Source organism: Peribacillus butanolivorans (assembly GCF_001273755.1).
Lineage (GTDB): Bacteria > Bacillota > Bacilli > Bacillales > DSM-1321 > Peribacillus > Peribacillus butanolivorans.
Genome location: NZ_LGYA01000007.1, coordinates 1 through 54,634, shown reverse-complemented (window position 1 = coordinate 54,634; position 54,634 = coordinate 1). Strand labels below are relative to the sequence as shown.

The window sequence follows — 54,634 nt, the reverse complement described above, 5'->3', positions numbered from 1 at the left end:
CATGAAATGAACATCTAACTGACAAACGATATGTCATAGCTTAAAACTGAACAACAAAGAACCCATTACGAAACATTACTGCAATAAGAAAAAGGTTTCATTACCTTTTTTTTAGTCTCCTTTACGATATTAAGGTGTTAATTTGCGTTAGAACTATTTAAACCTAAGGCAATCAAATCAAAAGTAGAAATTCCTTTGTTCCAACTATTCGGAATCACCATTTTCAAATTTCAACAATTTCCCGAGAAATATCTACAAATTCTGAGTAGATATCGACAAAATTAGAAGCTTCTAAATAGCGATTTGTTTTTGCTGATAAGTAGACAGACATACTATAGAATTCAAACCCTATCGATTGTTTTTTAATTAAAAGAAATAAACTCTTCTAAGGAAGGAGCTTTTATAAAGATGCTAAAGGTGAAAAAAACATGTGTAGTCTTCCTTCCCTGTAATAATAAATGAACTTTTATTATTACAGATATGAGGGCAAAGGGTCCTCACATATTTAAAACAGATGCAAAAAAGTTTATAACCGCATTTTCACCACGAAATATATGGAACTATATATTATTGTTTTTTCATTTGATACTAAACGTACCGAAAGTTTGCTATCAAAAAATGGTCAAAAACTCAAAAACAAACGTAAACCCCAATCAAAAGATTGTAAGAGTAGGGGTCGCAGGGAGCTCCCCGCATGGATAAGGCAGACCGTGAGTAGCAACCCGAATAGTGAGTTTGCCAAAAGTTTGCCGTTATTTTATCAAGATACAGAGCTTTCCTTATGAGGAAGGAAGTCCTGATCCTGACTGACTTCGTTATGTTTTCGTTTTTTTGTAATAGAGTCTATGCCTAGGTTGACCGTATACATGGTATGCAGGGCAAAATCTGACCTGTCTTAAGGTATAGTTAAATGAACGATTAATAATTATACTATAAAAATATTTTCATTATTCAAAATAGAGTTGACATTAGTGAAATTTGAATATATAGTGAGGAACATAATTAAATAAATACGTTATTTCTTATCAAGAGATGTGGAGGGACTTGGCCCTATGATACCTCGGCAGCGGGTTTTTACTTTTGTAAAAATACTGTGCTAATTCCAACGGACGAAAGTTTGAAAGATAAGAAGGAGCTTTTCTTAGATAATTAATTTAAGAGTTTACTCTTTTTTATGTCTAAAAGAGGCCTCTTCTGTCTGATGACGGAAGAGGCCTCTTTTGTTTATTCAGAATGTATATGGTTATTTGGAGAATTGGTGTAATTATTCGCAAGTTTTGCGCACTAATCGTGAATTATAAGCAATTACTCGTGAGTTTGACAGATTTACTCGTGAGTTTCGCGCATTTACTCGTGAGTTTCACACAATTACTCGTGAGTTACGAAAATTCAACCCTATCATTATGAAACTTTGCAAAGCTCTTCTCTGGATAATGAATTCGTACAAATAAACAGCATGGGGGGAGACAGAATGATTGAGTTTCAAAATGTTAAAAAGGTTTATCAAACAAAGAAACAGACTGTTGAAGCTTTGAAAGGAATTAATTTGACAGTTGAAAAAGGCGATATTTTTGGTGTTGTCGGTTATAGTGGAGCCGGAAAAAGTACGTTGATTCGGTTAGTCAATCTACTCGAACACCCTTCAGATGGACAGGTTATTGTTGGGGGAAAGGATTTAACCAAATTGAATCCGAAGGAATTACGGGCAGAAAAGAAAAAAATCGGCATGATTTTTCAACATTTTAACTTACTTAACTCAAAGACAGTTTTTGATAATATTGCCATGCCGCTAGTTTTATCGGGAACTCCCAGTAAAGAAATCAAAGAGCGGGTAGGCGAGTTGTTAGAGTTCGTTGGCTTATCAAGTAAAGCAAGGAGTTATCCGGAACAATTGTCTGGCGGTCAAAAGCAACGAATAGGGATTGCTAGAGCGTTGGCTACCAACCCATCGATTCTTTTGTGTGATGAAGCGACGTCAGCATTGGATCCACAAACAACGAGTGCTGTACTGCAACTCTTAAAAAAAATTAATAAAGAATATAATATTACCATTTTGCTAATCACTCATGAAATGTCTGTAATTAGGGAAATTTGCAATAAGGTTGCGGTCATGGAAGGCGGACGCGTGGTTGAACAAGGTTCGGTTTTCGAAGTTTTTGCGAAGCCCCAAACAGATATCGCAAAAAACTTTGTACGAACTGTTATTCACGACGAGATCCCACAAAGTTTCCTGAAAAATATCGGATCATATATTCCGATTATTTGGAAAATTAACTTTATTGGTACTACATCAGGCAATCCTTTACTTTCAACCATCTCGAAGAAATTTGATGTTCATTTAAGTGTTTTATCAGCTAATATTTCTGAAATTCAGGAAACACCTTTTGGAAATTTAATTATTGAAGTGACAGGGAACAAACAAGAGGTGGACAAGGCTTATCAATATATTAAAGATGAGGGGATTCTCGTCCAGGAGGTGCAGATAAATGGGTAATACACTTTGGGGAATGGAAATAACGGCAGACCAGCTGTCGACAGCTTTCGGTGACACACTTTATATGGTAGCCATCTCATTGATATTTTCCGGGCTGATTGGACTTCCGCTAGGAATCTTACTTGTCATTACAAGAAAGGGTCACATCCTGGAGAATAAATGGATCTTTAATGTATTGAACCCGGTCATCAATATATTGCGGTCGGTTCCTTTCATCATCTTGCTTGTAGCACTTATTCCGTTTACCAGAATGATTGTCGGCAGTGCGATCGGAACGAATGCGGCCATTGTTCCGCTAATCTTTTACGCGGCTCCTTATATTGCCCGGCTTGTGGAGAACTCCCTGTTGGAAGTGGACAAAGGGATCATCGAGGCAGCTCAGGCGATGGGGGCGACGACATGGCAAATCATTTATCGCTTTTTGATTCCCGAGGGACTTAGTTCGTTGATCCTTACATTTACAACAGCGACAATTGGCCTTGTTGGATCTACTGCTATGGCAGGTGCTGTCGGTGCAGGTGGGGTAGGAGATTTAGCCTTAGCTTACGGTTATCAAAGATTTGATACGATGACGATGGTCGTCACCGTAGCGGCGCTCGTGATCATCGTTCAATTATTGCAATCCACCGGGAATTTTGTTTCAAAAAAAATCAGAAGAAGATAACAATTATTAGGAGGTAGGAAAAATGAAGAAAATCTTATTAACAATCATGGTATTAGCATTTGCCGTCGTTGGTGCAGCATGTGGAAACAAAGCGGAGTCAACAGGTAATTCAGATGATGTGAAAACAGTGAAAGTCGGTGTCAGTAGCGGGGATACGAGAACATGGGAATACATTGTTGACTTAGCGAAAAAGGATGGGCTGAATATCGAACTTGTTACTTTTAATGATTATATCCAACCGAACCTTGCGTTAAGTGAAGGAGAAATTGATGCGAATTCATTCCAAACAGTTGCCTATTTCGATGAATTCGTTCAAGATCAAAATCTGAAATTAGAGGCCATCGGATCGACTGTCATTGCACCTATGGGCCTTTATTCGAAAAAACACAAAGATCTCAAGGATCTTCCAAATGGTGCTACTGTAGCTGTTCCGAATGAAGCAACAAACTTTGGACGTGCATTACTGCTTCTTCAAGAAGCTGGTTTGATTACATTGAAAGAGGAATTTAATGGATCAGGATCATTAGATATTATTAAAGAAAATCCGAAAAATTTGAAAATCAAACCTGTAGCTGCTGGCAATACGCCGCGTCTATTGGATGATGCCGATGCTTCAGCCATTAATAATAACTTTGCCGTTGAAGCAGGCCTTACTTTAAAAGATGCATTATTCCATGAAAGTAAAACAGCGAAACCATATATTAATATCATTGCGGTTAAAAAGGGAAATGCCGATCGTCCTGAACTACAAAAGTTAGTTGAACTTTATCAATCAAAAGAAGTGGAAGCGTTCATTGAAAAAACGTTTAAAGGAAACACCATTCCTGCATATGTTTCTGTAGATGAATTAGTGAATTACCAAGATGCTTGGACAAAACCAGCCAATGAAAAATGATGAATAGAACAAAGTGAAGGAATGCCGGATGGATTCAAGTTACCTATCCGGCTGCTTTTTTTATACAAATAAATAAAAAGGGGAGATAAGAATATGGGAATTGAATTAGCGAAGTCGCATCAGCAAATCATTGAGAATCACATCGACCTTCATTCCGAATTATATATCGAAACGAGTCAAGCCATTCATGCAAACCCCGAAATTGGGAATCAAGAGTTCTTTGCTTCGGATACGTTGACCAAATTACTTCAAGATGCAGGATTTGAAGTAAACCGTAATATAGCTGGGCATGAAACAGGATTCATCGCCAAAAAAGCCTCTGCAAAGAAAGGCCCCAAAATTGCTTTTTTAGCTGAGTATGATGCATTGCCAGGTTTAGGACATGCTTGCGGCCATAATATCATGGCACTACGAGTGTCGCAGCAGGAATTTCACTATCTCAAGTACTAGAGGTAACAGGTGGAGAGGTGATTGTTTTCGGAACACCTGCTGAAGAGGGAGGGCCAAATGGAAGTGCAAAAGGCAGCTTTGCGAAGCACGGTTTGTTTGATGAGGTAGATGCAGCCATCATTATCCATCCAGCTGGTCAAACTGGTGTAACAAGTCCATTTTTGGCTGTAGATCCACTTGATTTTCATTTTTACGGAAAATCAGCACATGCAGCTGCTGCTCCTGAACAAGGTGTGAATGCTCTTGACGGGGTTATTCAGCTATTTAATAGCATTAGTGCTTTACGTCAGCAACTCCCATCTGAGGTCAAAATCCACGGAATAATAACCAATGGTGGAGAAGCACCTAACATCATTCCTGAATATGCTTCTGCCCGATTTTACATTAGAGCAACAACATGGAAGCTATGCCAAGATGTATCACGTAAAATACGTGATGTTGCTGAAGGGGCTGCACTTGCCACAGGAAGCACAGTTAAAGTCGAACGTTTCCAAAATGAAGTGCTTGATTTTGTCATAAATCCAGTTCTTGATGAACTGTTAAAGGAAGAACTGACTCAATTAGGAGAAACGGTAGCTCCTAGAAAAGATAGTGGCTTTGGTTCGACTGATGCGGGGAACGTAAGCCATATAGTTCCGACAGCCCATCCATATATAAAAATTGGACCAGATGATTTGATTGCCCATACGAATGAATTCCGCGACTGTGCTAAATCTCAAGAAGGAGACAAAGCCATCCTCACTGGTGCAAAAGCTCTTGCGCTTACAGGCTACCGGTTGATTTCGGATAAAGATCTGTTGGATAAGGTTAAAACAGCTTTTCATGAAGCGAAGCAAAAGGAAATATAAATAAATCGGATTGCAATGGTAGTTGGTCTTCTCCAAATCTATAAAATAAGAAGTGCATTAGCTTAGACAAGCGACATATATAGGTCAGATAAAGAAAAACAGAAGCCCTTTGGCTTCTTTTTTTGTTATTTCTTTTCTTTTTCTAGCATTCTTTTCAGCTTTTTGAGAAGCTTCCAGTAATCGTAGCTACCAATGCCTCAAATCACCTTCTGACCTTTTTTCACTTTTATTCCTCTCCCTAAAATGTATCAGCGTAGTTAATATGCGAAATGTCGGTGATACCCTAATTCAATGGTAAACAAAAAATCCCTATCTATTTAAATGGGGATTCTTTTTTCATTTAAATGGAGTATCCCACTAAAAGGGCCAGAACCCTTATAAAGTTATTTGAGGAAAGTAAAAGAAGGTTTTTATCCGAAATGTTTCCATGATTATTAAAGGGGAATTACTGTTTTATTTCAATTTCAATAAAACATCTCTAAACATTCAGATTTATTTTATTATGACTATATAGGATTTACTATCATTAAAGGAGAGGTATATGAAAAAGTTTTTCTTTATCTTCATTTTGGCTTTAATCCCCTTCGCCTCTACGACTGTAAGTGCAGAATCAGACTTACCTCTCATTAGTGAAGCTGGGATCATTATTGATGCGAAAAGTGGGAAAGTGTTATACGAAAAAAACACAAATAAAAAAATGTATCCAGCCAGTCTAACGAAAGTTGCTACTGCTATATATGCTATTGAGCACGGGGATAAGAATGAACTAGTGACTGTTAGCAAAAAAGCGGCTGAGGCAGACGGCTCTTCGGTATTTATTGAACCTGGGGAGAAAATAGAGCTTTCCAAATTAATTGCAGGAATGCTCATCAACTCCGGAAATGATGCAGCTATCGCAATTGCCGAGCATATGTCTGGTAGTGAAAAACTGTTCATGGAGGATTTGAATGAGTTTTTAAGGAAGGAAGTAAACGTCACCGATACTCATTTTACGAACCCCCATGGATTGTTTGACAAAAAACATGTAACTACAGCCAGTGACCTTGCGAAAATTACCCAATATGCAATGAAAAATGAAATTTTCCGTGAGTATTTTGGGAAGAAGAATTTACCATGGGAAGTGGAAACATGGGACACAACTCTAATTACCCATCATAAAATTTTAAAAGGCGAACTCCCCTATAAGGGAATAACCGGCGGGAAAACCGGTTTCGTCAGTCAATCCGGCTACACCCTGATTTCTACTGCTACTAGAGGAGAACAGGACTTGATTGCCGTCACTCTAAAAGCTCCTTCAGACAAAGTTGCCTACTCTGATACCAAGCTTTTATTCAACTATGGCTTTGAAAACTTTAAATCAGGCAAAATTGATAAAAAAAGCAAACTTTATTCAGCAGACTACTCTAATTCCTACACGCTGAACGAAGACTTATACTATACTCATTTAATTAGTGATCAACCTAGTCTGAAAACGAGTAATGATGGAATTCTCTCAATCATGAACCAAGAAGGGGAAGCAATAGAATCCTTTGACCTTAAAACGGTCGCTGATGTCAGGAACACAGTATTGCCTGCCTCGATTAAAAAAGAAACAATCGATGATGAGCTACTAAATTTTATGTCCCATCTCAAGGATGGGGAGGCTGTGTCATTCTTATCATTCTGATAACGGTTTTTCTAAAAAAAAGAAAAAAACGAAGTGATTTTAGAACTCGTTACTAAAGAAACTCACCGACTGGCAATCAGAGGCGTTGTTGCCTTATACTTTTCCCTAAAATCAGCCACTAAAGGGTGGCTTTAATTTAATAAATAGAACGAAGGAGCACACATATTATACATGACTAATATGTGTACTCCTTTATTTTTAAGGATTTTTATGATTTAGGTATTGATAATTCCAGGACAGGGCTTTTCTTTTAGGGGTATATAGTTATGTTGATATTAATACCTTGTTACTTCCGACGAATACTAGGGGACGACATCTTTAGGATATCGCCCTCTACATATACCACGATTTATATGGAACAAAATACTGCCTATTTATATTAATACTCAGTTGTCACTTATTTTAAAGCTAATGAATTTCTGCTCCATCATTTCTTCCATCGCATATTTGACGCCTTCTCTGCCAACACCGCTGTCCTTCCAGCCACCATATGGCATATTATCAATCCGATAGGTCGGGATATCATTAATGACGACTCCTCCCGTTTCCAAGCGTTCCGCCGCATAAAAAGCACGTTCTATGCTCGGTGTCATCACTCCTGAATTCAATCCGTAACGTGAATCATTTGCATCCTTGATGGCATCATCCAGCGTATCGAATGGGAAAATACAGACAATCGGACCGAATACTTCGAAACGAAATACCTTTGAGTCACGATTTACATCTGTTAAGACGGTAGGTAAGAGAACATTGCCTTCCACTGTACCGCCACACTCAATTTTTGCTCCTTCCTGTACTGCCTCGTCGATCCAACTTTGTAACCGCTCCAATGATTTTTTAGAAATGACCGCAGTTATATTAGTGCTTTCCTCGAGAGGGGATCCAATGACAAGTCGTTTTGTCCTACTGACGAATCGCTCCAAGAATTGTTGATACAGTGAATTGTGGACATAAATTCTTTGAATCGAGATACACACCTGCCCATTATTTGTAAAAGAGCCCATCACACTTCGTTCTATGACTTTATCGATGTCGACTCCTTCATCAATAATGAACGGCGAATTGGATCCGAGTTCAAGGGTTAGCTTACGAAAGCCTGCTTGCTGCTGGATAAGGTGTCCGACTTCGACACTGCCAGTAAAAGTCACTTTTTTTACATGTGGGTGGGTTGTCAAAGCTTCACTTAAGACATCCCCTTTGCCCGGAATGATGTTCAATACTCCTTCTGGAAGGCCTGCTTCTTTAAAAATTTCTGCAAGCACGAGCGAACTAAGAGGCGTTTGTTCGGCAGGTTTTAATACAATTGAATTTCCAGCCGCAATAGCTGGACCAACTTTATGGGCGACAAGATTAAATGGAAAGTTAAATGGGGTAATTGCCGTTACAACGCCAATCGGAGTACGAATCGTGAAGCCAAAACGGTTTACTCCACCCTGTGCCGCATCCATCGGAATTTGTTCTCCATAATTGTTCTTTGCCGCTTCTGCAGAAAAACGGTAGGTCTGAACCGTACGATTGATTTCCTCACGAGCATTTCGAATCGTTTTCGCCGCCTCTAGAGAAACGATTTTTGCAAGTTCTTCAGTGCGTTCTTCCATGATTGCGGCAGCTTTTACTAAAATTTCGGCTCGTGCATGCGCCGGGTAGGAACGGTATTTCTGAAAAGCGGCATTTGCCTCTACGATCGCTTCAATGGCATCCGCTGGTTCAGCCTGTCCGATTTGTGCAATTTCTTCATTTGAATGTGGATTAAATAACGGCTCATACGATTTAGCCTCACGCCATTTGCCACCGATCCACAATTGCCACTTTTGCTTCATCTGACATTCCTCCAATAATACATGCTTTTATAATTTGCAAATATAATCACCTAGTGTTTTCGAAAGCTCTACATTTTCCGAGTAATCGACATCCACATCAATCAAGACAATCTCCTTACTCGCAACCGCTTCCTCTAATGTGTGAAGCAATTCATCGGAGTGGGTTACTTTGACCCCTTTAACACCAAAACTTTTAGCGAATTCTAAAAAGTCTGGGTCTGTAAATTCAATCGCATTCGTACGATCAAACTTATTCAATTGCTTCCACTCGATTAAGCCAAATTTTGAATCATGGAAAATGACAATCACGAAGGCAAGACCCAGACGTTTAGCAGTTGCCAATTCAACACCATTCATCAGAAATCCACCATCACCTGTGACCGCAATGACAGGTTTATCAGGTTTTGCTAGTTTGGCCGCAATAGCACCGGGAACCGCAACACCCATCGATGCAAAGCCATTAGAAATGATAGTGTGATTAGGCTTTTCGGGCTGATACAACCGGGCAATCCATAATTTATGAGCGCCTACATCTGAAATGACAATGGCATTCCCTTTTTCCGCCTTTTTCAAATCGGCAATAATTCGCTGAGGGATGATAGGGCTTCCTGATACTTCATCCGAAGAATGAAGCTTTTCAACAATCTGAGACCTTAACCTTTTCACTTCTGGCCAAAGTTCTTTTTCTTCAACTTCAGTAGTCAAGGCTTCAAGTGTCTCTGTGACGTTACCGACCAATTCAGCTTGAACCGGGTAATAAGCATCAATCTCAGCTGTTCTGGCATCAATATGAATAATCGGTTTCATCGCCTCATCGTTCCAATATTTTGGCAAGTACTCGACGAAATCATAGCCGACGGTGATAATGAGATCGGCCAAATCAAACCCGCATAGAACATAATCCCTTGCTTGCATCCCTACTGTATAAAGGGTCAATGGATGGTCGGAAGGTAAAACCCCTTTGGCCATGAACGAATTCACAACTGGAATTTGCTTCGCTTCTGCAAATTTCCGCAAGGCCTCTGTAGCTCCATCACGGATCACGCCATTGCCAGCTAGAATAATCGGCTTTTTAGCGCGATTGATTAATTCTACGGCTTTTTTGATTTCTGCTTCGGCAGGGCGGGATCTTGGCATTGGTGTAACTGGTAGTGGTTCACCTTCTGTATCCATCATTGCCACATCTTCAGGGAGCTCGATATGGACAGCTCCTGGCTTTTCAATGACAGCTGTCTTAAATGCTTTACGGATAATTTCCGGAATCGTATGTGGCACCTTAATTTGTTGATTCCATTTCGTTACTTCCTCAAAAACTCCAATAATGTCCACATATTGATGCGACTCCTTATGAATGCGATCAAGGCCCGCCTGACCTGTGATGGCGACAACAGGTGAATAATCCAGATAAGCATTGCCTATCCCGGTTAATAAATTGGTTGCACCCGGTCCCAATGTGCCCAAACAAACACCTGGCTTTCCAGTTAGCCGACCATAGATGTCTGCCATAAAAGCAGCTGCTTGTTCATGATGAACTAAGATAAATTTAATATCAGAGCCTATTAGAGAATCAACTAAATCCGTATTTTCCTCACCAGGTATTCCAAAAATATACTTAACTCCTTCATTCTCTAAACATCGTACAAACAAATCTGATGCCTTCAAACTATTCCCTCCTCAACCAATTCAATTTCTTTCCTTATATGTTGGCACTGCTTATGAAATATTATGTACCTGAGTGTTTTAAAAACCATTTCGTCTATTTATGAATGTTTTGAGCAAATTCAGAAGCATCACGCCATACTACGGAATTACTCAGTACTAGGAAGATTAGCTTTTTTTAGCAAAAATCGGTCTAGAAATGCGGCACTATTCTTTTAATGGTGATAATGAAGGGAAGCTGTTTTAAAGGAATGAATACAAAAATATCGTAAATGCCCAAAGTATATGTGAGAAGTAGTTACTCGTGGTTTTTAAATCGTGATTGATGAAGAAGCCCTTTTTATTGGAATGATAGGTCGCCAAAATTTGCCGAAGAAGAAAAATACGATAGATAAACAAAGCTGATAACCAAAAGATATATCTTATTGAAGGATCCGCTTTTTTCGCAGTGAGAGGTAAATGGGGGGATCGTCTGCTTCCATATTGCATGTAGAAGCGTGCTAAAAATATCGCTTCTGGTAAGCTGTTCATCCCTGGCAGGTTTGTGATTGCCTCTCGATGGGTGCTGATCTCGTAAATATTGCGCGTGATTCATGAAATCCGTTAGAAAATAGGTGTAAGTTCGTAAACAGTGAAATTAAATCATAATTTTTTTTCGCTGGAGAAAACTAAACGAGCAAGAATAGAAAGGGGAGAATAAGTATGAGTCGTGGTAAAAATTTTAATCACAAAGAAAAAGGACATCCTGGAAACTTACCTAATAATAGAATAAGCGAAGAGAAGGAACACAGTCGACAGTATGAACAGATTGAAGATATTGTTACACATGAAGCTTTTAAAAATCGGGAAAAAGAGGACGAGATGCCTTAATTTACTCAGCAAATTAATCGGGTGGAATAAATGGTTAGATATTTGTGGAATAATCGCTAATTAGTTTGATAAAACAAGGCTTGTGTCCCATCAAAATATTTAGACATTTAAATTTTTCCCGTTCGTAAAAGTACAACTTTTTTGAACGGGTATTTTTGTTTAAAATAGGTAGATTTTACGTTCGTTAAAGTTGAAATACACTTTTGTATGCCTGTAGTTTTGTAAACATAGAGGCATCGCTCAGAACCTGCTTTTCTCCTTAAAAATCTTGATCTATCCTTATTCAAACGTTCCTTTTATTAGCGGAACCTGCTTTTCTACCATCACTTGTCCTCTTGCCATTACTGTATCGATTGTCAATGTTTCCTTTTGCAAAAATACGATATCGGCATCCTTGCCGGTTTGGATGCTGCCCTTGCTCGAAAGCTTTAGCACTTGTGCGGGGTTCGTGGTGATGACCCTCAGAGCTGTTTCCAGCGGGATGCCTTCCTCTAAAACAGAATCACGCACTTCGTGATATAGCGACGATACTTTTCCTACTTGTAGGCCTGCATACTCCCCGTGGCTGTTAAAGAAGGGAAGGCTTGCTTGCCCGTCTGAAGAGAAGGTGATGTGTCCGACTGGAACCCCTTCTTCCAGCATCATGCGCAAGCCCATGCTGCACTTCACTTCGCCTTCCTCCAAAAATTGAGGAATGGTACTTGTGGTAAAGTCTACATATCCGCCTCGCTTTGCGTAATCAATTCCCGCCCTGAATAATTCTTCATTTCGATTGATATGTGTCGGATGGAGCTGCCGAATCGGAATGTCGGTTTTATCTGCAATTTCATGCAGCAAGGAAAGCTTTCCATCTCCGTCCCCTACATGAACTTCTAATATCCCAGCTTTTCCTGAGAGGATACCTCCATTGCGTGCCGCAGCGGCGACTTTAGTCAGTTCCTCAAATGTGGGTTCTGATGATCTATGGTCGGAGATTGCAATCTCTCCAACACCGATAATTTTATCGATTAAAATAATATCGTCTTCGATTTTTCCCGTCAATGTTTTTACTGGCACTTGATAGGAGCCTGTATGAATGAAGCAGGATATACCCTCTTCTTCAAGCGCCCGCGCCTTGGCAAGAAGGCTTTCCATTCTACGCGTAGTTCCGTCCGTACCAAGTAAGCCAACCAGCGTTGTAATACCTGAAGTAGTAATATCAGTGAGCATCAGCTCGGGGGTGCGGGTTTTGAATCCGCCCTCGCCCCCTCCACCGATAATATGAACATGTGAATCTATAAAACCCGGAACAACCAAAAGATTAGTCGCATCAATGATTTGAATAGGGGCAAAGTTGTCAGGAATCTCGATTTTGTCATCTATAAATGCGATTTTATCGTTTGTAATCAATATGTCTTTCCGTCCTAAGTAATTGGGTGAGTATATCTCGCCATTTTTAATTAAAGTAAGCAATTCGTTTCTCCTCCTGTAAATACTGTTTCTTTCTTGTAAATACTGCTATCAGAATGGACCATACCCGATGAAGTGGGCTATGATAACAGCTATTAATCCGATGAGATATTGAATGAGCACCAGCGGCAAAATCCACTTCGCCCACTTTGTCCAAGGAATGCCTGCGATTGCTAAGCCCGCCATTAAGGTGGTAGCGGTCGGGAAAATCATATTTCCGATTCCGTCTGCGAAAGAGAAAGACAACACTGCAGTTTGGCGTGTAATATCCAATAAGTCTGCGAGCGGCACCATAATTGGCATTGTCAGCATCGCATGACCGGTGCCGGACGCTAGAATAAAATGAATAAGAGTTTGGAAGCTGTACATGCCGGCAACGCTTAAAAAGGCCGGGATATGCTGGATAGATTCAGCTACTTGATGCAGCATAGGGTCGACGATATGGCCCTCATTCAATACGACAAGAATGGCCCGTGATACGCCGATTATCAAAGCGCCGCCAAGCAAGGCTGCAGATCCATTAGTAAAGGAGTTGACAATGTGATCTGCAGACAGTTTTCCGATGATTCCAATTACGATTGTCAATAAAATGAATAAGGCAGCGATTTCTGTCATGTACCATTGGAACTTGATGACTCCAAACGCCAAGACGATATAGTTAATTAAAAAAGCTACTAAGATGAGCTTATGTCTCGCTGTTAACTTTGCACTTGATTGCAGCAGGTTTTTCGCTTCTTCTTTTGTATATTTTCCGTAGATTCCTATAGAAGGATTTGTCTTTACCTTCATCGCGTAACGATAGATATAAAGAACGGAAACCAGATAGACAATAACAAATAAAATAAGGCGGAACCCTATGCCTGAGAACATCGGCAATTCTGCGATTCCTTGGGCAAGTCCTACTGTGAATGGATTCATGACGGCAGTCGTAAACCCTGACATTACCCCTACTATGACAATGGCGGTTCCTGTAATTGTATCGAATCCCAGAGCCAACGCCAGGGGAATGATAAGAGGAAGATAAGCCAGTGTTTCTTCTGCCATCCCCATTAAGGAGCCGCCTACAGCGAAAAACAGCATCACGACAGGAATCAATAGCTTTTCACGCGTCGCCAACTTCCGAGCCATTGTCCCGATAAGCACATCAACCGTACCTGTTGCTCTTAAAACACCGAAAAACCCTCCGATAATCAATAAGAAAAAGATAATATTTCCGGCTTCTACCATTCCTGTGTGAATAGCTTTTATCATATCGAACAATCCGACCGGTGCAGATTCTATCCATTTAAAAGAATTGGCGTCTACTGTTGCTCGTCCATCCGCTTCAATCCTTGCATATTCCCCAGCCGGCAAAATGTAAGTGAATAGAGTTGCTATTGCGAGAATGCAGAGCAGTAATACAAAAACATTGATTTTTCTCTCTTTTTTTCCCGTTGTTCCAAGCGAAACAATCTTTTCTTGTGGTTGGCTCATACGTGTCTCTCCTTTGTCTTTAAAATAAATGCATGGAACTAAAACGCTTACAAAATAATTCCGGCCTAGAGACTATCAACTTTTTTTCTCGTATTCTGCTGTTTTCCTCCTTTTCAAATCCATAGGCACTTCACTGATTTATATATGCAAAATCTATGCCAATATTGGTAGATTGATTTTTATGAAAACTTTATGGTTGGATTATATTTTAAGGTCATTATTGGTTCTTTTTGGTGATATAATAGAACCAATTTAAAGACAGGTAGGTGTTTTTATGTCAAAATCATCACTTACTCTTATAGCAGGAAGTGCAAAAACAAAGCAAGCCTTGCAGGAACAGCTGGAACAATTGCTTGGAGACTATATTCATGTTAAAAGCCATGCTACCGATGAGGGAATACCACAGTCACTGGAAGATAAAATTATCTTGTATTCATCAGATACCGCTTATGATAATTCAAGTGCTATGTATAACGTAAATGCCGAGAAAATAATTGTGGGAAAGAGAACAGTTAATCATGAATACATTGACAAACTTTTAAGAATACCTGATGGTTCAGCAGTTTTGGTGGTGAATGATGATGATGATGCCACTATAAGTCTTATTGAATCCTTATATCAGCTTGGTGTCGATCATGTTCAATTTATCCCGTTTCGGAAGGGGATATTGTTTTATGAGGATGTCCAAATTGCCGTTTCACCAGGGGAAACACATCTGTGCCCATCTTACATAAAAGAAGTAATCGATATAGGCGTTCGTCTTTTTGATATAACAACAATTCTGGAAGTTGTAGAATGCTGCGGTTTGAACAAGGATATATCCTCTAAGATTTCAGAAAGGTATATTAGCAATATCATTGAATTACAACGTAAGCTGTTATTTGCAGAGCGGGATGCCAAGCAGATGAGCGAGCACATCCAAAATGTGTTGGGAACTGTCGATGATGGAATATTGGTCGTTAATGAGGAAGGACGGATTACGGTATTCAATAATCGGCTTGCGGCATTGTTTCATGTGGATGCACAAGATGTGGTTAATAAGTATTTAGAGCATGTAATGAATCGCAGGGATATTACCGATTTCATCATGGACGGTAGGGATGAAAGTAAGTTCTTCGACATAAACGGCGTGGACGTCGTAATTTTTCGGTTGCAAATGATGAAAGAAAATACAATTGTCGTAACCTTCAAGAGTGTACATCAAGCTTTTGAAATAGAAAAGACAGCACAAAGAGAAATGCGAAATAAAGGATTTTATACGAAATACTGCTTTGATGATATTATCGGTGAGGATGATGTAATGAAAGATCGTAAGCAGATTGCTAAGAAGCTTGCCTTGTCAGAGCATCCGATTTTGATTCAGGGTGAGACAGGAACAGGAAAAGAACTGTTTGCTCATGCTATTCATGAACATTCATTGCGAAAAAACGGGCCATTTCTGGCTGTGAACTGTAGCGCATTAACAGAAACTTTACTTGAAAGCGAATTGTTCGGCTACGAAGAGGGAACATTTACAGGAGCGCAAAGGGGAGGCAAGAAAGGTTTATTTGAATTGGCGGATAATGGAACTATCTTTTTGGATGAAATTGGCGACATAAGTCTCACAGTTCAATCACATCTGCTGCGCGTTCTACAGGAGGGGGAAATTCGCAGAATTGGCGGCAGAAGAATCATACCCATTAATGTTCGAGTGATTACTGCAACGAATAAAGATCTTCAAGGAAAGATACGTGACGGTTCATTCAGAACAGACTTGTTTTACCGGCTGAATGTACTCAATCTCTACATTCCGTCACTCAATGAGAGAAGAGCGGATATTCCGCTTTTGATAAAGCATCTCATCACAAAGAGTGGGAAGTGGGTAAAGGTAGAGCATGACGTACTGGAGTATTTCATGCAATATAATTGGCCCGGCAACATAAGGGAACTGAAAAGCACAATTGATTACATGCTGACGGTTTGTGAGGGAAATGTCGTGACGAAAAGAGACCTTCCGTCCATGCTAGGACAAGCGGGAGATAGTATGATAACTGAATATTGCGAATGTGAAAGTGTGCTGGAAATGCATGAGCGCGCATTCATCTTGGAAGTAATAAAGCGATGCAACGATAAAGGAAAAGCGGCAAGCAGAGAGTTAATATCTAGTCAAAGCAAAGAATCGGAATTTGTCTTGTCCCCTCAGCAGATCCGGCGCCGCTTGGATATTTTAGAAGGTGAAGGATTTGTGGTTAAAGGCAGGGGAAGGGCTGGCACGAAGATAACTGCTGCCGGAATAGAGTATTTATATTTTCTTAAGTCGAAGTGTTCATGGTAGTGCTAAAGAAAAATGATTCCTGCATGTTGCTTTTGGATGAAAATGAGATAAACATCCCAATTAATTGACTGAGTTGGATATAACGATAGGCAGTGCAAATGAGATAGACATGAATCATAATTTAAAGGGACTGAGGCGTTTTGCTAAGAGAAAGCTGGCGTCAGCTGCCCCTATACGATTTATGGCTGACGAGTTTAAGTCAGCGCAAGTATTAGGGGAATTCTCGTTGCAAGTAAAGGTCCGTCCTTTTGCTAGGGGAGAGTAAAAATCAGATGCTTCGGGGTTTCCTTTCCATAATATCAACACACTATAGTCAGGATGGAATTCTAATACCTTGGAAACTCAATTTTTTGATTCCATAAGTCTTATTTTGGGAAATTTGATAACTAAGCAATGTTGTAGAACGTGATCATAGCTTGATCAATAAACGAGTACGTTCCCTGTTAGGATTGAAACCCTTTCGAGGGAAAACCTAAAATAGCCTCCCTCTAAGGGGGGACATTTCCAATATGTATTAATTATTTATATATCTCCTTCTTCTAGTTTTTTGTTTAAAACCATATAATCATTCTTGTTAAAGGATATCGTTACTCTATCTAATCTATCTCCATTTGGATATAAATATAATTGTTGATTGAATTTTATACCTAAAGGTACGACTGTTTGATAAATAAGATTTAAAATTTTAAAACATTCTAAATCTACTCCTTCTTTCAAATGATTTTTAACATGAATAATTACTACATCTTCAATATTTTCAAATCTAGGTTTTCGGGGAGAAATATTTTGAGCTTTACAAAGTCTTTTTAATAGATTTTGATAATAATCATGATTTTGTTTCAAATAAACCACCTCACATTTCATTTTATGTTATATAATTATGTAAAAAAATACATAATATAGAAATAGAGGGTAATTTTATTAAAATGATTATTTTATCAACACTTTTCATGCTTTTTTCTTTAGTTTTAGTTACTCCAACATTTGCAAGTGAAACATAAAACCACTTTTTCAACTTCTTGATTTCCTTTCCCGATTAAAATAGATATTTCACAAAAGCAAAAAACTTCGCAAAAAAGAAATACGATGATTTCTTCATGCCAAGTTCCATTCTATACCCTAATAACTAAATTGGATTCTTGTTTTATTTACTTAAGTATTCTAAAGTAACTCAAATATATAGTAATTGAAAATCTCAAAATAATAATTCAAAAATCTTCAGATGAATTATACTTTTTTTCGGCCCGTATTTGTTCTACTCTTTTGGGGAACAATTCTGAACATAAGATACAGTGGGACTCTTTTTTCTAATTGCAATTTAGGTATTTATAAATGCAAATCAGTCACTAAAGGCTTTGTTGTCTGAAACTTCAGAATCGCCTAAAGTATAGCTATTGAATAAATAGTTGTCAACATCGTTATGTATGCGCTCACATGAGTATTGTCATATACAGATTGACAACTTATGTATCCTAAAGTATATACTTATTGAGTCGTAGGGAAAATAAAGGGGAGGGACATCTATGAATAATCAAGTTAGCCAGATCAATAATTTTTCTATGGGGAAATTAACTTCTTTATTGGTTCTCATGCATAATACAGAAATGGTAAAAGAAATTGAACAAGAACTTATATCTAGAGGGTGCCAGTATACAGTTGGAAAAGTTGGTGCCATGGATTTATCTAAAGTAGTTTCCGCGATTGAGACGAGTGCTAAAACAAACAATGTAATAAATTCTAATTCGTATAGAGAGGTTCATGCTCTTTATCATGCAATATTAGAGGCGATGCAAGGAGTAAGCAGAGGAACCCTACAATTAGGCGATATTTTGCGTACTGTTGGTTTAACTTTTTCAATTGTTAGAGGAAATATTGACTTTTCTGGATACAATGGAGAATGGATTAGTGTATTTGTATATGGAACTATAGGTGCTCCAAAAAAAGGATTCGAACATGATGCATTAGGATTTGGATTTAATCATATATAAAAAAACGACCCAAATTATTTAAGTTTCAAATAATTTTTAATATTTTTAGAAAAACAATTGACAAAACATTCAGATAAGGCGATACTCTTATTAGGTGCCATACTAGTTATACTTTAAGTCGTACACCTTAAAGTATATAGTCATTTAGGTTTCATAGTTATTTAGGATTGATTTCAATGTTTAAACTTATAGTTAAAGCCCATAGTTAATAGATTATAGGGGGCTATATCAAAAGAGGAATACATTTCTCTTTTGATATAGCCCCCTTTTTATTTTCAAAAAGTAAGGTGATTTTATTATATAAAGGAGTGATGATAATGTTTATTCAAATAGACGGGAATTCATTAACGTATGATCAAATTCATCAAGTTATTCATGAGGGTTATTCCGTTAAAATTAGTAGTGATGCTCTAGAAAATATAAAGAAAAGCAGAAATATAGTTGAGGAAAGTATTATCAACAACAAAGTAATCTATGGTGTTAACACAGGATTTGGGAAATTTAGTGATACGGTAATTTCAAAGGATGATTTAGCTGACTTACAAATCAATTTAATTCGAAGTCATGCTTGTGCCCTTGGGGAGCCATTTTCTTTGGAGGTAAGCAAAGTTATGCTGCTTCTCAGAGCGAATGCATTAGCAAAAGGATTTTCAGGCATTCGTCTGGAAACTCTGCAGTTACTAATTGATTGTTTAAATCACAATATTGCTCCTGTTATTCCAAGTCAAGGATCATTAGGAGCAAGTGGTGATTTGGCTCCTTTATCACATCTAGCATTACTATTAGTTGGAGAAGGCGAAGCTATTTACAATGGTGAAAAAATGTCAGGGGGAGAAGCACTAAAGCAAGCAGGTCTTGAACCGATAAAATTACAAGCAAAAGAAGGCCTAGCTTTAATAAATGGAACTCAAGCTATGACAGCTGTGGGTGTAGTTGCATATATGGAAGCTCAAGAGCTTGCTGATCTTGCAGATGGTATAGCTGCATTAACATTAGAAGGCCTTCAAGGAATTGTTGACGCTTTCACTCCAGAATCTCATTCAGTAAGACCTTATCCAGAACAGCAAAAAGTAGCTGGAAGAATTCTTTCTTATCTTGAAGGTAGTCAATTAACGACCACTCAGGGACAAATTCGAGTACAAGACGCTTATTCATTACGATGCATACCACAAGTACATGGTGCTGTTCAACAAGTTTTAAATTATGTAAAAGAGAAACTAACCATTGAAATAAACTCGGCAACGGATAACCCATTAATATTCTCAGATAGTGGAAAGGTTATCTCTGGAGGAAACTTCCATGGCCAACCGATTGCTTTCGCAATGGACTTTCTTGGTATAGCAATGTCAGAAATAGCAAGTATTTCTGAAAGACGAATTGAACGATTGGTAAACCCTCAACTAAATGATTTACCAGCATTTTTAAGTCCAGATCCTGGTCTTCAATCAGGTTTAATGATTACCCAATATGCTGCTGCATCACTAGTTTCAGAGAATAAAACATTAGCTCATCCTTCTAGTGTAGATTCTATTCCATCCTCAGCTAACCAAGAGGACCATGTGAGCATGGGGACAACGGCTGCACGTCATGCTTACCAAATTATTCAGAATAGTCGCAAAGTCCTTGCTATAGAAGCCATTTGTGCTGCTCAAGCTGCAGATTTTAGAGGTTCAAATAAGTTAGCACCTGAGACAAAAAGAGTTTATTCAAAAATAAGAGAAGCTGTTCCAACTATTACACAAGATCGTATCTTCTCACTTGATATTGAAAGATTAGCTAAGTTACTAAAAGAGGACGTACGGGAAGTTAATTATCAATTGATGCATTGATAAAATTACATGGATATTTTTTTAATATAAGGTTTCTCAAAGGGTAATTATGACACCTAAACATAAAATTTATAAAATTAAGAACAGTTAATGACGCTTTTTATGAATTGTGTCTCAGTAGAGTTAAAAAAAAGTAGATTTTTTCTAAGAAATTATTAGTTTCTATAAATTCAAAAAATCTAGTTTCAGATATTTTCATGTTAATAGGGGAGGAAATATAAATGAAAACTGAACAAAGAGTAATTAGAGCACCTCGTGGAAAAGAACTAAACACTAAAGGGTGGGTGCAAGAAGCTGTTCTTCGTATGTTAATGAACAATTTAGATCCAGAAGTAGCAGAACATCCAGAAAAGCTAGTTGTATACGGAGGAATCGGAAAGGCTGCACGTAACTGGGAAGCATTTGATCGTATCGTGTCATCTTTAAAAGACTTAGAAGAAAATGAAACTTTATTAGTGCAATCAGGAAAACCTGTTGCTGTTTTCAAAACCCATAAAGATGCACCACGTGTCCTGTTAGCTAATTCAAATATTGTGCCAGCATTTGCTAATTGGGATAAATTCCATGAACTTGATAAAAAAGGGTTAATGATGTACGGCCAAATGACGGCAGGAAGTTGGATCTACATTGGAAGTCAAGGAATTGTACAAGGTACGTATGAAACGTTTGCTGAATGTGCGAATCAACATTTTAATGGCGATCTAGCAGGTACTATTACCGTAACAGCTGGGTTGGGAGGCATGGGAGGAGCTCAGACTCTAGCAGTTACGATGGCAGGCGGCGTAGTGATTGGCATTGATGTCGATCGATCACGCATCGAAAAACGGATTGAAACTCGTTATTGTGACGTCGTGTTAGAAAACTTAGATGAAGCGATTGCGTTAGCTAAAGAAGCAAAGGATGCGGGTAGACCTCTTTCGATTGGTTTAGTAGGGAATGCAGCCGAAGTTCTTCCAGAAATGCTTAAACGCAACTTTATCCCAGACATTGTGACAGATCAAACATCTGCACATGATCCACTAAACGGTTATTTACCAGTAGGGTTTACTTTAGAGCAAGGGGAAATTTTACGTAACAACAATTCAGAAGAGTATGTAAAAAAATCAAAAGCAAGTATGGCTCAACACGTGCAAGCCATTTTAGATATGCAAAAAAGAGGTTCAATCGCTTTCGATTACGGCAATAATATTCGTCAAGTAGCGCTTGATGAAGGAGTGAAGGATGCGTTCGATTTTCCAGGATTTGTGCCAGCTTATATCCGTCCTCAATTTTGTGAAGGAAAAGGACCTTTCCGATGGGTTGCCTTATCAGGAGATCCAGAAGATATTTACAAAACAGATGAAGTGATTCTACGCGAATTCTCATATAATACGCATCTTTGTAACTGGATCAAAATGGCGAGAGAAAAAATTGAGTTTCAAGGATTACCAGCACGTATTTGTTGGTTAGGTTATGGAGAACGAGCAAGATTCGGGAAAATTATTAATGACATGGTTGCATCTGGAGAGCTTTCAGCACCTATCGTCATTGGAAGAGACCATTTAGATGCCGGTTCTGTTGCTTCACCAAATCGTGAAACAGAAGCAATGAAAGACGGAAGTGATGCTGTATCAGACTGGCCTATTTTAAATGCATTAGTGAATACAGCAGCAGGAGCAAGTTGGGTATCTGTTCACCACGGTGGTGGTGTGGGTATGGGTTATTCTCTTCACGCTGGTATGGTAGTTGTAGCAGATGGAACGGAAGATGCTGCACAACGTCTGGAACGTGTTTTAACAACAGACCCTGGTATGGGTGTTGTTCGTCATGTTGACGCAGGCTATGATTTAGCGATTCAAACTGCAAAAGAAAAGGGTATGAACATTCCATCATTAGATTAAGAGGAGTGAAAGCATCGTGAAATCAATTACGTATATTAAACGTGCATCGCAAGTGGTGACGGTTAAGGGTGGCAGTAAGGAACCAAAGCGTGGCCAAGCCATGTCAGACATCGGTATCATTGAAAATGGTAGCGTTATTATAGAAGGTGGAACGATTACGTTTGTTGGGTCAGATGTCGAAGCTGAACAATATATTTCAACTATAGATGGAAAAGTATCAACGATTGACGCCTCGGGGAAAGTCCTAACCCCGGGGTTGATCGATCCCCATACACATCTTGTATTTGCTGGAAGCCGTGAAAAAGAACTAGAAATGCGGTTAAACGGAGCGAAGTATATTGATATTTTAAAAGCTGGTGGAGGTATCCTTCAGACCACAACAAGTACAAGAGAAGCATCCGAAGAACAATTAATTGAAGAATCGTTGAAACGGTTGAATCGTTTTTTACAATATGGTGTTACGACTGTTGAATCTAAAAGTGGGTATGGATTGACACTTGAAGATGAATTGAAACAGCTTCGAGCAACGAAAAGGCTGAACGAGCAGCATCCAATTGACCTTGTTTCTACTTTTATGGGAGCTCATGCTATTCCGGTTGACTATAAGGAAAACCCAGATGAGTTTGTGCGTCTTGTGATCGAAGAAATGATTCCAAAGGTTGCCGAAGAAAACCTAGCTGAGTTTTGTGATGTTTTTTGTGAAGAAGGAGTCTTTACGATAGAGCAGTCGGAGCGAATTCTTGAGGCAGGAAAGAACTTCGGATTAAAGCCTAAAATACACGCTGATGAAATTGTCCAATTTGGTGGGGCTGAACTTGCAGCAAAGGTAGGAGCTGTTTCAGCAGATCACTTATTACAAGCTTCTACTGAAGGAATTAAGCAAATGGCTGAAAGTGGAGTGATTGCTGTCTTATTACCAGGAACTGCTTTCTTTCTTATGGAAAAGCCTGCAGATGCAAGAAAAATGATCGAATCCGGTGTACCTGTTGCTCTTTCGACAGATCGCAATCCAGGATCATCTCCTACTGAGTCATTACCATTTGTCATGAACTTAGCATGTTTGACGATGAAAATGACACCAGCAGAAGTTTTAACGGCTTGTACGATTAATGCAGCTCATGCAATTGGAAGAGCTGATCAAATCGGAAGTATCGAAGTAGGAAAAAAGGCAGATCTTGTTTTATTTGATGCACCAAATTACCAAACGTTACAGTATAACTATGCAGTAAATCTAGTTGATACTGTTCTTAAAAGTGGAAAAGTGATCGTAGAAGGTGGAATTCTGCAAAAAGTGCCAGTATCCACAACATAATTGCCCTTCTTTTCATTGACTGCGCTTGCCATTAGACAAATTTTAAAGTTAGAACCGTATCATATTGAATAGGATACGGTTCTAACTTATTTATCTGTTTTAGCTTTAGGGTTTTATTCGTTTAAATAACTTATTGTACTAGGCGGATCACAAGGGCGTGAAACAGCTACCGCTAAAGGAGTCACTATTTGTATTGAAGAAGCAGCCAAGAGAAAAGGGATTGAGTTAAAAGGTGCACGTGTTACAAATGTATTCAATGCTATTAATATAGAAGTATCTGTTTCTTCATAAAAAGTAAAAACGAACTTCTAAAAGTGTAAGTTCGTTTTTTTTTTGCCTGTGCGCTCTTTAGCTTCAAAACTCTTGCTTCATCTTCCATATTACACGCACAGAAATAACTGCTTCACTTCATTATTATTTGTTTCGTTTTTTCTTTTCGACCTTGAGTCTACCTTAGCCGCCTCTTCTTTATGACTAGACGAAGGAGTGTAGGCAAGTAGTTGTTCTGGAGACACATAGGCGGATGAGGTCCATTGTGCACCTCTAAAGACCCTCTCAATACCCACTAGATTTATTTAACAGTGACCGCAAAGCGTACCCATCGATTGTGGGACAATTTCATTTTTTTAAAAAAGTTTGCTGGAAATTACTTTTGACATTTCGGTAACGGCTTGAACCGTTGATAGATAAGGGTTTACAGAGGGTAGGTGGCCCTTTTATATGGGGCACCATTCTAACATGCATACTCTAGTTTTCCGCCCCACGTCATTTGAATTTCTATTCATTCTTTGTTAAGGTAATTAAGTACTTCATGGGTTATATGTTTAGTCAAGTGCAAAGACTAAAGAAAACTCTAAGTGAAAAACCATTTATATTTCAGTTGGTATATGCTGTGTCTGCTAGTTTCCTCAGTTATAATTGTACCTCTTTTCCCTACTTGAAATGCTCAATTAATTAGACACATATTGAATTACTTATGGGAATATAAAATTTTTTTCCTATGCGCTTTGTGTTAAGTGAAAGCGTCACTTCCTCCTTTGTTTAGGTTATGAAGTACTTCAGGGGTTAGATGTTTAGTCCATTGATTGGACCAAAGAAAACTCTAAGTGAAAATCATTTATATTTCAGTTGGTATATGCTGTGCCTGCTAGTTTCCCCAGATGGGATTACACCTCTTTTCCCTACTTGAAATGCTCAATTAATCACACATATTTGTTTCAAGCAATATACTTATGGGAATTATAAATTATTTTTTCGTACTTTGTGTCTAGTACAAGCTGGCGATCATTAAACTGCGTCAAGTCCGCTTTTATTAAAAAAAACTGATACGGGACAGAGAAAAATATAGGACGTATCGTTTATAGCCATTTTCATTTATTTCAAGGTACTTTTGTTTTTATATTGATTACTCGCATAAAACGGGGGAATTCAGCAAAACTGAATATCATATGGGCAAATATTAGAATGAGGTGACTCGATGGAGCCGTATGTAGAAGTCAGAAATGTCTCGAAAATATTTGGCAAATCTCCAAAAGCAGCGACAGATTTATTGATGCAGGGTAAAACAAAGAAAGAAATATTGAAAGAAACAGGACAAACAGTCGGTGTTAATAATGTCAATTTTGAAATTTACCCTGGTGAAATTTTTGTCATTATGGGGCTGTCCGGAAGTGGGAAGTCAACTTTAATCCGCATGTTTAATCGTTTGATTGATCCAACAATTGGAGAAATCTTAATTGGGAATGAAGATATCGTGAAGATGAACGCGGCCCGATTAAGAGAAGTCAGGCAAAAGAAAATAAGCATGGTCTTTCAGAACTTTGCTTTATTTCCGCATAAAACGATATTGGAAAACGCTGAGTTTGGGCTCGAAATTCAAAAAGTAGATCCAACAAAACGTCAAGAAAAAGCGATGAAGGCTCTTGAAGCCGTTGGATTAAAAGGCTACGAAAATCAGCTTCCATCACAGCTTAGTGGCGGAATGCAACAAAGGGTTGGGTTAGCTCGGGCACTCGCAAGCGATACTGATATTCTATTGATGGATGAAGCCTTCAGTGCTCTTGATCCATTAATACGTAAAGATATGCAGGATGAATTGCTGGAAATCCAAGATCAGTACAAAAAAACGATCATTTTCATTACCCATGATCTTGATGAAGCATTAAGAATTGGGGATAGAATTGCTCTAATGAAAGATGGAAGTGTGATTCAATTGGGAACGCCTGAACAAATCATGATGAATCCAGCCAATGAATTTGTCGAGAAGTTCGTTGAAGATGTTGATCTATCAAAGGTACTTACAGCCTCTCACGTGATGATACGGCCGGAGAAGATCGCGGTAGACAGAGGTCCGAGGGTTGCACTGGAAATCATGCGTAAACAAGGGTATTCCAGCATTTTTGTTGTGGATAGAAAGAAGAAGTTATTGGGGGCCGTGACTGCTGAACAGGCTCGTCAAGCAATGAGCAATAACCAATCGATTTCTGAAGTAATGACAACTGATATCCCAACTGTTAAAGAGGATGAATTGCTTGGAAACCTTATGGATGTGATGGCAACTTCAAGTCTGCCAATATCAGTCATTGATGATGAGAATAGAATTAAAGGAATTCTTCTTCGCGGGGCCGTAATTGGCGCCTTAGCAGGTAATAAAGATTCCTTGAATGAAATGGAGAGTGAATAATTCAATGAATATTCCGAAAATCCCACTGGGAGCTTGGGTCGATTCTTTAGTGGATTGGATAACTATTGTATTTGCTGGATTATTTACACTTATTACGAATGTGATTGAGGGTCTATTGGATATCCTGGTGGATGTAATGAGTGTAGGACCTTCCATCGTGTTAATTATTATTTTAACCCTTTTGGTTACCTATACAAGCAAATGGCCATTAGGAATATTTACATTCATCAGCTTACTATTAATCGATAATCTTGGTTATTGGGAATCAAGTATCCAAACACTGGCTATCGTAATATTGTCAGGTTTCCTAACCATTCTGATAGGGATACCTATCGGAATATGGTGTGCCCAAAATAAAACAGTGCGAAAGATCGTTACCCCGATATTGGATTTCATGCAAACGATGCCTGCATTCGTTTATTTGATTCCATCCATATTGTTCTTTGGAATAGGAGTAGTGCCAGGGATCATTGCGTCATTCATTTTCGCAATCGCACCGACAATCCGTATGACCAATCTTGGTATTCAGGAAGTGCCTAATGATTTGATTGAAGCATCGGATGCTTTTGGTTCAACCAGCAGCCAAAAGTTATTCAAGGTACAAATACCATTGGCAACTCCAACGATTATGGCAGGCGTTAACCAAAGTATCATGTTAGCTCTATCCATGGTTGTTACAGCTTCATTAGTTGGAGCACCTGGACTTGGAGCGGATGTTTACCGGGCTGTCAGCCAAATTAATGTGGGACAAGGATTTGAAGCAGGATTATCCATCGTAATCATTGCAATCATACTCGATCGTATCACGCAAAACCTTCGTAAACCAGCTTACGAACATATCGTTAACAGGAAAATCATTTTTACAATACTGGCCTTACTAGTTGTGGGTACTGCACTATTCAGTGCTTTTACAAAAGATACGGCTGTAAAAGGGGATAAAAATAGTTTTGCTGCCAAAGCCAATTATGAAATCATCGGAATTGAACCTGGAGCAGGATTGATGAAGTTGACTAAAACGGCTATAGATGATTATAAGCTGGATGATTGGAAGTTGGTTGAAGGGTCTTCGGCGGCAATGGTTGCTGAATTGAAAAAAGCGATTGATAAAAAAGAACCAATCGTCGTTACAGGATGGTCACCGCATTGGATGTTCTCGAAATATGACTTGAAATATCTCGAAGATCCGAATGAATCCTTTGGCGGGGCTGAAAATATCAATTCGATTGCCAGAAAAGGCCTCGAGCAAGATGCCCCCGGCGCTTATAAAATTCTTGATCAATTCTTCTGGGATACTAAAGATATGGAAGATGTAATGGTCAAAGTTACTGAAGGAATGTCTCCTTCAGAAGCAGCAGAAAAATGGATAAGCGAAAATCAGGACAAAGTATCCGAATGGACCAAAGGTGCTAAATCAGGAAATGGCGAAAAAATCAAACTTGTCTATGTTGCATGGGACACGGAAATTGCCAGTACAAATGTGATTGGCAAGGTTCTAGAGAAGAATGGTTATGATGTAACATTAAGTCAAGTTGAAGTGGGACCAATGTTTGCTGGCGTTGCAAACGGAAGTGCGGATGCAATGGTAGCTGCATGGCTTCCAGGTACACATATTGAATACTATAATAAGTATAAAGCTGACATGGTTGACCTTGGACCAAATCTAAAAGGAACAAAAAATGGTCTGGTCGTACCAGATTATGTCGATATTGATTCAATTGAAGATTTGAAATAAGAAAAAACGAGGGGTTTTCGCACATGAAAATTCCTCGTTTTTTTGTGATGAAAATGTTTTAGGGAGGAAATTTTACAATAACTTATATGAGCCTAAAATGTTGAATTAAAAGAGTTAAACCTTTAATAATTACATGCACTAAGGATTGCTGGCTAAAGGGAAGTGTATAAAGAGAAAAAGAATAAACGAATCCTAATTAATAGAAACAAATTTATTTTTCAATTCCTCTTCAGATACCACGATTTTGCCTCGCAAATCTTCGGAAAGTAATACATAGCTTTTCACTCCTATGAACTTTGAATCGGAAATAATAAAGAACTTTGTTCCCTTTTTGTACGTAGAAGGATAATCTTCAATTAACTTTAACATCTTCATCTTTTTTCCACCTTGAATATCCATTTACTAATTAGAATCTAACAACTTTCTTTATACTGGTAACCTCATATTATCAATTTAGTCTTCAACTATTTGGCCTATTTTAAAAATGAAATCACGGATATTGAATTTAAATAAATATCCTTGAATTAATAATCCAATATAAGTATTTACTAGTCAAGAATACATTTAAGTAAATATCTTTGAATATTTTAAGAAATCAGATGAAAACCGGCAAGGTGAGGTTCACCAACTGGATCACCCAACAAGGTTTTACTATTTGGATCATTTCTTTCATGTATTTACTGCTAAATTGTGGGGATTACTGTTTTTCTTTTTAATTGTCTATTATAAATATTCTTAAACTTTCCGTAGAATAACCTTTAATTGAATGCTAAAATTTAGTTGGAAAACCGGTTTCTCTAATACATAAGAAAAAATGGGATGTAACGGATGTAGATGTAGCCAACCACTTGGGTGCTTCCAAAGTAACTGTATCGTTAGTCAGTTCATTAAAGATCCAGTGTTTGTATAAGGAATTTGGTCAACGGTACTATCATCGTAATCCGTTTAAAAAGAAAGTGGGAAAATATATGAAACCAATAATATTTGATGTTGATACTGGGGTTGATGATGCCTTAGCGATGGCATACGCATTAAACTCTCCTGAATTGGACGTGCTAGGCTTTACAACTTGCTTTGGTAACGTGTCCGTAGATGAATCGACTCGTAATACGCTGGCAGTTTTGGAAAAGGTAGAAAAGAATATTCCTGTTTATAAAGGAGCCAATCAAACATTGGTACGTGGAATGAAGAAAAAGTATCCAAAGCATGTTCATGGAGAAGACGGTTTAGGAAATACACTTAAGAATGAACCAACTATTCAAGCATCACCGGGAAATGCAATCGATTTTATAATCAATCAGGTGAAAAGTCGCCCTCATGAAATAACGATTATTGCAGTTGGACCGTTAACTAACATCGCTTTGGCCATTAAAAAAGCACCTGAAATTATTTCACTTGTTAAAGAGGTAGTGATAATGGGTGGTGCAGTAAAAGTACCAGGCAATGTAACGCCGTACGCTGAAGCCAATATCGTATCTGATCCTGAATCAGCTGATTATTTGTTTTCCTCAGGGATGCCAGTCACCGTTGTGGGACTTGATGTAACACATCAAACGTTTTTACTAAGATCAAAGCTTGATGAATGGCGTTCGACTGGAAAAGGGACTGCCCAATTCTTTGCAGAAATGACCGAATTTTATATGAAGTCTTATGAAACTTTCAATCCAGGTATTGGAGGTTGTGCTCTTCATGATCCACTCGCAGTTGGGGTTGTGATTGATCCAAGTTTTGTGACTACAGAATGGATGAACGTCAAGGTTGTGACTGAAGGAGAAGAGACAGGTAGAACAATCGGTCAACATGAAGGTGTGGCAAGGATTCGCGTCTGTACAAAAGTAGATGCAGATCGATTTGTGAAACATTTCTTGGAACGAGTTATATAAGGACATGGACTCATGATGTGAGGCTCTAGCTTTGAACTTAAAAGAATATCGATTACTCTGCATGGGGATAACTAGTTAAGAGATATGCTCCGTTTGATACTTTTCAAGGTTAGCGGTTTTAACGTTTCATATTCACCTAAGGATCGTATTAATCGACGGCTATAGGTAATAAACCAGCATTATATTTGCTGGTAAAAGGGCATCCTTTCATTTGGATGTCCTTTTTCGATTTTCTTCCTGAAATGTTTTCATGTTGATTACAGGTAACGCACAGTATTTTTAATAGCGCGGGTGGAGTCCAACTTAATACTACAATCTCTTTAGGAAAAACACTTAAACGATATTGCCTTTTTTGTTTTTTAAAATTTAATCAATCGTTTGATTAATATAATTGGAAGGATTAGTGAAAGTCTAAAGTCACTATTTTATGGGGAAAGGAAATATATTTTCCATAACAGTCACATATTCGTGGGCATAAAGTTTTTATACTTATTAAAATGTAAAATATCCAAAACGGGTTTGCTAAAAAAAACAGGTATTTAGACTTTTTATAATGGTATATTCAGGATTTTTTATCTAATCATAATTTACCATTTTTCGAGTTTTTACTTATTTATATGGCAGAAATTGTATGGTTACATTAGAATGTAACTAAATTAGATTAAAGGAGGAGTTTTACTATGTCACAAATTCGCGTAACACCTTCAGAACTGAAAGATGTAGCTAGACAATATGATAATGAGAGCCAACAGGTAACGGATATCATTGGTCGTTTAGATAAAATGAGGGACCATTTAACTGGTATTTGGGAAGGGTCTTCAAGTGAGGCTTTTGTAGGTCAATACGAAGAATTAAAACCTTCATTCATGGATATGGCTCGTTTGCTAAATGAAGTTTCTCAACAATTGGATAGATCAGCTCAAATCCTTGAAGATACAGATAATCAGATTGCTAGTCAAATTCGCGGATAATTAGAAAGTAAAAGAGATAAGAAGTTTTTAGGAAAAAGCGCCGCGATTCTAAAAGAAGATCGTGGTGTTTTTTTGCTTTAAAAGAGGTGATTTCCATTTATATTCAATTAACAATTGATTTAAAAAGGTATACGGGTGAAGTATTTGACTTGCAAGTGTCGAATTACCGTTCAATCAAGAAAGTTGTGGAGATTGTCTGGCAGGTAAAAAATATAGCTTGTACACCAAAGGAAGGGTATTGGGTACGAGTCCAGAATAAAGAGTTCGTTTGTTCCGGGTATGACACATTACTTGATAGTGGAATTACGACAGGAGACCGGCTAGAGATCCTATAGTGTGGTTAAGTGTGGACTGGATATAGGAAAAAAGTCTAAAGCCCTTTAGCAGGGGTAAAGGAGTACATAGAATGGATGAGAATAAATCATCATATTTGGAGAAACGAACAGAAGCTGTAATGAAGAAGGATGATAATGGGTATGTGTTTGTTTTCCAACGAGCTAAACTATTGATGCAGAACCCATTGGAATTACAGCTAATTCATGAGGTGGATGATGCTCTCCAGAAACATATTGACGTAACAGAGGACGAGGTGCAGGTAAGGGTAATTCTACCAGCCTCTTTTTTTGCTTTTTCTAAGGCAAATAATAAAAATCTGATAGGACGATGGTTATCGTCCTATCAGATTGTAAAGAAAATTAGAAATCATGAATTAACGCGTTTGCAACTAGTAGTCTGTCCAGAAAATATAGTGTTTGACCCAAGTTTGGCCCCTTATTTTCTCCATTATGGAGTAAAAGACAGTCTACCTCCTTATGAGGAAATTCAAGATCAGTTATTTCAAGAAACAAAGGCAACAATCGCAACACTTGTGGATGGGCAGTATACATTTGAACAGTATCTGCTTTACTATAAAACCCTTAAACTATCGAAGGAATCACAGAGTATAGTAACAGCAGAGACTTGGGATGAACTGGGTTTGCTTATTCAAAGTCAGATAGATGCTTTAGAGAGCGAAGAAAAAACATTTGTTCATATCCCTGAGAAAAAGTGGAAAATAGAACGTTATACACTTTGGGGAACTGTGATTGCTATAGTTCCGCTGCTGTTCTTTACGATTTACACATTATTCTTTTCCCACCCAAGGCAGGAAGCATATGTGGAAAGCGGGGAAAGTTTTTTAAAACAAAAATACAGTGAAGTCATTGACCGCTTGGAAAATTACAATCCGAAAAGTATGCCGTATGTCGTTCAATATGAACTGGCGAAGTCCTACGTCACTTATGAACCGTTGAAGGGAGTTGCAAGGAAAAATGTGGAAAATGCAATCACTTTGCAGACTGATAGTCAGTATCTCTTATATTGGATTTATATAGGCAGGGGCATGACCGAGGATGCGATCGATTTGGCGAGAATCATGGAGGATCGCGAATTGATTATGTACGGTTTGGTCAACCAGAAAGAAGAAATTAAGTTAGACGATAAACTTTCTGGAGAAGAAAGAGAGTCGCGAATTAAAGAAGTCGATAATGAGCTGACACAATATGAAAAAGAAAAAAAGGAATTGGATAAGCAAATGAAGGAGGTCGAGGAACAGAAAAATCAGGACCAGCAAAATGTAGTGGAACCAGAAGCTAAACCGACTGTAACAGAGGGAGAGAAAAAAGAGCCTGCCTCAGAAGGAAAAGAAGAAAGTAAGGAATCATCGGAAAAATCATCTGAAGAAAAAGAAAAAGAGAAAAGCAAAGAGTGAGCGTTTACAGGCCTTTTGCGGGGGTGAGATTTAATGAGTTTATTATGGATTTATTTTAAGGATACATACCAATCCTATACAATCAAGGATATTCATGCTGGTCCAATCACAATTGGATCATCACATCAGGACACGATTACCGTTTACTCTATTCCTTTCGACCAAGGCCATATTGAGCTGAGGAAACATGAAGAGCTTGATGAATATGAGGTTTATAGAGGAGACAAAAAGATTGGGGATGTAAAGCCGTTCCAGTCTTTTACTTTCCATGAGGGTTTAGAAGCAGTTGAGATATTTTACGTGGCAGGGGAATTGGAAGAAAGCCTCTATTATATTGGCAATTCGAAAGAAATTTCTTTATCAGCCAAAGCGGGAGCGACTATCCGTAAAGAAGGATTGGATTCTGAAAATGCCTTTTCCATTGTCCTTCGTCAAGGGCAGTGGCTGCTCATACCAAATGATGGACGTCTTTTTCTGAATGGCGAAAAAGTAAATAATACGGTTGCTATTCAAAATGGCGATTTGATTTGCTGGCCAAATATGGTGCTGAGGTTACTTGAAGGCGACTTATTGATGATTAATAGTGCGGATAGTTATGAAACATCCTTATCTAAAATATTGCAACCAATCTCCGAAATGAAGAAAAGCTATCCACAGTATCGACGGACACCAAGGATGATCTATGAATTGCCGGATGAGAAAGTGACGATATCATTTCCAAGCCAAGAATCGGAAGATAATAATCGAGGGTTATGGCTAATTCTTATGCCTCCGTTAATGATGCTGATTGTCATGGGGGTCATCACACTTATTCAGCCAAGGGGAATTTTCATCATCATATCGATTGTGATGTTCACAACAACTTTAGTTACCTCGACGGTGCAATATTTTAAAGACAAAAAGAAGCAAAAGTTCAGAGCTGAAAAACGTCAACGTGTGTATACACGCTATCTGGAGCAAAAGAGAGAAGAGTTACAAGAGCTTTCTGAACAGCAAAAGAAAGTGTTGCTCTATCATTATCCTTCTTTTGAAAAAATGAAGCGTCTAACTGATAACATTAGCCACCGAATTTGGGAGCGGACATTAGAAAGTGAAGACTCCCTCCACTTTAAGATTGGGACGGCGACGATACCATCGAGTTATGAGGTGGCGGTAAATAGCAACGATATGTCAAATCGGGATATAGATGATTTACTTGAGCAGTCTCAGGAACTTGTGGATATTTACAAAAACCTGGATGACCTTCCGTTAACCATTGATTTATCAAGCGGCTCTATGGGCCTTGTAGGAAAGGAATCCATTGTCAAACGGGAGCTGCAACAGCTGATTGGCCAACTGGCTTTCTTTCACAGCTATCATGATGTTCGATTTGTGGCGATTTTCCCGGAACAGGATTACCGAGAATGGGAATGGATGAAATGGCTCCCTCATTTTCAACTGCCACATGCATATGCCAAAGGCTTTATTTATAATGAGCAATCACGTGACCAGCTTTTGTCTTCGATTTATCAGCTTCTTAGGGAAAGAGATTTGGATGAGAACAAAGGGAAAGTAAGGTTTACTCCTCATTTTGTTTTTATTGTCACGGATCGAACTTTAATTTCTGAGCATGTCATTCTAGAATATTTAGAAGGTAAAGCAGACCATTTAGGTATTTCAACGATTTTTGCTGCGGATGCAAAAGAGAGTTTGACAGAGAATGTCCATACGCTTGTGAAGTATATAAATGATCGTGACGGTGAGATTCTCATTCAGCAAACGAAGGCGGTTCATACTCCTTTTACCCTCGATAAGCATACAAAAGAAGGAAATGAGCGTTATGCCCGCTTGCTTAGGTCGCTTGATCATCAAAAAGGCATGAACAATTCGATTCCAGAAACGGTATCATTCCTAGAATTGCTGAAAGCGCGAGAGGTGGGAGAGTTGCCTATCAGTCAAAACTGGCTGACCAATCAATCCTCCAAATCTTTGGCGGTGCCAATTGGATTAAAAGGAAAAACTGATAGGGTCGAATTGAACTTACATGAAAAGGCACATGGGCCTCATGGTTTGGTAGCTGGGACAACTGGTTCAGGGAAAAGTGAATTACTGCAGACCTATATCCTGTCGTTAGCCGTTCACTATCATCCCCATGAAGTTGCGTTTTTGCTTATTGACTATAAAGGTGGGGGGATGGCACAGCCCTTTAAGCAGATTCCTCATTTACTTGGGGTTATCACAAATATTGAAGGAAGCAAAAACTTCAGTGCCCGGGCGCTTGCCTCAATCAATAGCGAGTTGAAGAAACGCCAGCGCCTGTTTGACCGGTACGAGGTCAATCATATCAACGATTACACGTATTTATATAAAGAAGGGAAAGCAGATGAGCCGCTGCCGCATTTATTTTTAATATCAGATGAGTTTGCCGAACTAAAAAACGAAGAACCTGATTTCATCCGTGAATTAGTTAGTACGGCACGAATTGGACGGAGCTTAGGTGTTCACTTAATCTTGGCTACCCAAAAGCCGGGCGGTGTCATTGATAACCAGATTTGGAGTAATGCCCGTTTTAAAATTTCCTTAAAGGTGCAGGATGCCAATGATAGTAAGGAAATTTTGAAAAATAGCGATGCAGCAAATATTACCGTCACCGGTCGGGGATATTTGCAGGTAGGAAATAATGAGGTGTACGAACTGTTTCAGTCAGCTTGGAGCGGAGCCCCTTATTTAGAGGATACCGTTGGATCTGAGGATGAAGTGGCTTTCGTCACAGACCTTGGCCTTGTTCAAATCTCAAATGTAGCAGAACACATTACTAATAAGAGGAAAGAAAAGATTAGTGAAATTGAAGCCGTTGCGGATGAAATTGTAAAGACGCAGGAAGAAATGAAGATTGAGAAGTTGGCAAGTCCGTGGCTTCCGCCGCTAATGGAGCGTCTATCGAGAAATGACGAAAGAGGCCTTACGAAAAATCAGTTCCATCTAGGGATGAAAGATGAGCCTGAATTGCAGAGTCAGACAAATTACATCTATAACTGGATTGAGGATGGAAATATTGGGATTTTTGGCTCTTCCGGATACGGAAAGTCAACCACTATTTTGACGCTTCTCTTTAGTTTTGCAGATCAGTTCAACCCTGAAGAACTTCATTATTACATTTTTGATTTTGGAAACAGTGCTTTACTCCCGCTGCGACAGTTGCCTCATACAGGAGATTACTTCCGGTTTGATGAGATGAGGAAAACTGAAAAATTCATGTTATTTATGAAGGCGGAATTGGAAAGAAGGAAACAGCTTTTTTCAGAAAGAGAGCTTAGTAATATAAAACTTTATAACACGTTAACAGAGGAAAAATTGCCGATTATTTATATCATAGTTGACAATTTTGACTTAGTGAAGGATGAAATGCATGATCAGGAAGCGCAGTTCATTCAGTTTGCGCGTGATGGACAATCACTTGGGATATTCATGATTTTGACGGCGACGAGAATCAATGCCATCCGCCAGCCATTAATGAACAGTTTAAAAACGAAGATCGTCCATTATTTAATGGACAGTTCTGAACAATATTCAGTCTTGGGTAGAACACCTTATGAAAATGAGCCAGTACCGGGGCGGGCGTTGGTAAAAAAAGACCAAACATATTTGATGCAGGTCTATTTACCAGCCGACGGCGATGATGATATAGCCGTTTTGGAAAAAATGAAACATGTTGTGGCTGAGCATAAGGATAAATACAAGGAACTAGAAAAGCCACCGGCTATTCCAATGCTGCCAACACGTCTAGATTTGGCCAGCTTCAAGGCATACTACCCACAAGTAATACAGAAGGATTCCATTCCAATTGGGCTTTCAGAGGAAAGCGTCACGCCTGTTTGTGTGGATTTGAATTCGAATCCATTCCTGCTAGTCATCGGACAGTCGCGTAAAGGGAAAACAAATGTCCTTAAAGTACTCTTAGAATCGTTGCTGACTCAGTCTGTTGGGGAAATTGGTTTATTTGACGGAGTTGATCGTGGTCTCTCTCCATATGCTGCCAAGGAGAAGGTACGTTATGTAGAGACAAAAGATCAAATAACTGATTGGCTCGATCATATCAATGAAATCTTTGAGGATCGTGAACGCCAATATCTAGCAGCTTTGGAACGGAAACCAATGAAACAGCTTGAATTCCCATCTATTATTTTTGTCATAGATAGCATTTCAAGGATTCAACAAACGATTGACAGCAGAATCCAGGACAGGTTGAGTGGTTTTATGAAACAGTACAGTCATCTCGGCTTTTGTCTAATTGTGGCTGGCAACGCCAACGACTTCACCAAGGGGTATGATTCGTTGACGACCGAATTGAAACAAATCAGACAGGCTGTCTTGCTTCTGAAAAAATCAGAGCAAAGCTTGTATACGCTCTCCTATTCTAGAAAAGAAGATGAAATTCAGCCTGGTTACGGTTACTTTGTGCTGAATGGAAGGGAAAGTAAAGTTCAAATTCCACTAAGTGAATAAAGAAGGAGTGTGCAAGACAGTGTCTGAAAAAATAAGACCGATGCTATTAATCGGTAAAATATTGATAATCTTGGCTTTACCAATCCTGTTTTTCTCTTATATTGGACAAAATCCAATGAAAAAAACAGAAACGGCTTCTCGTGAAATAGCTATTGTCAATGAAGATGATGGTACGGAGTATAACAAAAATCCAATTTATGTCGGTTCAGAGCTTGTGACTACCTTGGACAAGGATTCAGAATATGATTGGTATGTGGTCAACAGAAGTACAGCGGAGAGCGGCCTTGCAAATAAAAAATATGATGCCGTTATTTATTTCCCTTCCGATTTTTCAAAGAATATTTACACGTTTGATGATGAACAGCCAGTCAAAGCTGGTATTAAGTATAAAGTCCAAACGAGCTTGAATGCGGAAAATATGGAAAAAGTGCAAAAGGAATTAGAGAAGACAAAGAACAAAATAAATAAACATATATCCACACAGTATTGGAGCTATGTTTCCCAATCGGTCGAGGACATCCGCAAGAAGTTCGATAATGTCCTTGCGAAAGAAATTACTTTTCAAAACACGATGTACGAATTTTATACCCCAAGCTCGGAAAGCCTTGCTGGGGAAATTAAACAACATAAGGATATGCTTGAAGGAGTTTTTTCCCAAACCAAGGATGCTGGGAAAACGACTAATGAAACATTAGGTGAAATAGGAAACACAAAAGCTCAAATGGCTTCCTTCTTGGAGGATGTTGTATCATTTGAGGAATATCAAAAAGCTCAGAGTAATCTTTTTATGCAGGCATCCACCCAAAATCAACAACTTATAAAAGAGAGTATTCAAGCGTATGATACGGCGATGAATGAGGGAGCCCAGACGGTACCAGAGATTCAGAAGGGGATGAATACGAAATACAGTCTAAATGACCAAGGCATTAATGAGAATGTTGAGGTTATGCAGGAGAAACTTAAGACTAGTAATGATGAATTGGAAGAGTTTTCTACCAATGTGAAAGACAAACAAGTAGAACAAATCACGAAAATTACAGGAGATCAACAAAGCTCAATTGAACAATTTAAACAATCAGAAGAAGCGGGTCTCGATACCCTTCAGGCTACCTTGTTAGAGCAACGCAGAAATCTTGCAAGTAGTTCTGGTGATGGTGGTGTAATTGGAGAAGGTACTACCCCGATAGAAGATATTGAAACAGAAACGGGAAAAGGTGAATCAGATGCTGCTCCTTCAAAGAAGGAACCAATAGATGAACTCTCGCTTCAGGGACTGCTAAACCAAATTAATAGCATTAACACCGCACTTGAAAGTTTGGTGCCGGCAGAGGGGAGTGAAGGGGCTTCAGAACAAATCAGCATTCTTACAGCAGACCTCCAAGCTGAAATCAACAGTCTTAGCGGAACAGTGAACAGCAGAACGGGAAATTATAATCAAGTCGTAACGGAGTTTAATCAACTGGTAGATTCATATAATAATTTGTTAGTACAGTTTACACAATTACAGGATGATTATAATAAACTGGGCACGAATTATAAGGATTTAGGTGACCAATGGCAAAAATCACAGGAGGATATCCAAAAGTTACAAAACATCCAGAGTATGACCATCGACGAGACCATTACTGAAATTAACAATCTGGAACAGGCCCTACTTGAAAAAGTAGGAGGAGAAAGACGAGCGGTGTTAGTGAAATTCTTTAATGATTCTATCACGAACCGTGATTCAGCAGCCCTCCTCGCCTATTATGGTTCACTTTCATCTTATACTGAACTGGCAGAAAGAGTTTCGGAAGCGAATTTAGATGAAGTATTTGCCGCCAATATAAAAGAATTAGAGAACTTAAAAGAAGGCGTTTCTGGAAACATCGATGAAGAAGCGAAACTTGTTAAAGCTAGTTTAGCAGGAGTTAATGAAAACTTTGGGATGTTCTCTGACTCCATTTTGGGTTATATAGATGAATATGATGCAAACGTCGAGTCTGGGCAGGAAGCTACATTAGCTGAATTGGCGGCTATTACAGAGAGGGCTCAAGAAGTGTCTGCTAATTTGACAGGAAATATTGAGGTTCCCGAAATAGAGGATGAACCTACAGGAAGCCTTAATGGTGAAATGTTTGTATCACTTCAAGACAATACGGCAACAACTGTCGGCTTCATTTCCGAACTTGTCAATTCTGTAGCAGAACGGCAGGACACTGTTGTGAATGATACAGCTGACCTGCAGACGAAAGTAGGGTCGGTTCAGGAAAGAGCGGACCAGCTTAATAATAATTGGTCCAAAAATGTAGAATCAACGGAAAAAATTAAGACGGATGTATATAGTGTCTTAAATAACACGCTCGTTGATGATCAGCAGAACGGGTATGTATACGAATATTTAGCGAATCCTGTTCAAATCAGCGGGGAAGTACTTCAAAAGGAAGAGGTTAAGATTCCACCAATCGTCATGTTGGTAATCATACTTATTTCGGGATTATTAATTGGTTTCTTCCTGCATCATTATGCAACAATTCCAATGATGGTGCATGCGGCGTTGTTTACTTTATTGAATCTGATAGTTGGCTTGATAATCAGCATGTATGGTTTGAAGATATATCCGCTTGGTGATATCCAGGCGATTAAATGGACCGTTTTCACTGTCCTACTTTTATTCTTCTGTTCAGCGTTTACTCGACTAGCCTTCTCCATTGGGCCGTTTGTAGGTGCTATCCTTGTAATTGGCTTGATCAGTTTCTTTACCATCCCATTACTAGATTTGATCATGCCTAATTTCAATGTGGACCATCCGGTGGCAGATGTATATATGTCTATTCAATTCGATAGTCAGTTGGCCTTTCTACCAGCTGTTGTTATCTTGAGCATACTCACGCTTATTGGGTCAATCATTCCATATTTAATGAAACGTTTTACAGAAAGAAGAGAAATGGCCTATGAAGCGGAATAAATATTTATTTCTAGCCTTGTTAATTTTATTCTTTAGCCAGCCAACCAATGGGCATGCAGAAGAGGAACCCATAGTGGAGCCGAATGAGTATCATGAAAAGAATATTGATATTCAAACGGAGTATTTTCATGAGGAAGAATTATTGAAACAGAAGCAAAGGCTGCCGGATGAACAAAAGGATCTTACTTTTGAAAGAGGGAAATATGATGTTTTAGACTCGACGAAGGACTCTCTGTTCCTTTCTCCTGTAACGGAGAACAATAATACAATTGCTTCGAAAGCAGAACAACTGGGATTATTTTCAGAAGTGAACATTCGAACGAGGAGCAATGAAGGAACAGAGTCTTCCGTTAGTATTGATTTGACGCTTTTGCTCGGTATCGTTTTAGCACTAGCTGTTATTTGTTTGTTTTTTATACTTATCCCGAAAATGGGGAAGCTGAATGAAGAAGTGAAACGAAAATAAAAATGGCCCGATTCCTGAAGAAAGTCAGAATCGGGCTTTTTTTGTTACATATCTAGAAAGGTTTTAAGAATCCCTAAAAGAAGGGCAACTGCTAAGACCCATATAAAGAATTTTTTATACATGATCATTACCTCGAATTTTTTATGATTAGATTGCATTCATTTTAGCATAAAGATGAAAGAAGAGCAGGTGGTTCGTTATTTGCAAAGGGAGACCTTAAAAGAGAAATATAAGGGATTAGCGATGGAGGGTGGCTGCTCCTGAAGAGTGTGTGGTTGTAGCGAAGGAGACTTCAGAGAAGCAGGGCAGAAAAAGGAAAGGATGCCCCAAGAACTTTGGAACATCCTTCTTTCGCATTATTTAAATAAGTCTGGATAAACGGTCTTTGCTGCGAGCTCTACAGCTTCACCAATCCTCGGTCCAGGACGTGACATAATATTTTCATCTAGTAGATAGACTTGATCATTTTTCACAGCGTTGATATCTTCCCAGCCTTTACGGGATTTAATTTCATCAACAGCATCATCTGCATAGGTAGCAGTTGTAATGATAGCATTAGGGTTTCGTTTGACAATTTCTTCATCTGAAACCTTAACCCAGCCTTTTTGGTCGGCAAAGATGTTTTCAATGCCTGCAGTTTTTAGAATTTCTTGTTGGAAGGTTTCCGATCCTGTTGTATAGATTTCTGGAGCTGGACTAATTTCAAAGTAAGTTTTTTCCTTTTCATCTAATGTTTCAATTTTTTCTTCAACACTTGTAATTTGGGTTTGGATATCTTTCACTAATTCTTCGCCTTTTTTAGTAACGCCCATGACATCAGCGATTTGCCCAATATCTCCATAAACATCATCAAAATTTGTCGCGGATTTTATAATGAATACTGGGATTCCAGCATCTTCAAGTGGCTTCAGCGTCGTTTCATCACCAATGGTATAAGCAATAACGGCATCTGGTTTTAAGGAAATAATTTTCTCTGCATTGATATTCACCGAGTCGGAAACATGTTCAATATCTTTTGCTTCCTCTGGATAATTATCGAAGTCGGTCACGCCAACGACCTTATCCCCCAGCCCTAGTTTAAATAAAATTTCTGTATTACTTGGTTGAAGTGAAACTACTGTTTCCGGAACTTTATCAAATTTTATTTTCTTTCCAGTATCATCGGTAACGGTATAGGCTTTGACTTCTTCTGTCTTATTAGTATCTTTCTTTTCCTTTGCCGTCTGGTCATCCGTTACTCCACATCCGGTAAGGAAAAGGGCAAGTATCAAGGTGGAAATCCAACTAAATCGTATGCTTCTCTTCATTATTTATTCCTCCGTTTTCTTCTTCATTGGTTTGGTTGGGTATGATTTACTGATAAAAGCAATCTCCTCAATACCATGTTGCTTATTGACGTAGACAGCCATCACGAATAGAACATTTGCAAGCAAATGGGCGTAATCAAAGAGAATTTCAGGGATTTCTCTTTCTAAACTAACCTTGTGTAAAGCACGGACCGACTTTTTGGCTTCACTACGGCAAGTATGCAGAACACAGGCGGCGGTTGACCCTTGCGGAAGCACGAATGTCTCAATATGCTCTTTAACTTCTACGACATAATGGTCGTAGATTGCACTTAGACGTTTCAGATCATTGTCGGTAATGGCCAATTTCCCACGGACTGAACCATTTAAATGATAAGTCATCGGCAACAATTCCATTAAATCTCGGTATACATCCGGAACATCCTTTGTAAGCGAGGCGGCCAAGCCAATTTGTGTCGTCAAAGAGTCGGTACGTATTTCATAATCGACGGTAGACACGGATTCGCGCATGTATGGATAGCATAAAAAACGAAAATCCTTCTTTGCCATAACTCTTCCTCCTCTTCATAGTTAGATGAATCACCTCGGTATCGCTTTTCTCAGTAAAAGAAAAAGCCGACCAAGGGCATTGGTCGGCATCAATCACCTATGTATCTGTAACAGAAAAAGATGGAAGATTGCCGTACAATCCTCCTATCTTCCGAAGAGCAGAATACGATAAAAAAGGCAGGTCTCCTGGCTCGTGCGTCATTTTACTCTAAGAACCTTCCCATTTGAACAGGATGAATGGTTATCGATGTGAATCTTTATCCTCAAACAGTGGTATTTATCTTATTTCATTAGCACTTACAGTTGCGGAAACAGCTTCGGTTTTACACCAAATTCCCTATTAAGCTGACAAGTCAGCACCTTTTTCTGCAAGGTTTATATTCACTTAGCAACAGTTTACCATACCTTTTTCCTAAAGCAGTATGAATATTTTTAGAGAAATTCGTTTATGGTTTGCGAATTATCTAGTAAACTTACAATGTAAGGTTTAATTGGATGTTAATGTAAAACGTATATCGAGTATAAAGAATATATAATAGGTGTTATATAAGAGTAATAGGGTAATTTCAGGAGGTAGAGAATGATTTATAAGCAGGTAAATCAAAAACTGGAAAAGATTTTAGGGAATATTGAAAAAGTGATTATTGGAAAACGAGATATAGCAGAACTGAGCATCGTGGCACTTCTTTCTGGGGGGCATGTTTTATTGGAGGATGTTCCTGGTGTAGGTAAGACTGTCATGGTCAGAGCACTGGCAAGATCGATAGGCGCAAACTTTAAGCGTATACAATTCACACCTGATTTACTACCTTCAGATGTAACGGGTGTTTCAATTTTCAATCCAAAGGAACAAGAATTTATTTTTAGACCAGGACCAATCATGGGCCATATTATTTTAGCCGATGAGATAAACCGGACATCGCCCAAAACACAATCTGCCTTGCTTGAAGCAATGGAAGAGGCAAGTGTGACGGTTGATGGGGTTACAAGGGGATTGGAGAAACCCTTTTTCGTTATGGCAACACAAAATCCCATTGAGTACGAAGGAACATACCCACTTCCCGAGGCGCAATTGGATCGTTTTCTATTAAAAATGAAAATGGGCTATCCGGGTGTGGACGAAGAAATTGAGGTTTTGCACCGAGCTCAATATGCCGCACCACTTGAAGAGTTAGAATCTGTTATTACTTTAGAGGAATTAATAGCTTTACAGGAAGAGGCTAAAGCAGTGATAGTGGATGACACGATAAAGCGGTATATTGTTAATTTGGCTAATCGATCTCGTACGCATGAGAGAGTATATTTAGGGGTGAGTCCACGTGGATCGATTGCATTGATGAAGGCGGCCCAAGCTTATGCACTTTTGCAGGGCAGAGATTATGTTCTACCGGATGATGTGCAATATTTAGTACCGTTCGTGTTTGCCCACAGACTTATCCTGAAGCCAGAAGCGAATTATGAGGGAGTGGATGCTGGCATGGTGATTCACGAGATTGTTGCGACGATTCAAGTGCCTGTGAAGAGAGCTGTGACCTAATGCGGAACTTGATTAGCATCTTAAAGGAAAACATGAGTGTGATTGGCTTGTTATTACTTATAGCGATTTCCTTTTCTTTTGCGATGTTTCAAGGCGGTTTTGTCAGTTGGTTTATTTTTTATACATTTTTGCCGTTCACTGTGTACTCTACGATTCTACTTTTTTATCCGATTAATAACATTATCGTTGAGAGAAAGGTCAGTAAAAGAGAATGCCGAGCAGGCGATTCTGTAGAAATAGCTTTAACTGTTACCCGTAAAAACAGGCTGCCTCTTTTATATTTGATGGTAGAGGAAGAGTTGCCGAAGGAATTGGAAAATAGGGGGATGCAAAGCAAAACACTTGTCTTTCCGGGTTTCAGGCATACCTTCAGTATGACATATACTTTGGACAATTTGCCACGGGGTGAGCATACATTTCAAACAATCCGTTTCAGGACAGGAGACTTTTTTGGCGTCTTTGAAAAGGAAGCGACATATAATTTACCTTTAAAAATCACTGTTTTCCCTTCATATCATGAGCTTACCTACAGAGATTTTGAGCGCGTATTCAATCAGGGACAAGTGGGATTGACAAAAAAAACACAGCGAGAACATTCAGTAGTGTCTGGCGTAAGAGAGTATCAGCCAGGTGATCAGTTGTCCTGGATTAACTGGAAGGCAACGGCTAAAACAAGTGAAATCATGACAAAGGAATTTGAAGTTCAGAAAAACCGTGATGTGTTTATCGTGCTTGATAATCAGGAATCGCTTTTCTTCGAAGAAGCAATTGTAATGACGGCTTCCTTTGTACATGTCATGTTAAAAAAAGGCATAGAGATTGGTTTCGCTAGTACGGGATCGAGGCAAATCTTACCGACTGGAGGAGGCAATAACCAGAAACGAAAGATTTTTTACCGCCTTGCTAAAGAAAAACCGAGTAGGATAACCACTTGGAACGGGATCATAAGGAAGGAAATTCTGCCGGCCAACGCAGCTGTGATTTTCATTGTCTCGGAATTAACATTAGAAAAGGTAGAAGTATTGAGTGCATTCCGCGCTAATCAAGGATTAACGTTGTTTTGTGTGAAAAACCCAGCAGACTTTACAGATGAGGAAAAAAAATCAAGATCCGCAGCAGTATCACGGGGAATAAAGGTTTGCTTTCTTGAACAGGGGTATCTGCAACACGACAGACGAGAGGTGATGATGAAATGAATGTTTCAACCCCCTTGTTGGAAAAGTGGATGCATGTTCTTCTGTATACCTTTGGTCTGTTGTTGATCACAGAATGGTTAAGGCCTGTTGAGAAACTCACGGATACAGGGAATATTGTTGTTTTTGTTCTGTTTGTGATTTTTTCCCTACTACTGCATTATTTCCACTTCCATTGGCTAATCCGCTGTACCCTCTTAAGTGTTTATATAATGATTTCAGTACAGTTTCTTCATTCGAAAACCGCTTTATTTGAATTTTCATGGTTTAAAGGCTATCTGCTTGATTTCACAGCCAATCTATCAAATATATACGATGGAAAATGGGAGTTACTTTCAAATCCATTTCGAACTTTTCTATTTTTCTTGCTTCTTTGGCTTGTGACATATTTGATTCATTACTGGGTGATGGTGAAGCAAAGTATCTTTTTCTTTTTTATGTTAACGGTGATTTTTATATCGATACTTGATACATTTACTCCCTATGATGGTGATAAGGCAATGATAAGAATCATCATTATTGGTTTTGCAATGCTCGGTCTGCTGGCCTTGATGCGTCTGTCCATTCAGGAGCAGCTTAGGTTTTCAAGGGCTCCTATCAAGAAATGGATCTTGATCCTTACGGGTATGATTGTGATAAGTGTCCTTTTCGGTTTTGGTGCCCCTAAGTTCTCTCCACAATGGCCGGATCCAGTTCCGTATATTACTTCTTATTCAGATAAAGTGATGAAAGAAGATAGTAGTTCCACAGACAAAAGGGTGGGGTATGATGAAGATGATTCGGAACTTGGCGGATCGATAGAGCCAGATAGTTCTATTGTCTTTTATAACAATGCTCCTGCAGGTCATTACTGGAAAGTGGAGAACAAAGATGTCTATACTGGAAAAGGATGGGTTTCCTTAGAGGGAATAGACTTTTTTACTTTTTCTAACGGCCAGGAAATGACTTCGTTAAATACTTACGATATTCCGGAGGTAGTAAAAGCAGATGAAATGTCAGCGAGAGTATCCATGATGGAATTGTATTCTCATATTCTTCATCCGCAGTCAGGTTATTTAAAAAAGGTCGAGGGTAAAAAAGGAAAAGAGTTCAAGTTTTATAAGGATATGGACAAAATCATATCCGAAAAGGAAGACGGCGAAAGCCTTCTATTGAAGGAATATGAAATGACCTACGATATGCCGAGGTTTGATATGGCTGAGCTAAGGAAGGTCACAGAGCCGGATGAAACGATGGGTGTCTTAATGGATAAAAATACTCAGCTTCCAGAGGGCTTACCTAATCGAATATATGAATTGGCATCGCAGCTTACAATTAATGAAACAAATTGGTACGATAAAGCGAAAGCCATTGAAAATTATTTTGATGGTCCAGATTTTGTTTATTCAAAGGATGATGTTGCGTATCCGGGGGCAAATCAAGATTATGTCGATCAATTTTTATTCGAGACCCAGATTGGATATTGCGACAACTATTCAACTGCAATGGTCGTCTTACTACGTGCCGCCAATATACCGGCTAGGTGGGTAAAGGGTTATACTGAAGGAGAAAAATCAATTTATAAGGGTGAATCCGTTTATAAGGTAACGAATAATAATGCTCATTCCTGGGTAGAAGTTTATTTTTCTGGAATTGGCTGGATTCCCTTTGAACCAACAAAGGGATTCACTGGAGAAGTTGAATTTTACAATTCGGACTTGAAACAGGATGATATAAAGAATTCGGAGACGGACACTCCAGCTAATGCAGAGCAGAAAAAGATGGAGACTAGTGAACGTCATGATACTCCTGATAAGGATACTCTAGCATCTAGAGACAGGTTTGTGGGAAGCCAGGAAGGAATCGTGAAATGGACTTCTATCACTCTCATAAGTTTGTTGATGCTTGTGACAATTGGTTATTTCTCTAGAAGGAAGTGGATTCCGCACCTGCAGATTCTCCGCTATAAAAAGAAATCTGGCTCTCATTTTACGACGGCCTATCTATTATTATTGAAACAATTAAAACGAGCTGGTTTAGCGCGTCCAGAAGGGCAAACGTTAAGGGAGTACGCCGCATATGTGGATGCAGTGTACGGTACAGATGAGATGCAGAAGTTGACAGCTCGTTACGAATTAATAATTTACCGTGGAGACGTTGAAAATGGCGAATGGGAGCACTTACAAATCGGTTGGGAAAGCTTAATGAAAAAAACTAGCTCTTGACCAGCTTTTTATTATATTGATACAATAACTTAAACTAATATATCCTTCATATATCCTCGATAATATGGATCGAAAGTTTCTACCGAATCACCGTAAATGATTTGACTATGAAGGCGGATTTTAACAGGAAAGCTGAAAATCTGCCTTCGTCTGTACTTTTTGTGTATTTTTGAGGGTGGATTTTTAGTTTTTCTTTTTTTATGATAATATTTTTTATAAGAAACTATCACTCGATTTTTTGGGTGAATTACATTGATAGAGGTGACGTTTGTGCCGGGGAAAACAGAATTGCAAAAAAACCAGGAAATGATCGTAGTACTTGATTTCGGAAGCCAATATAATCAATTGATTACTCGTCGTATTCGTGAATTTGGTGTGTACAGTGAGCTTCATCCTCATACAATTACAGCAGAAGAAATTCTAAAAATGAATCCAACTGGGATTATTTTTTCAGGCGGTCCGAACAGTGTGTATGATGCATCTGCATTTGGCTGCGATGAGCGCATTTTCGAATTAGGTCTGCCGATTTTTGGTATTTGTTATGGTATGCAGCTAATGACGAAACATTTTGGCGGAAAAGTGGAACCAGCTAAAAACCGTGAATACGGAAAAGCAACACTTGCCATTCAAAATGATTCTAAGTTATTCGGCGATCTGCCAAAAGAACAAATTGTCTGGATGAGCCATGGTGATTTAGTTGTCGAAACGCCTGAAGGTTTCACCATCGATGGAACGAACCCATCTTGCCCGATCTCAGCTATGAGTGATGAGTCACGTAAATTGTATGCAGTACAATTCCATCCAGAAGTACGTCATTCTGTATACGGAAATGATATTTTGAAAAATTTCGTATTTGGCGTTTGTGGTTGCAAAGGCGACTGGTCCATGGAAAACTTCATTGAAGTCGAAATGGAAAAAATCCGTCAAACGGTCGGGGATAAAAAAGTACTATGCGCCTTGAGCGGCGGAGTGGATTCATCCGTTGTTGCTGTATTGATCCATAAGGCAATTGGCGATCAGTTAACATGTATTTTCGTTGATCATGGATTATTGCGTAAAGGGGAAGCCGAAGGTGTAATGGAAACATTCAGTGAAGGCTTTAATATGAACGTAATAAAGGTCGATGCATCAGAGCGTTTCCTTTCGAAACTTGCTGGCGTTTCCGATCCGGAACAAAAACGGAAAATTATCGGTAATGAGTTCATCTACGTATTCGATGATGAAGCAACGAAGCTTGAAGGTATTGATTTCCTTGCACAAGGAACACTTTACACAGACATTATTGAAAGTGGTACGGCTACTGCACAAACAATTAAATCGCATCATAACGTTGGCGGTCTGCCGGAAGATATGCAATTTAAATTGATTGAGCCATTGAATACTTTATTCAAAGATGAAGTGCGTGCTCTTGGAAGCGAAATGGGGATTCCAGATGAAATCGTTTGGCGTCAGCCGTTCCCTGGTCCTGGTTTAGGTATTCGTGTATTAGGGGAAATATCGGATGAAAAACTTGAAATCGTTCGTGAATCTGATCATATCTTACGTGAAGAAATTAAAAAGAATGGTTTGGAACGTGAAATCTGGCAGTACTTCACGGTGCTTCCTAATATCCGTAGTGTAGGGGTCATGGGCGATGCTCGTACGTATGATTACACAATTGGTATTCGTGCGGTTACATCCATTGACGGAATGACTTCAGATTGGGCTAGAATTCCATGGGATGTACTTGAAATCATCTCAACAAGAATCGTTAATGAAGTAAACCACGTAAACCGCGTCGTGTATGACATTACGTCTAAGCCACCTGCAACAATCGAGTGGGAATAGAATAAAAACATCTGATCAGTGAAGGGTTTAACCTTCACTGATTTTTTTATTTAAGTTAAGTTGCTCCATTTATCCAGTTTTAGCATGATTCGTTTATTAAAATAGGTTTCCTAGATTAGTGAAAAAGGGGAAGGATAGGTTGAATGCTTACATTTTACGTATGTTTATGGGTGTATTATCATGATAATTAGGATAAAAAGCGAACATTGTCTAAAATTACATATAAAATATTCGTTTAAGATATTGACGATTATTTTTGTGACTGGTACACTATACCTATAATAATAAAAAACATAATTGTCGTATAATATTGGGGATATGGCCCAAAAGTTTCTACCAAGCTGCCGTTAACAGCTTGACTACGATGTGAATGAATTGGTGAGTTAGGGTAACTGCCACTTCTTTACATATTAGTAGTCAAGCCCGGTTCGGAAGCGAATGGGGCATTTTCCTTTTGGCTTACGATTCTATGATAGGGGAGACTCATTAATGAAGAATTACTTTCGGTTTAATGAACTGGGAACTAATTATCGTCGGGAAATACTGGGTGGTCTAACAACGTTCCTTTCTATGGCGTATATCCTGGTTGTAAACCCTGTGATGTTAACTTTACAAAGCATCGAGGACTACCCAGATGAATTAAGAATGGATTACGGAGCAGTTTTTGCCGCGACAGCCTTAGCCGCTGCGATAGGTTCAATACTGATGGGGCTCATAGCTAGGTATCCAATATCTCTTGCTCCAGGTATGGGCTTGAATGCATTCTTTGCTTTTACCGTTGTACTTGGTTTTGGAATACCATGGCAGACAGCTCTAACAGGAGTTTTGATCTCAGGGATAATCTTCGTTCTACTGTCTCTATCAGGAATACGAGAGAAAATTATTAATGCAATTCCAGTTGAATTGAAATATGCGGTTGGAGCGGGTATTGGTTTGTTCATTACCTTTGTAGGGTTCCAAAATGCAGGAATTATTACGAATGATGATAGCGTGCTTGTCGGTCTAGGTGACCTAACATCAGGAAATACTTTATTGGCTGTGTTCGGGATTGTCGTAACTGTTATATTAATGACAAAAGGCGTAAAAAGCGGCGTGTTCATAGGGATGGTCATTACGGCTATCGCAGGAATGATATTTGGACAAGTGCCGGTTCCAGATAAAATAATCGGGGCAGTTCCAAGCATTGCACCAACATTTGGAGTTGCATTTGATGCATTCGGAAATCCAGGTGAGCTATTCACTGGTCAAATGTTAATCGTTATTTTAACCTTCTTATTTGTAGCGTTCTTTGATACAGCTGGTACGTTAGTGGCTGTTGCTCAGCAAGCAGGTTTGATGAAGGATAATATTCTTCCGAGAGTAGGTAAAGGGTTGCTTGCTGATTCTCTATCCATAGTTTCAGGTGCAATTCTAGGAACATCAACTACAACATCTTATGTAGAGTCAACATCGGGTGTTGCTGCTGGTGCCCGAAGCGGTTTTGCAGCTGTGGTTACAGGTTTGCTATTTGTCCTATCCCTTTTCTTCTTCCCGCTTCTTTCCGTTGTGACATCAGCGGTAACTGCGCCAGCGTTGGTTATAGTGGGTGTATTAATGGCATCTTCACTTAAAAACATTGACTGGCATAAGTTTGAAGTGGCAGTACCAGCCTTCTTCACAGTTATCATGATGCCGATGACATATTCGATTGCAACAGGGATTGCTTGTGGTTTTATCTTTTATCCCATCACGATGTCAATGAAAGGGAGAGCGAAAGAAGTTCATCCAATTATGTGGGGTCTTGGAGTCGTCTTCCTTCTATACTTTATTTTCTTGAAGTAATAATAAGAGCAAGTGAGAGGGGGTCCCGTTTATGGGGCCCTTCTTTCATGTTGTAAGGGAAAGGTCAATTCGTGTATAGTAAAAGTACCAAGTATTTTATCCGGTATAGGACATATGGATGATTTTTCGAAAAAATGAGGGAGAATAATGAATGGTTTTATCGTTGAAAAGGTTTTGAACAATAACGTGGTGATTGCCACTCATTCGTCGTATGGTGAAGTCGTTTCAATTGGAAAGGGCTTAGGATTCAACCGAAAGAAAGGCGAAGAATTAAGTCCAGATCTTGCAGAGAAAACGTTTGTTTTAAAAAATGTGAAAGAACAGGAAAGCTACAAAAAGCTTTTGCCAAAGATTGATCAAAATCTGCAAGCAGCAATAATTGAATCCATTCATCTTATTAACAATCGAGTGTCAGGGAAACTTAATGAACATATACATGTCGGATTAACCGATCATTTACTGTTCGCCCTTCAGCGTGTTTCGCAAGGAATGACTATTAAAAACCCATTCTTAAAAGAAACGATAACCCTCTATCCTTTTGAACATGATATTGCAGTTGATGTCATTGACCTAATCGAAGATAAGACAGGTATAGGACTGCCACAAGGTGAAATTGGTTTTATTACGCTTCATATTCATAGTGCAATAGCGAATAAAGACCTCTCGGAAGTCAATCAGCACTCGCAACTAATTTATCATCTTATCCAAGTCGTTGAAGAACAGTTGGAAGTACAAATTAATAAGGATAGCGTTGATTATACGCGTCTGGTTCGTCATTTAAGATTCATGATAGACCGTGTAATGGCAGGGGAAGAGGTAGACGAACCTGAAAAAATCGCATTGCTATTGAAAGAAGAATATCCATTGTGTTACAATATTTCATGGAAGCTAATAAAAATTATGCAACAGAAATTAGGCAAACCGGTTTTTGATGCGGAAGCTGTCTATCTAACGATGCATATTCAACGATTGCAAAAGAAAATTAAATAAAAATACATTAACTTACGTGTTACTGATTCGATCAGGCATAAGTGAGGAGAATGATTGTTCTGAAAGAGGGTATTATATACCTGAATTTTCATTTCAATCCTATCTTTGCTTATGCCTTTTTTGTATTCCAAAATCAGACACATAAGAGGATGAATTCAGTCATTATAATGTAAACGTTTTTATTAGCCTAAAAACAGTATAGAGGAGGAAAGCCTATGTTTAAGAAGTTGTTTGGTGTTTTGCAAAAAATCGGAAAAGCTTTAATGCTTCCTGTGGCAATTTTGCCAGCGGCTGGAATTTTGCTCGCGTTTGGTAATGCATTGCAAAACGAAACTTTGTTGGATATCGCTCCGTTTCTTGCGAGTGGTGGAGTAGAAATGGTCGCATCGGTCATGGAGAATGCCGGAAATATTATTTTTGGGAATCTTCCGCTATTGTTTGCTGTGGGGGTCGCAATTGGGTTAGCTGGTGGAGATGGTGTTGCCGGGCTGGCAGCGATCATCGGGTTCTTGATAATGAATGTAACAATGGGAACGGTACTTGGAATTGATGCTGCTGACATTGAGAACAATGGTGCTGTGTATAGCAATGTTCTTGGAATTCCAACTTTGGGAACGGGCGTCTTCGGCGGTATTATTGTCGGTGTCATGGCTGCTATAATGTATAATAAATTTTATGAAATTGAACTTCCTTCTTATTTAGGATTCTTTGCCGGTAAACGTTTTGTACCCATTGTAACAGCTGCAAGCGCAGTTGTACTTGGGTTGTTGATGATTTTGATTTGGCCGACGATACAATCAGGGTTAAATGCATTTTCGGAAAATATGTTGGGTGCTAACCTAACTCTTGGAGCATTCGTGTTCGGAGTGGTAGAACGGGCGTTAATTCCATTTGGATTGCATCATATTTTCTATTCCCCATTCTGGTTTGAATTTGGCAGCTATATCCCTCAAGGTGGGGGGAATCCAGTCAGAGGGGACCAAGCCATCTTCATGGCTCAAATTAAAGATGGGGTACAGAATTTAACAGCTGGTACCTTCATGACTGGTAAATACCCATTCATGATGTTCGGGTTGCCAGCAGCCGCTTTAGCTATTTATCATGAGGCTCGACCAGAACGAAAGAAAATAGTCGGTGGCTTGATGGCTTCGGCTGCACTTACATCGTTCTTGACTGGGATTACAGAACCACTTGAATTTGCATTCTTATTTGTAGCACCGGTACTTTTCGGTATTCATTGTGTGTTTGCTGGTCTTTCTTTCATGACTATGCATTTACTAAATGTGAAAATCGGGATGACGTTCTCAGGTGGTTTAATAGACTACGTACTGTTCGGTTTGATTAATCCTCAAACGAATGCTTGGATTGTTATTCCGGTTGGATTAGTCTTTGCGCTTATCTATTACTTTGGATTCCGATTTGCGATTCGGAAGTTTAATCTTAAAACTCCTGGTCGTGAAGTGGAAGAAGAGGATGAAGAAGAAGGGGCTACAAGTACAGCTGGAAGTCTTCCTGGAGATATCTTGGATGCAATGGGCGGAAAAGAAAACATCGCTCACTTAGATGCATGTATCACCCGCCTGCGTGTGTCAGTAAATAACATTGATAACGTTGATAAAAATAGATTGAAGAAACTTGGTGCGGCAGGGGTACTAGAAGTAGGGAATAACATCCAGGCCATCTTCGGTCCTCGTTCTGAAACAATTAAAGGACAAATGAAAGATATAATTGATGGAAAAAGACCTCGTAAAGTTGAAGTGTCTCCTGAAAAGGGTGTAGAGGATCAAATTGAGGACACTGTTCCAAAACCATTACGGACAGATACTGGTTCTGAGGATTTTATTTCACCTATTAAAGGAGAAATCAAGCCGATTAGCGAAGTACCTGACGCGGTTTTTGCTGAAAAAATGATGGGTGACGGCTTTGCAATCGTACCGGTGGATGGATTAGTTGTTTCACCTGTAGATGGAACGATCGTTAATCTGTTCCCGACTAAACATGCAATAGGCATTGTTTCTGATGCGGGACGTGAAATCTTAATACATGTGGGAATAGATACAGTTAAATTAGAAGGTAAAGGCTTCGAAGCACTTGTCGCTCAAGGAGATAAGGTGACAAGCGGACAGCCATTACTTAAAGTGGATATTGAGTATGTCAAAAATAATGCCACTTCTATAATCACACCAATCGTCTTTACCAACCTTTCTGAAGGAGAAAGCGTGAAGATTGAAAAGAGCGGAAAAGTAGATAAAGAAGAAGCTAACATTATTTCTTTCAATAAATAAGGGTTATGAAACAGGGGGCAACAGTAATAAGTTGCCCCCTGTTTCAATTTATCCAGATTAACAGGATAAGTCTTTAAGGTTAAGATGAATGATAGGAGATAAAAACCCGATAGTTTAACCTATTTACCTATAAAGAATGATATGGATTTTCATTATATATAGAAGAAGATGAGAGTCAATGAAATAAAACGAAGAAATATCCAAAATTAAATTGACTTGTCTGTATGCAGGTGCTATTATATTAAATACACCGCTTGAGACAACGACGACAAGAAAGAAAAAAGATGAAACTTGTTGTTGACATGTTGTTTGAAAGGTGTTATGATAATAAAGTCGCTAACAGAGCAGCGATAAAATTGCTCTTTGAAAACTGAACAAAACAAAGCGCCAACG

34 protein-coding genes, 2 pseudogenes and 4 riboswitches are annotated in these 54,634 nt (G+C 38.8%); of the genes and pseudogenes, 28 read left to right on the top strand and 8 right to left on the bottom strand.

The window, feature by feature from the left end:
• The first annotated feature begins 1,019 nt into the window (after positions 1-1,019).
• Positions 1,020-1,131: riboswitch (SAM riboswitch) on the top strand.
• Positions 1,132-1,471: 340 nt separating this feature from the next.
• The 5 genes and pseudogenes from AKG34_RS25305 to AKG34_RS25285 all read left to right on the top strand — a co-directional run bounded on the left by AKG34_RS25305 (position 1,472) and on the right by AKG34_RS25285 (position 7,017).
• On the top strand, positions 1,472-2,494 hold the full coding sequence (locus AKG34_RS25305; protein ID WP_053348929.1) for a methionine ABC transporter ATP-binding protein: 1,023 nt from the start codon (positions 1,472-1,474) through the stop codon (positions 2,492-2,494).
• 13 nt (positions 2,495-2,507) lie between these two features.
• The gene (locus tag AKG34_RS25300) at positions 2,508-3,158 is read left to right on the top strand and encodes a methionine ABC transporter permease (protein ID WP_053348966.1); all 651 of its coding nucleotides are present in this window, start codon (positions 2,508-2,510) and stop codon (positions 3,156-3,158) included.
• Positions 3,159-3,180: 22 nt separating this feature from the next.
• Positions 3,181-4,053, top strand: a complete 873-nt coding sequence (locus AKG34_RS25295; RefSeq protein ID WP_053348928.1) for a MetQ/NlpA family ABC transporter substrate-binding protein — start codon at positions 3,181-3,183, stop codon at positions 4,051-4,053.
• Between the two features lie 93 nt (positions 4,054-4,146).
• Positions 4,147-5,351 (top strand): annotated as a pseudogene (locus AKG34_RS25290) (M20 family metallopeptidase).
• Between the two features lie 541 nt (positions 5,352-5,892).
• Positions 5,893-7,017: a D-alanyl-D-alanine carboxypeptidase family protein gene (locus AKG34_RS25285; RefSeq protein ID WP_053348927.1), complete on the top strand. Its 1,125-nt coding sequence runs from the start codon at positions 5,893-5,895 to the stop codon at positions 7,015-7,017.
• A gap of 386 nt (positions 7,018-7,403) precedes the next feature.
• On the opposite strand, the gene AKG34_RS25280 is transcribed toward AKG34_RS25285, so the two are convergent.
• Positions 7,404-8,837: an aldehyde dehydrogenase family protein gene (locus AKG34_RS25280; protein ID WP_053348926.1), complete on the bottom strand. Its 1,434-nt coding sequence runs from the start codon at positions 8,835-8,837 to the stop codon at positions 7,404-7,406.
• A 27-nt stretch (positions 8,838-8,864) separates the two neighbouring features.
• Complete coding sequence (locus AKG34_RS25275; protein WP_053348925.1) at positions 8,865-10,499, bottom strand: acetolactate synthase large subunit; 1,635 nt, start codon at positions 10,497-10,499, stop codon at positions 8,865-8,867.
• A gap of 699 nt (positions 10,500-11,198) precedes the next feature.
• Here AKG34_RS25275 and AKG34_RS28440 point away from each other — a divergent pair.
• Positions 11,199-11,366, top strand: coding sequence for a hypothetical protein (locus AKG34_RS28440; RefSeq protein ID WP_162878727.1), 168 nt, complete (start codon positions 11,199-11,201; stop codon positions 11,364-11,366).
• A gap of 279 nt (positions 11,367-11,645) precedes the next feature.
• Here AKG34_RS28440 and iadA read toward each other — a convergent pair whose 3' ends face one another.
• Positions 11,646-12,818 (bottom strand): beta-aspartyl-peptidase, encoded by a 1,173-nt coding sequence (gene iadA, locus AKG34_RS25270; protein WP_053348924.1) that lies wholly within the window; start codon positions 12,816-12,818, stop codon positions 11,646-11,648.
• 48 nt (positions 12,819-12,866) lie between these two features.
• Positions 12,867-14,288 carry a YfcC family protein gene (locus AKG34_RS25265; protein WP_053348923.1) on the bottom strand — a complete coding sequence of 474 codons (1,422 nt, stop codon included), beginning with the start codon at positions 14,286-14,288 and terminating at the stop codon, positions 12,867-12,869.
• 274 nt (positions 14,289-14,562) lie between these two features.
• Between AKG34_RS25265 and AKG34_RS25260 the strand changes: the two genes are divergently transcribed.
• On the top strand, positions 14,563-16,602 hold the full coding sequence (locus AKG34_RS25260; protein ID WP_053348922.1) for a sigma-54 interaction domain-containing protein: 2,040 nt from the start codon (positions 14,563-14,565) through the stop codon (positions 16,600-16,602).
• 522 nt (positions 16,603-17,124) lie between these two features.
• Here the strand turns inward: AKG34_RS25260 and AKG34_RS25250 are convergent.
• Positions 17,125-17,445 (bottom strand): hypothetical protein, encoded by a 321-nt coding sequence (locus AKG34_RS25250; protein ID WP_053348920.1) that lies wholly within the window; start codon positions 17,443-17,445, stop codon positions 17,125-17,127.
• Between the two features lie 680 nt (positions 17,446-18,125).
• Between AKG34_RS25250 and hutP the strand changes: the two genes are divergently transcribed.
• From hutP to AKG34_RS29505, 7 genes and pseudogenes are all read left to right on the top strand, one after another.
• The gene (hutP, locus tag AKG34_RS25245; protein WP_053348919.1) at positions 18,126-18,590 is read left to right on the top strand and encodes a histidine utilization transcription antiterminator HutP; all 465 of its coding nucleotides are present in this window, start codon (positions 18,126-18,128) and stop codon (positions 18,588-18,590) included.
• 317 nt (positions 18,591-18,907) lie between these two features.
• Positions 18,908-20,419 (top strand): histidine ammonia-lyase, encoded by a 1,512-nt coding sequence (gene hutH, locus AKG34_RS25240; RefSeq protein ID WP_053348918.1) that lies wholly within the window; start codon positions 18,908-18,910, stop codon positions 20,417-20,419.
• A 221-nt stretch (positions 20,420-20,640) separates the two neighbouring features.
• On the top strand, positions 20,641-22,299 hold the full coding sequence (gene hutU, locus AKG34_RS25235; RefSeq protein ID WP_053348917.1) for a urocanate hydratase: 1,659 nt from the start codon (positions 20,641-20,643) through the stop codon (positions 22,297-22,299).
• A 13-nt stretch (positions 22,300-22,312) separates the two neighbouring features.
• The gene (hutI, locus tag AKG34_RS25230) at positions 22,313-23,611 is read left to right on the top strand and encodes an imidazolonepropionase (RefSeq protein ID WP_152952414.1); all 1,299 of its coding nucleotides are present in this window, start codon (positions 22,313-22,315) and stop codon (positions 23,609-23,611) included.
• A gap of 132 nt (positions 23,612-23,743) precedes the next feature.
• Positions 23,744-23,854, top strand: a pseudogene (locus tag AKG34_RS27785) (hypothetical protein); the annotation flags it as partial.
• Positions 23,855-25,088: 1,234 nt separating this feature from the next.
• On the top strand, positions 25,089-26,294 hold the full coding sequence (locus tag AKG34_RS25225; protein ID WP_053348915.1) for a quaternary amine ABC transporter ATP-binding protein: 1,206 nt from the start codon (positions 25,089-25,091) through the stop codon (positions 26,292-26,294).
• Between the two features lie 4 nt (positions 26,295-26,298).
• On the top strand, positions 26,299-28,026 hold the full coding sequence (locus tag AKG34_RS29505; protein WP_053348914.1) for a glycine betaine ABC transporter substrate-binding protein: 1,728 nt from the start codon (positions 26,299-26,301) through the stop codon (positions 28,024-28,026).
• 192 nt (positions 28,027-28,218) lie between these two features.
• Here the strand turns inward: AKG34_RS29505 and AKG34_RS28435 are convergent, their stop codons facing one another.
• Complete coding sequence (locus tag AKG34_RS28435; protein ID WP_053348913.1) at positions 28,219-28,401, bottom strand: hypothetical protein; 183 nt, start codon at positions 28,399-28,401, stop codon at positions 28,219-28,221.
• Between the two features lie 593 nt (positions 28,402-28,994).
• Here AKG34_RS28435 and AKG34_RS25210 point away from each other — a divergent pair.
• From AKG34_RS25210 to essA, 7 genes are all read left to right on the top strand, one after another.
• The gene (locus tag AKG34_RS25210; protein ID WP_053348912.1) at positions 28,995-29,909 is read left to right on the top strand and encodes a nucleoside hydrolase; all 915 of its coding nucleotides are present in this window, start codon (positions 28,995-28,997) and stop codon (positions 29,907-29,909) included.
• A gap of 680 nt (positions 29,910-30,589) precedes the next feature.
• A complete protein-coding gene (locus AKG34_RS25205) occupies positions 30,590-30,880 on the top strand; it encodes a WXG100 family type VII secretion target (protein WP_053348911.1) in 291 nt (96 codons plus the stop codon).
• 95 nt (positions 30,881-30,975) lie between these two features.
• On the top strand, positions 30,976-31,215 hold the full coding sequence (locus AKG34_RS25200; RefSeq protein WP_053348965.1) for an ESX secretion system protein YukD: 240 nt from the start codon (positions 30,976-30,978) through the stop codon (positions 31,213-31,215).
• 71 nt (positions 31,216-31,286) lie between these two features.
• A complete protein-coding gene (gene essB, locus AKG34_RS25195; protein WP_053348910.1) occupies positions 31,287-32,630 on the top strand; it encodes a type VII secretion protein EssB in 1,344 nt (447 codons plus the stop codon).
• Between the two features lie 33 nt (positions 32,631-32,663).
• On the top strand, positions 32,664-37,115 hold the full coding sequence (gene essC / locus AKG34_RS25190; RefSeq protein WP_053348909.1) for a type VII secretion protein EssC: 4,452 nt from the start codon (positions 32,664-32,666) through the stop codon (positions 37,113-37,115).
• Positions 37,116-37,134: 19 nt separating this feature from the next.
• Complete coding sequence (gene esaA, locus AKG34_RS25185; RefSeq protein WP_053348908.1) at positions 37,135-40,062, top strand: type VII secretion protein EsaA; 2,928 nt, start codon at positions 37,135-37,137, stop codon at positions 40,060-40,062.
• Complete coding sequence (essA, locus tag AKG34_RS25180; protein WP_053348907.1) at positions 40,049-40,528, top strand: type VII secretion protein EssA; 480 nt, start codon at positions 40,049-40,051, stop codon at positions 40,526-40,528. The genes esaA and essA overlap by 14 nt, the downstream gene beginning before the upstream one ends.
• Positions 40,529-40,884: 356 nt before the next feature.
• Here essA and AKG34_RS25175 read toward each other — a convergent pair whose 3' ends face one another.
• Both AKG34_RS25175 and AKG34_RS25170 read right to left on the bottom strand, forming a co-directional pair.
• Positions 40,885-41,835, bottom strand: a complete 951-nt coding sequence (locus tag AKG34_RS25175; protein ID WP_053348906.1) for an ABC transporter substrate-binding protein — start codon at positions 41,833-41,835, stop codon at positions 40,885-40,887.
• A 3-nt stretch (positions 41,836-41,838) separates the two neighbouring features.
• On the bottom strand, positions 41,839-42,345 hold the full coding sequence (locus AKG34_RS25170; protein ID WP_236695049.1) for a cobalamin adenosyltransferase family protein: 507 nt from the start codon (positions 42,343-42,345) through the stop codon (positions 41,839-41,841).
• A 198-nt stretch (positions 42,346-42,543) separates the two neighbouring features.
• A riboswitch (cobalamin riboswitch) is annotated at positions 42,544-42,763 on the bottom strand.
• A gap of 201 nt (positions 42,764-42,964) precedes the next feature.
• On the opposite strand from AKG34_RS25170, the gene AKG34_RS25165 reads away from it, so the two are divergent.
• The 7 genes from AKG34_RS25165 (at position 42,965) to ptsG (ending at position 54,241) form a co-directional block, all read left to right on the top strand.
• Positions 42,965-43,921 (top strand): AAA family ATPase, encoded by a 957-nt coding sequence (locus AKG34_RS25165; RefSeq protein ID WP_053348904.1) that lies wholly within the window; start codon positions 42,965-42,967, stop codon positions 43,919-43,921.
• Positions 43,921-45,117 (top strand): DUF58 domain-containing protein, encoded by a 1,197-nt coding sequence (locus tag AKG34_RS25160; RefSeq protein WP_053348903.1) that lies wholly within the window; start codon positions 43,921-43,923, stop codon positions 45,115-45,117. Before AKG34_RS25165 ends, AKG34_RS25160 begins: the two co-directional genes overlap by 1 nt.
• A complete protein-coding gene (locus AKG34_RS25155; RefSeq protein ID WP_053348902.1) occupies positions 45,114-47,318 on the top strand; it encodes a DUF4129 domain-containing transglutaminase family protein in 2,205 nt (734 codons plus the stop codon). Before AKG34_RS25160 ends, AKG34_RS25155 begins: the two co-directional genes overlap by 4 nt.
• 26 nt (positions 47,319-47,344) lie before the next feature.
• A riboswitch (purine riboswitch) is annotated at positions 47,345-47,446 on the top strand.
• A gap of 178 nt (positions 47,447-47,624) precedes the next feature.
• Positions 47,625-49,145, top strand: a complete 1,521-nt coding sequence (gene guaA / locus AKG34_RS25150) for a glutamine-hydrolyzing GMP synthase (RefSeq protein ID WP_162878880.1) — start codon at positions 47,625-47,627, stop codon at positions 49,143-49,145.
• Between the two features lie 280 nt (positions 49,146-49,425).
• Positions 49,426-49,527, top strand: a riboswitch (purine riboswitch).
• Positions 49,528-49,634: 107 nt separating this feature from the next.
• Positions 49,635-50,966, top strand: a complete 1,332-nt coding sequence (locus tag AKG34_RS25145) for an NCS2 family permease (RefSeq protein WP_053348900.1) — start codon at positions 49,635-49,637, stop codon at positions 50,964-50,966.
• 147 nt (positions 50,967-51,113) lie between these two features.
• Positions 51,114-51,956 carry a glucose PTS transporter transcription antiterminator GlcT gene (glcT, locus tag AKG34_RS25140; RefSeq protein ID WP_053348899.1) on the top strand — a complete coding sequence of 281 codons (843 nt, stop codon included), beginning with the start codon at positions 51,114-51,116 and terminating at the stop codon, positions 51,954-51,956.
• 215 nt (positions 51,957-52,171) lie between these two features.
• Positions 52,172-54,241, top strand: a complete 2,070-nt coding sequence (gene ptsG, locus AKG34_RS25135) for a glucose-specific PTS transporter subunit IIBC (RefSeq protein ID WP_053348898.1) — start codon at positions 52,172-52,174, stop codon at positions 54,239-54,241.
• Positions 54,242-54,634: the final 393 nt, after the last annotated feature.

Bases quoted from the DNA above. Each gene is read 5' to 3' on its own strand.
- hutH (WP_053348918.1), top strand. From the start codon at position 18,908: ATGTTTATTCAAATAGACGGGAATTCATTAACGTATGATCAAATTCAT.
- hutP (WP_053348919.1), top strand. From the start codon at position 18,126: ATGAATAATCAAGTTAGCCAGATCAATAATTTTTCTATGGGGAAATTA.
- AKG34_RS29505 (WP_053348914.1), top strand. From the start codon at position 26,299: ATGAATATTCCGAAAATCCCACTGGGAGCTTGGGTCGATTCTTTAGTG.
- AKG34_RS25265 (WP_053348923.1), bottom strand. From the start codon at position 14,288: ATGAGCCAACCACAAGAAAAGATTGTTTCGCTTGGAACAACGGGAAAA.
- essC (WP_053348909.1), top strand. From the start codon at position 32,664: ATGAGTTTATTATGGATTTATTTTAAGGATACATACCAATCCTATACA.
- essB (WP_053348910.1), top strand. From the start codon at position 31,287: ATGGATGAGAATAAATCATCATATTTGGAGAAACGAACAGAAGCTGTA.
- AKG34_RS25210 (WP_053348912.1), top strand. From the start codon at position 28,995: ATGAAACCAATAATATTTGATGTTGATACTGGGGTTGATGATGCCTTA.
- AKG34_RS25295 (WP_053348928.1), top strand. From the start codon at position 3,181: ATGAAGAAAATCTTATTAACAATCATGGTATTAGCATTTGCCGTCGTT.
- AKG34_RS25225 (WP_053348915.1), top strand. From the start codon at position 25,089: ATGGAGCCGTATGTAGAAGTCAGAAATGTCTCGAAAATATTTGGCAAA.
- guaA (WP_162878880.1), top strand. From the start codon at position 47,625: ATGATCGTAGTACTTGATTTCGGAAGCCAATATAATCAATTGATTACT.
- hutU (WP_053348917.1), top strand. From the start codon at position 20,641: ATGAAAACTGAACAAAGAGTAATTAGAGCACCTCGTGGAAAAGAACTA.
- AKG34_RS25260 (WP_053348922.1), top strand. From the start codon at position 14,563: ATGTCAAAATCATCACTTACTCTTATAGCAGGAAGTGCAAAAACAAAG.
- AKG34_RS25160 (WP_053348903.1), top strand. From the start codon at position 43,921: ATGCGGAACTTGATTAGCATCTTAAAGGAAAACATGAGTGTGATTGGC.
- AKG34_RS25280 (WP_053348926.1), bottom strand. From the start codon at position 8,837: ATGAAGCAAAAGTGGCAATTGTGGATCGGTGGCAAATGGCGTGAGGCT.
- essA (WP_053348907.1), top strand. From the start codon at position 40,049: ATGAAGCGGAATAAATATTTATTTCTAGCCTTGTTAATTTTATTCTTT.
- AKG34_RS25155 (WP_053348902.1), top strand. From the start codon at position 45,114: ATGAATGTTTCAACCCCCTTGTTGGAAAAGTGGATGCATGTTCTTCTG.
- AKG34_RS28440 (WP_162878727.1), top strand. From the start codon at position 11,199: ATGAGTCGTGGTAAAAATTTTAATCACAAAGAAAAAGGACATCCTGGA.
- ptsG (WP_053348898.1), top strand. From the start codon at position 52,172: ATGTTTAAGAAGTTGTTTGGTGTTTTGCAAAAAATCGGAAAAGCTTTA.
- AKG34_RS25170 (WP_236695049.1), bottom strand. From the start codon at position 42,345: ATGCGCGAATCCGTGTCTACCGTCGATTATGAAATACGTACCGACTCT.
- AKG34_RS25205 (WP_053348911.1), top strand. From the start codon at position 30,590: ATGTCACAAATTCGCGTAACACCTTCAGAACTGAAAGATGTAGCTAGA.
- AKG34_RS25285 (WP_053348927.1), top strand. From the start codon at position 5,893: ATGAAAAAGTTTTTCTTTATCTTCATTTTGGCTTTAATCCCCTTCGCC.
- AKG34_RS25300 (WP_053348966.1), top strand. From the start codon at position 2,508: ATGGAAATAACGGCAGACCAGCTGTCGACAGCTTTCGGTGACACACTT.
- AKG34_RS25145 (WP_053348900.1), top strand. From the start codon at position 49,635: ATGAAGAATTACTTTCGGTTTAATGAACTGGGAACTAATTATCGTCGG.
- AKG34_RS25305 (WP_053348929.1), top strand. From the start codon at position 1,472: ATGATTGAGTTTCAAAATGTTAAAAAGGTTTATCAAACAAAGAAACAG.
- AKG34_RS25175 (WP_053348906.1), bottom strand. From the start codon at position 41,835: ATGAAGAGAAGCATACGATTTAGTTGGATTTCCACCTTGATACTTGCC.
- AKG34_RS28435 (WP_053348913.1), bottom strand. From the start codon at position 28,401: ATGAAGATGTTAAAGTTAATTGAAGATTATCCTTCTACGTACAAAAAG.
- glcT (WP_053348899.1), top strand. From the start codon at position 51,114: ATGAATGGTTTTATCGTTGAAAAGGTTTTGAACAATAACGTGGTGATT.
- AKG34_RS25165 (WP_053348904.1), top strand. From the start codon at position 42,965: ATGATTTATAAGCAGGTAAATCAAAAACTGGAAAAGATTTTAGGGAAT.